We start from the raw sequence: 57671 nt of genomic DNA on the forward strand, positions 1-57671 counted from the left end.
TCGACGAAGCAGGAAGGCTACATCAAGCCTTAGGGCAAATTGCAGATAAGGTTGTGTTTTGTGTGGCGGGTTTTCCAATGATTTTAAAAGGTGAGAAATAAAAATGAACTGGTGGTTAGAATCTGTACAGAAACCTAATCTGGACGCAAAACAACAAGCGGAGCAACATCAACTCCAGCTTACCAAACCTACAGGTGCCTTAGGTGATTTAGAGCAGATTGCAATTACACTTGCTAGTTTACAGTCAAATGCACATCCACAAGTTAACCATCCCTGGATTACAATTTTTGCAGGTGATCATGGTGTAGTTGAAGAAAATATCTCTGCATACCCTCAAGCTGTTACCCGTCAAATGTTGCAAAACTTCACAACTGGTGGTGCGGCAATTAGTGTTATTGCTAAATATCATCAAGCCCATTTACAAGTCATTGACTGTGGCACAGTAGGTGAACCATACCAATATGCAGGTGTTGAACGTCACTGTATTCGTGCCGGCACAGCAAATTTTGCCAAACAAGCTGCAATGAGTACTGACGAATGCCGTGCTGCCTTAGAGTTAGGGAAAAAAAGTGTAGATACTGCTAAAGCGAATGGCGCAGATATTTATATTGCGGGTGAAATGGGTATTGGAAATACCTGTTCAGCTTCTGCGTTAGCCTGTCTTTTACTAAATGATACGGCTGAGCAATTAACGGGAGTTGGTACAGGAATTGGTGCCGATCAGTTAAGACATAAAATTGAAGTAATTGAAAAGGCAATTGAACTTCACCATAAACATGTCATTGGTGATGTCTTTAAAACACTATGTGCTGTAGGTGGTTTGGAAATTGCGGCAATTACAGGTGCTTATATTCGCTGTGCGCAAGTGGGTTTACCTGTGATTGTGGATGGTTTTATTAGTTCTGTAGCCGCTTTATGTGCGGTACGAATGAACCCTAAAGTACGTGACTGGATGTTATTTGGTCATCAATCGGCTGAGTATGGACACCTACGTATTTTACAAGAACTTAATGCTGACCCGATTTTGAAGATGAACTTGCGTTTAGGCGAAGGTAGTGGGGCTGGTACTGCCTTGGCATTAGTTAAAATGGCATGTGTCTTACATAACCAAATGGCTACCTTTGCTCAAGCTGCTGTAAGCGGGGATAAAATTGGGTAAATTTAGGATCGATTTGCTCAGACATGGTGAAAGTCAGTATAGCCATACTTTACGTGGGCATTTAGATGATGAGTTAACAGCAAAAGGTTGGCAGCAAATGCAGTCAACCATTGAGCAAGTCACAGACCAGTCATGGGATATTATTGTAAGTTCCTCATTAAAACGATGTGCTTGTTTTGCTGAGGAACTTTCCAAAACAGCAGAACTCCCTTTACTTATAAATCATGACTTAAAAGAAATGTATTTTGGGGAGTGGGAAGGTATCTCAACTCAGCAAATTTATGAAACTTCACCTGAATTACTTGCAAACTTTTGGCAAAAACCAAGTCAATATTGTCCACCTCGCGCTGAAACATTAAACCAGTTTCAAAAAAGGATTCTGAAAGGCTTGCAGGATTTGCTTACGCATATGCAAAAACATAATTTACAGCATGCGTTAGTTGTTACTCATGGGGGGGTGATTAAGCTATTGGCTTGTTTAGCCGAGCAGCAACCTTTAGATGACTTACTTAAAATGTCGGCAGAGCTTGGGAAATTATATTCTTTTGAATTTTCTGAAGCAGATGGTCAATTAACTTTTATGTTGAGATAGATGAATTTTATATTTTTATACACTTGTAAGTTATTATTTTTATAAAGATATTTTAAACTATGTAATAGAACTGTCATTACTAAAAATTAAGCTATTGGCATTTATTAATTAATTACTTATTTGGCTTATGAATATTTTATTTAAAACTAGTGTGCTTGCAGCCTCATTATTGCTCGTGGCTTGTAATAATAATGATGATCAAGAAGTTCAAACTCCACCATCTACAAATTCATCAAAATATTATCAAACCAAAACACCTTATCAACCACAGCAAGATCTAAAAAATTATGAGCAAGCTCCAAATGGGTTCCAGCCAGTTTTTACAGAATTGGTTGCGCGACACGGTTCGAGAGGACTATCAAGTCTTAAATATGATTTAGCACTTTATAATTTATGGAAACAGGCGAAAACAGAAAATGCTTTAACGCCTTTGGGTGAGCAATTAGGTGCTGACTTGGAAGCCATGATGAAAGCCAATATTTTATTGGGCTATGGGGTTGAAGGTATTCGCCAATACGGTTATGGAAATGAAACCATGACCGGTATTTTAGAACACCGCGGGATTGCCGATCGCCTATTACAGCGCTTGCCAACACTTGTAAACTCTCAAGCATCTATATTGGTACAAAGTTCTGGGGTAGATCGTGCGGTGGATAGTGCTAAATTCTTCACTGCTGAACTGATAAAACAACAGCCTCAGCTGAAAGATAAAATTGTTCCTGTGTCTTATACCAATTTATCGAGTTCAAGTGTTCCTAGTCTTGTAGACGGGGGTGTTGATCGTTTTAAACTTTATTTTCATAGTCTAAATGCGACTGAAGATTTAACTCAACCACTTAGTGCTAGCCAACAAAAAATTTATGATGCTAGTCAGGCCTATCAAGATTTCGAAGCAAACAATAAAGATTTAGCCCAAAAGTTGAGTGAGTTATCGAAGAATACTCAAGCAGAAAAAATTGCCCAGTCCGTACTCACTCCGATTTTTAAAGCAGACTTTATTAAAAAACTTGGTACGACAGGTTATAGTTTTAGCAATAATGGGTCTTTTACAGTAACTTCACCAAAAGGTGAGCAAATTACAGAAAAAGGTAAGGGTAAAAATACCATTGCTAGTGCAGTAGATGCTGCGGCTTATGTTTATGAGCTTTATTCAATTTCTGGTGGTATGAAAGATGAGTTAAAAGGTGTTGATTTTGATAAATATATGCCTTTGGAAGCCGCAAAATTTTATGCTGAATTTAATGATGCCAATGATTTTTATGAAAAAGGTCCAAGTTTCACAGAGTCGAACCAAGTTACAAGTGAAATTGCTCAAGGACTCAAACAAGATTTATTCCAACAAGTTGATGCTGTTGTAAATAAAGCTCAACCATATAAAGCAGTTTTACGTTTTGCCCATGCTGAAATTATTATTCCTCTGGCAACTAGCTTGGATTTGCATAATATGATGCAGCCTTTACCACTACGCCAGACTTATAACTATTCAACAAGTACATGGCGTGGTGAAATAGTTTCACCTATGGCAGCCAACATACAGTGGGATGTTTATCAAAATAGTCAAGGCTCGACTTTAGTGAAGATGCTTTATAACGAAAAAGAGACTTTATTTAAATCTGCGTGTAACTATGCGCGTTACACACCAACTAGTTTTTACTACGACTACATCAAATTAAAGCAGTGCTATCAAATACAGTAGTTTTTCACAGTTTTTGAAGTGTTTAATGGGAATAGGGATTGCTATTCCCATTTTTATTTCCTCATAATTCAGTTTGTTTTTATATATAGATCAGTTAGAGAGTGGGATATGACACCTTTTTGGATTGCATTGCAATTTTTAACTGTTCTACCTATTGAGTTAAAGACTACACCAACGGCGCAACAAAATGGTCGGGCTATTTTGTTTTATCCACTGGTTGGGCTGATTATTGGTGGCATACTTTTTCTTGTTGCCTGTCTTTTAGCCAAATTACCCGTTGTTTTACTTGCCGCAATTATACTTACTTTATGGATTTGGCTGACTGGGGGATTGCATCTAGATGGACTGGCCGACACAGCTGACGCTTGGGTAGGTGGCTTTGGGGATAAACAACGTACTTTACAAATCATGAAAGATCCGAGCTGCGGCCCAATTGGAGTGCTGAGCTTAGTTATCATTTGTTTGCTCAAGTTTGCTTTGGTCTTTGTATTGATTGATCAACATCAAACGCTATTCTTAGTATTTGTTCCTGCACTTGGACGTGTGGTGCCATCTATTTTGTTTTTAACTACACCATATGTTCGCGAAAAAGGCTTAGGTCGTTCTTTGACAGACCATTTGCCTAAAACTGTTTCATGGATAGTAGCTGCATTAATTTTACTGTTACCTTTGTATTGGGAATGGCAAGGGCTGATAGCGGTAATTGGTTTTTTAATAAGCCTGATTTATTTAAGATATCTGTTTATAAAACGAATTGATGGCATTACGGGAGATACCGTGGGCGCTACAATTGAAATTAGTGAAACCGTTCTGCTTTTTACTTTTGTCTTAAGTTGTTTTTATTTATAGTTAAATTAATCGTTTGTGGCCAACTGTGACCACAAACTTAAATTTACTTAATTACCAAAATGATAGCGTAGACCTATTAAATATGTACGTGGAGCTGCCGGTGTATAGCTCACTTCATTATTACTAAAAGAAGTGCTTTCAGCATAATGTGTATCTGCCACATTTAAAATCTGACCATATATTTCATAGGCCTTTTTACGATAGTTTGCACGCAGGTTGAGTACCGTATGACCATCATATTTTTGAGTATTGGCGTCATTAATCCAATATGAACCTACATATACACCTTCTGCTGAGAGTAATAATTCGGGGATTGGCTTAATTTGATATTCAAGCGTACCAAAAGTTTTTGGTGCGCTCGGCATATCATTTCCACTGTAATCAATAGTAGCTGACGGCTGGAATTGTTCATAATGATGACGAGCCCAGCTACCTGAAATTTTCAATTTTTGGTCAAGCTGATCGGAAATTTGCCAAGTTCCACCGACTTCAATACCTTCATGAAGAGTTTTACCTGCATTACGTGGTTCACGGGTATTATCGGGTTTAGTATAACTAATTACTTCATCTTCGCCATTTAAACGATAAAGCGTAATTTCACCATCCAATCGGTCATTGAATGTTTTAAAACGGATACCTGCATCAATATTGGTAAAAGTTGCTTCAGTTAAATTCGGCGTAACTAAATTTGCGCCGTAAAGGCTACTGACCTCTGGTGGAACAAAGCCTTGTGACCAGTTTGTATAGAAGTCGATTTGAGGAGTAATATTCCAAATTGCTCCTAATTTTGGACTAGCCTTATGAAAATTTCTTGTTTCATCCGGAGCGCCAGTAACATTAGAAGGAGTTAAATTATTTTGATAGTCATAACGAATCCAGTCATAACGTGTGCCGCCGACTAAGTTTAAGTTAGGCAAAGCTTGCCAATTCACTTGAGCATAGATCGCTTCATTATCAACGTCGACATCAAAATCACGTAAAAGCTTTCGCTGTTTAAAACTCGTATAAATACGTGTAACAGGATCTCGAAAAACTTCAATATCATTAGTTCTGCCCTGAGTCGGTGAGTGCTCAGCCATACTACCCACGACTAACTTGAATTGGCCTAAAGTTGCTGAGTGTTGTAGGTTGACTCCATAGGACTGAAAACTATTATAAGTGGTTTGCCCGCTGTAAGTTCCTGTTGCAACTCCATCTTTCTTGTCAGTTTTTATGTTATAGCTTGGATTTTGCTCAGTTGTATTATCCCGATAATATAAAGTGATTTGACTTTGCTGTTGATCATTCCAGTCATGACTTAGTTGGGAGGATATACGTGTTGCATCTACTTCCCGGTAAGTAAATGTCTGATAGCTATAGCCAGGCCGTTGGCTATAATCTTCAGTATTTAAGCTACCTGTCATATCTGCATATAAGTGGTTATAGGTAAATATATTTTTCAGTTTAGTTGAATCAGAAATTTGCCAGTCATGACGTACTGTAATGCTTTGTTTATCTGCTTCGGCATGATCTTGCCAGCTATCACCACGATCACTGGCATAGGCAGAAACTCTTAACCCATGGGCGCCAGTACGAGTATCAAAGGTATCAGAAGCTCCCACGTCAACACGGCGATAACCTTCACTACTTGCGCTCAGACCAATATCTGCTGTTGGTGTGGCACTCGGCGCCTTGGTTAAAAAGTTGAGGGTTCCGCCAATTGCATTACTTCCATAAACACTACTTGCTGGTCCACGTAAAATTTCAATATTGTCTACACCCGCCATATTCATCTCATACAGGGCATTATGGTTAAACACACCTACAGGTCGAATTGAAAGGCCATCTTCTAGATATTGATAAACAGCAGCAGTAGTCATGGGCTGGCGTATAGACATCATGTGCTGTTCATTACCAAGATCATTCATCAAGACTCCTGGTGTTTGGTTTACAAGTTGTCCAATAAAAGTGGCATGTTTATTCTCTATTTGCTCACTATTGATTTGGCTAATTGCAGCTGGAGTTTTATTCAGTATTTCACCTTCGCGACTTGCCGTAACCACAATAGTCGCTAAGGTTTTTGTGTCATTGTTTGCTGGTGTTAAGTCTTCAGCAAAAACTAGAGAGCTAGATGAAGCAGTTAAGCATGCTGCGCTTAAAACAGATAAGCGAAATTTGAGGGATGACATAGAATGACCCTATAAAAAGCAATAAATTTTGAATCCCTGAAAATAGGAATGAGAAAAGTTATGGTTTTATAGAGCAGTTGGTGGGGCGTGTTTAATCGGTAAAATATAGAAAGTAACGGGAAGTTCTAGTTGTATGGTCCACGTATGGCACAGACATCGTACACGGCTAAACCAACGTAAAATTAAAACAAAAATCAAAGCAATGAGTGGAATTAAAATTGCTGCATCTAGGCCATGCGTACATAACGGGCAATGCTTCATGATTTGAGTAGCTAACGCGAAAACCTCTTGAGCATGCTTGGTATGAAATTTATTCTGAATAGATTCCATATGGTGATGAGCATGTGAAAGGTGATGCTGCTCCATATTAAAATTTTGTTGGTGGGCTGAATGCTCTAATACAACTGGTTGGCAGTGACTAGGCATAGTATACAATTCAGGTACGATGCCAATTTGCACAAGAGTAGGCAAAAAAATGTGCCATAGTAAACACAGCAAAGTGATAGCACTTAAAAGCGTGCGCCACTTCAGCAAATGTTGACGGAAACTCAGCACCATATTTTAGGCGGTCGTAGTGGAAAAACTCGTCGAAGTATAATCAAAAACGAATAGCTGTCATAGCTGAATTCCGACCAAACAAAATAAAAAAAACCCTCAAAAAAATGAGGGTTTAATCTTCAATCTTTAAAAGATGAATTAACGGTTTGGTAAAACTTCTTTTAAAGCTTCATGCATTTCAAGCAATGTCTTTTCAGTAGTTTCCCAGTCAATACAACCATCAGTTACTGACTTACCGTATTCAAGGTCGCAAAGATTTTCAGGAATATCTTGGCGGCCGCCTTTTAAATGGCTTTCGACCATAATACCTACGATAGACTTATTACCATCTAAAATTTGTTCAGTAATATTTTTAAGAACAAGCGGTTGTAAGTATGGGTCTTTATTTGAGTTTGCGTGGCTCGCATCAATCATGATTTTGTTGCTAACTTTTGCTTTTGCTAAAGCATTTTCTGCTTCTGCAACAGAGCCAGCATCGTAGTTTGGCTTACCATTACCGCCACGTAATACTACGTGTGCATAAGGATTACCATTTGTATTAATAATTGAAACCTGACCGTCTTCATTTAAGCCTAAGAAACTATGGCCATATTTAACAGACTGCATGGCATTGGTTGCGACAGTTAAACCGCCGTCTGTACCATTTTTAAAACCTACTGGTGATGATAAGCCAGAAGACATTTCACGGTGAGTTTGGCTCTCGGTTGTACGTGCACCAATAGCAGACCATGAAATTAAATCTTGGTAGTACTGTGGAGAGTTAGGGTCAAGTGCTTCAGTTGCACAAGGTAAACCTTTTTCATTTAACTCAAGCAAAAGTTTACGACCAATACGTAGACCTTTCTCAATGTTAAATGAGTCATTCATATCTGGATCGTTAATTAAGCCTTTCCAGCCAATTGTTGTACGTGGTTTTTCAAAATAAACACGCATAACTAGATATAGAGTATCTTTAACCTTTTCGCTTAATGCTTTTAAGCGGTCAGCATATTCGTGAGCAGCTTTTGGATCATGGATAGAGCAAGGACCAATAACGACAAATAAACGTTTATCTGAGCCATCTAAAATATTACGAATAGTTTCGCGGCCTTTTAGAACAGTTTGGGAAGCAACATCAGATAATGGAAGTTCTGATTTAAGCTCAGCTGGTGTTACAAGAGTTTGGATACTTTTAATGTTAACGTCGTCGATATCTGGCTTTGAAACGGAATTTGAATGTGTAGTCATTGCTGTCACTGGTTCGATCATACTAAAGGTTGTTTTGTGTACTGAATATACCATGAAATAATTATGAAAATACTACATCTCATGGCAATTCAGTTTGGAAAAATCCTATTGATTTTACTATCTTTCAGTCGAGTTGCCTGTTTTTTCAGCAACTACTGCTTGTTGTACCACAGCTGCTTTTGGTTTGGCTTTGACTGGGTGGACCATAAAGTTAACACCAAGAGCAAATAATGTAATACCCAAAATTTTACGGATTAAACGTTCCGGCATACGTGAGCTAATTAATGTGCCAATAATAATTGCCGGAATAGAACCTACCAACAACCACATAAGGAGCATAAAGTCGACGTTACCGGCACTCATATGTCCAAGACCGGCAACTAAGGTTAGTAATACTGCATGTACGACATCTGACCCAATAATTCGAATCATTGGTAAGTTCGGAAACATAATTACGAGTGCCATAATTCCAAAGGCACCAGCACCAACAGATGATAACGTTACGAATACACCTAGAATAATGCCCATAATCACAATATAGGTGCGTTTATTTTGAACAGCTAATTGCTCATTTTCAGTTTGGGTATTCTCTTTATTTCGGAATTTATTAAAGAACTTTTCAATACGAGTACGGAAAATAATAGAAACACCAGTCAAGGTCAGCATAAAGCCTAATACCATTGTTAAAACAGCTTTATAGTGTGTTGACTGACTTAAATAATGTTCCAATACCCAAGCAGTACCGAAAGACGCAGGAATACTACCCACTGCTAGCCATAAAACAATAGGCCACACGATATTGAGTTTTTTTGCGTGAACCATTGATCCACAAAACTTTGAAATTGCGGCATAAAGTAAATCGGTACCAATTGCGATATGCGGTTCAATTCTAAAAAGACCAATTAAAATTGGTGTCATTAATGACCCACCACCAACTCCTGTAATCCCTACACAGAAACCAACTAACATACCCGCTAAGATAAATTCAAAAGCACCAGACATCTTTATCGCCACTTATCACGAAACGCAGATATCTTATTCCTTTTAGAGATAAACAGTTGTCATGAATAATGATTTACTTATGCAAAAAAACGCTAAGCAATCAAAAATATGCCTATTTTGATGAAATTTTATTCAAATTCATGACTTAGATGATGATTTCAAAGCTCTTAAGGGGTTAAGCCAAAGTATGAGTAAAAAGGTAAGGGGTGTTGCAAAGATCCACCAGCTGACAAAACCAATTGAAAAACCATATTTTTTGATGAGAATAAACCCGCTCAACGCAAATAGTAAAAAGGCCAATATCCTTAACAATGGATAATATTTTTGAGCTAAAGATTTGAAATGATCAGTTGATTTCGATGAGCGATACTTTTCAGCCGATATGAATAGTAAATACATGCCTAGTAAAGTCAGGATAAACACAAAGAACATCATGAATTCACCTCAATATTTAACTTATTCAGCTTTTTTTGAATTTTTTCTACGGCTTTATGTTGAATCGGTTTAATTTTAAAAAATATGAAAAGGGCTAAGGCTGCAAATAACCAGAAAAAAATATCTATGCGTGCAAAATCCCAATAAGCGTTAAAGTTTTGGACATAATGATTTTTTAGCAAATAACTTATATTTAAGAGAGGGAGTGCTATACAAAGCAAAATGAAGATGCCAAGTTGAGTTCGCCACAAATATTGTTTTCTAGTGATGAGCGCAATAATCAAGCTTATTAGCCATACCAAGAAGAAGCTATAAATTTCATAATTGATAGTAGTTGTCGTGACTGTAAACAATCGATTTGCATATAAATAAGCAAGTGTTGCACAAGGCAAACCTATAAATGTAGCAACATTTAAACGATCAACTAAATAATGCCCAAAATGAAACTTACTATTTTTCTTTTGAAGTTGGCGTTTTAGGCTCCAAAGTAACAAGCCAGATGCAATCATTACACATCCTAAAATACCAGAGAAAAACAACCCTAAGCGAAGTAAAGGCTGAGCAAAAGTTGCCATATGTAAGCCATATACTCCAGCATAAAGTGTAGCAATAGGACTATGATTACGTGTATCACCCAAGACTTTGCCAGTTGATGCGTCTAGTGTGATTTGTGCTTGATTACGGGTAATAGAACGGTCTTCTTGCTGAATAAATGTAATTTGAGCCTGATTCGTATTTGGGTTTTTAACACTCATAGTTGCTAAAGTTTGATTTCCCCAACGTTGCTGAACTTGACTCAATAAATTCTCAATAGCTAAGTTTTGAGCAGGTTGAATCGATTGGTTCTCAGAGACCGTCTTTGTGCGAATTTCGGTAAAATATTGATATGGATTATCTGGATAGAGTTTTTGCATTCCCCAAGGAAGATATAAATAGAAGAAAATAGCCAAGCCTGTAAAAGTAATAGTCAAAAAGAAGGGCAGTGCAATAACAGATGAAACATTATGAAAATCTAACCATGAACGCTGAGACTTAAAGGTCCGTAAAGTAAAAAAGTCGCTAAAGATTTTTTTATGGGTAATAATGCCTGAGATTAAGGCAATTAACATAATAAAAGCTGCTAAAGATACAACGAGCCGTCCAATTAATATCGGAATACCAAAAAGTTGATAGTGGAAACGATAGAAGAAGTCACCACCTTCAGTTGCTGAAAGTTTTAGTTCTTGACCAGTATTTGCATCAAGTGTTGCATTTCCATAACCACCGTCTGGTTTTTCCCAATACATGGTGTTAGCAGGACTTTCTGCGGTAGCAACAGTTAAATACCAAGATTTGGCATCGGGAGCGTTTTTTTGTAAGTACTGATATGCTGTTTTAATTGCCACATCTTGTTTTATTTCGTACTGTGCAAGTGCTGGTTGCATCCACAAATTAATTTCATGGCGGTAATACGACAAACTCCCCATTAAAAAAATAGTAAATACGAGCCATCCAAAAATTAATCCAGTCCATGAATGCAGCCATGCCATAGATTGGCGTATACCTTTATGCATAACTCACCATCCGTGTCACAATAAAGAAAAGGGTAAATAGCACGATTGATAGCCCAGTCACTTTCCATAACGATTGAATGCAAAAACCTACCATCACAAAAAATACATAAAACAAAATAGAGATAAATGCTGCCAAATAAATGGCTTCAGGTTTATCTAGAGTCAAATGAAAGATACCAGTAAGCCCAAGACTTAAATAAGCCATACAGGCATAACCCATACCGAAAACGACTAAAAATCGATAGAAAACTTTTATACGATATGACATAGGGAGATTTAATGTTTTGGACATCTTTACTGGCACATAAAAAATAAAAGAAAGCCAACACCTAAAGTGGAGTTGGCTACGCGTTTAATATTTAAACTTTACAGCAACCGTATAGTTGGCTGAGGGTCCATAAAAGCCTTGACCATTAGGGAAACTATACAAATATTTCTTATCGAAAATATTATTTCCATTGGCTTGGAGCGTAATGTGGTCATTCACTTCATAGCTCGCCATTAAATTTACTAAGGCATAAGCATCTTGCTTGATGGTGCTGTTTGCTGTCGAGTCGTATAGCTTCACGGCATCTTGCCATTGTAGCCCTGCGCCAACTTTCAGCTTAGGTAAAACTGATGGTGTATAGGTAGTCAGCAAATTAAGGGTTTGGTTTGGATTATACGTTCTCGCTTCGCCACCATTTTTTATATCTTTAATACTAAATTGAGCATAGCCAAAAGCAAGATTGACGTTATCAGTGATTTGACCAGATAACCCGACTTCGACACCTTGTGATTCTAAATCACTGGTTGGCACTTTTCGATTAAGTGGATTTCCGTCCGAGTTACGTAGTGGGTAATTGTTTTGTTCGGTTTTGAATACTGAAAGCGTCCCAGTTAAACGGTCATCTAGCCATGAGCTTTTTACACCCATTTCATAGCTTTTACCTTCAATTGGTTTTAAAGCTTGATTGGTATCTTGATCAATACCAGTTTGTGGACGGAAAATTGAGGTATAGCTCATATAACCTGTATATTCAGGTGTAAAGTTATAAGTTAAGCCCGCATACGGTGAAACTTTACTTTCACTATATTCCATAGGCGAACCATAGCTTTCGCCTTTACTCTCGGCTTTCACATAGTTTGCGCCAAGCAACAGTTTTAAATCTTCGTTGAGATGTAAGCGGGTAGCAGCATAAATTGAATCTATATTTTGCGTATAGTTCGCTGCTTCAGAGAAATCTGACCACGTTATAGATTGAGGTGTCCAACTTGCCCAGTTTGTGGTGGTCGAATTGATAACATTACTATCGTTAATTGTTCCCGTAGATTGTTTATCATGTTGACGACTACGTACATAGTTATAACCTAACGTTGCTTCATGCTCTTGGTTAAAGAGTTTATAAGTTCCCTCAAGATTAAAATCTACAGCATGTTGTTCTTGATGCTCTTGGCCACCCCATGGTGTCAAAGACACTCCTGAACCATCAGCTTTTGGGTAACCATAATAGTAAAGGAGGCGACTGTTATGCTTACTATCAAGATAGTTATAAGTCAGCTTAGCTGCCCATTGATCATTAATTTTCTGTTTTAATTCAACAAAAGCATTCTGTGTTTCATTATCCCAATGTGCCCAGTCAGGGTTTGGGTTATAGGAGCGATCATAAGAAATTTGTTTGCCGTTGGCATCAAGCAAGGGTAGAGCACCCCAGTTGTTTGCATTCGGTTTATTTTTTTCTTGGCTATAACCTAGGGTAAGTAATGTTGTATCTGTTAAATCAGCTTCAACAATACCAGCGAAACCATTTTTTTCTGAAGAATATCGGTCAAGGTATGAGTCACCAGTTTGCTCATAGCCCATAATGCGACCACGGACTTTTCCACTTGGTAGAATTGAGCCAGATACGTCAGCCTCATAACGCTGAGTATCCCAAGACCCGTAACTTATACCGCCGCTTGCTTGAAATTCTTGGGTTGGGCGTTTTCGAATATTATTGATGGTTGCACTTGGGTCACCAAATGCATTCGTTAAAGAGTCAGCACCTTTAACGACTTCTACACGATCATAAAAATAAGTATCAGGATTAGTATTGTTATAGTTATAACCTGAGAGGGGAAAACCTACGCCGTCAGTTAAAATATTTGAAATTTCAAAACCACGAGCCATATAAGTAGTTCGCTCGGTTTCCTGATTGGTTACTGTGACCCCAGGTGTATTGTTTAGAACATCTCGGGTGCTAGTAAGCCCAAAATCTTCAATTTGTTGACGAGTAACGACATTAATAGTTTGAGGCGTTTCTTTAGCCTCAATGTTAAGTTTAGTTGCACTGCTAGAGTTCTTAACATTATAGGCTTTGGTTTGTTCAGAAGACTGCTCTGTACTTGTAGCTTTAACTTGAATCGTCTGCAAAGCTTGTATATCTGCATCTTGAGCATAAGTGAGATTTGCATAACAAATCGCGCAGGCGATTACAGAAAGTTTAAATGGTCGAGGTGGGATGGTCATAATAGTAAAGATAATGTAAATAATTCTCATTTATTTTATTGTTTGTAAATGTAAGCTACAATTCAAATCGCATTGTTAATTTTGATTAAAAGATAGTGCATGAGTGTAATTTTAGATTGTGGTGTGCTTCTGCTGGCTTTAGCCATATATATTTACCAAGTTCAAGATTAATAAGCCTCTATGCTAGAATGCATTATTTCAAATTTTTGGGTAAATCGCCTTGGCAAATCGAAAACTTAAAATAGGCATTGTAGTTGGGGAAGTTTCTGGAGATACACTGGGTGTGAAACTTATGCGTAGTTTCCGTGAACAAGGAATCGATGCTGAGTTTGAAGGAATCGGTGGACCCCAAATGATTGCTGAGGGTTTTAACAGTTATTATCCAATGGAAACTTTATCTGTAATGGGGATTGTTGAGGTATTAAAAGATTTAAAAAAACTATTTGCCGTGCGAGATGGTTTAATTAACCAATGGACTCAGCAACCGGTTGATATTTTTATTGGTATTGATGCACCCGATTTTAACCTCAGACTTTCTAAAAGTATTAAAGAAAAGAGTCTTCCAATAAAAACAGTTCAATACGTGAGTCCATCTGTTTGGGCGTGGCGCCAAGGGCGTGTACATGGCATTAAACAGAGTATAGATTTAGTACTTTGTTTATTTCCGTTTGAAAAAGTCTTTTATGAGCGCTATGAAGTTCCAGCGGCCTTTGTAGGTCATCCGCTAGCAAAACAATTACCACTCGAAAATCCAATTCAAATTGCTAAACAGCAATTGGGTCTTAATGAAAATCAGAAGTATATTGCTTTATTACCAGGTAGCCGAAAAGGTGAAGTAGAGCGACTTCTTCCTATGTTACTGGGTGCTGCTAATATTTTGCATACCAAATATCCAGATATCCAATTCTTGATTCCGGCCATTAATGATGCCCGTAAGCAACAGATTGAGCAGGGTGTTCAACAACTAGCACCTCATTTAAAGGCTTGCATTAATATTTTAGAAAATACAGATAGCGAATCGAAAATTGGCCGTATGGTCATGAATGCAAGTGATATTATTGCTTTAGCTTCTGGGACTGCGACATTAGAAGCAATGTTAATGCATAGACCGATGGTCACTTTCTATAAATTGCATTGGCTGACCTATATAATTGCTAAGCTTTTGGTCAAAATTCCTTATTATTCTTTACCGAATATTATTGCGGGTAAAAAAGTTATTGAAGAGCTGATTCAGGCAGATGCTACGCCAGAAAATTTAGCAGCTGAAATAGAAAAACTAATGAATGTTGAAACGGCGCAAATTCAAGTAATGCAACATTTAACCATGCATAAACAACTTATTTCTGGAAATACGGAAGATCCTGTTCAGGCTATTTTGAAATGTCTGAATAGCTAACCTTTAGGATTTTGATTGGCTAATTGCTTTTAATCCTGCTAATGAAAATTTTTTGAAATGTTCAATTAAATCATGCAATGGCATCTGAGCAATATTTTTAAGAGGCTCAGGTGCTTGAGTATTTGGTCCAGCAATAATGAGCATCATACAAGGTGTCATCACGCTTAAAATACATGGTAAAACCGCTGGATCATTTTCCTCTAAACCTGCAACTTGACTAATTAACTTACGAATAAGAAAAAATTTTCTCATACCTGTAAGTTCAATAAAACTTAATAAATGCTCAGAAGGTGAAAACAGTTCACGAATAAAAACTTTGCCATGCCAGACATCTTTTTCTGTCAATTTATGCAGTAAAGTTTCAAGTAGTAAACTCAATTTTTCTTCAGGAGAGTAAGTGCTTTCGACAAGTTCTAATAAATATTTTTCATCTAGATAGTGGGCATGTGCTTCCACCAAAACTGCTTGATATAAACCATCTCGACCATCAAAGTGATAGTTAATTGCAGCTAAATCGACATTAGCAGCGTTAGCAATTGTTTTGTTCGCTGTTTTTGCAAAACCATACTGGGCAATTAATGGTCCTGCTGCCTCAATAATTTTAGTCTTTGTTAAGTCACCATCACTTCGTCTAGATCTGGACATGTTTAAACCTAATTTTCATTCACCATAAAAGTATATCTTTTATTCAAAGATTGGAGTAATTTAAATTTAAATTGAATTTAAACCAAGAAAATTTGAATTTAATAAAGGATAATAAGATGAATAAAAAAGTGATTGCCATAGTCCTAGTTATTATAGCTCTGGTTGTCATCGGTTTTTGGGTGTGGGGATATAAGACAAAAAATCAAGAAGATAGTAATTTGACTCTATATGGAAACGTGGATATCCGCCAAGTTTCACTTGCATTTGAACAGCCGGGCCGTATTGAAAAACTCTTAGTTCAAGAGGGTGATAAAGTTAAAGCCGGTCAAGTATTAGCAACTCTGAATACTAATGCATTACAAATTCAGGCAAAGCAAGCCCAAGCACAACTCAAAGCTCAACAAGAAGCTATCGTTAAACAACAAGTCGGAGCTCGGCCAGAAGAAATTAGTCAAGCAAGAGCACAACTCGCTTCTGCTCAAGCTGATTTAGATAAAGCCAGTAAAAACTTGCAAAGGTTACAAATATTGGTGATTAGTACGGATGGTCGGGCAATTAGCCAACAAGAACTCGACTATGCCAAAAGTAATCAACATAGTGCTGAAGCAGCGGTCCGTGAAAGACAAGCTAATTTAGAATTGGTCATTAAAGGCGCTAGACAAGAGGATCGAGAAGCAACCAAAGCACAATATGACGCAACCAAAGCGAATTTAGATCTAATCAACTATAACCTTACTCAAGCTGTACTAAAGTCTCCTGTAAATGCAGTGGTGAGAGCGCGACTACAAGAAGTTGGAGATATGACCACTGCGCAAAAGGCAGTTTATACATTGGCCTTGACCGATCCAAAATGGGTTCGTTTATATGCAAATGAAAAAGATTTGAGTTCCATTCATATGGGTGGTACGGCACAGGTCATTCGAGATGCTGATCCGAATCAACCTATCAATGGAAAAATTGGCTATATATCTTCTGTGGCTGAGTTCACGCCTAAAACTGTACAGACTGATGAGATAAGAACAACTCTAGTTTATGAAGTTCGAGTTTACGTAAATGACCCGAATGATCAATTGAAAATGGGTCAACCAGTGACTGTAAAAGTACCACTTGTTTCAGGTGAGAAAGCTCATGACTGATAATAATGTAGTGGTTCAAGCCCATCATTTATCGATGATTTTTAAAGGTGAAAATAAAAAGTTAGCAGATACTAAGGCAATTGATGATTTGGATATGCAAATCAATAAAGGAGAACTTACTGCTTTAGTTGGCCCAGATGGCGCAGGAAAAACAACTTTATTAAGATTAGTTGCTGGACTATATAAAGCTACTTCAGGTTCTCTGAATGTGCTTGGGTTTGATATCGATAAAAATCCTCAAGCTGTGCAAGACCGTATTAGTTATATGCCACAACGTTTCGGTCTGTATGAAGACTTAAGTGTACAAGAAAATTTAAATTTATATGCCGATTTACATGGCGTTCCCAAAGATGTACGCAGTCAAAGATTTAAACGGTTATTAGAAATAACGGATCTTACTCAATTCATTCAACGCCCAGCGGGGAAACTTTCTGGTGGAATGAAACAAAAGCTAGGACTGGCATGTACGTTAGTTCGTTCCCCAGAATTACTATTGCTTGATGAGCCTAGTGTTGGAGTAGATCCTTTATCAAGAAGAGATTTATGGACTATTATTGAACAGCTTGTTCAAGAAGAAAATTTAAGCGTTATTATAAGTACTGCTTATATGGATGAAGCAGAAAAGTGTGACTATGTATATATCATGTATGAGGGCAAAATTTTAAAGCAAGGCTCACCTGAGCAATTAAAAGAAATAGCACATGGACAAACATGGAAAGTAAAACTTTCAGAGCAAATTAAGGCACGGACTTTACAAGCCCAATTGCTTGGAAATTCTGTTGACATTATTGATGCTGTTCCAAAGGGTGAACAGGTAAACTTTATCAGTCGCCAAAAAGAATTATCAACAGATATTTTACTTCAGGGGCTAGTCGCTCATAGGCGATCAGCTGAACTTGAAGATACGTTTATGATGTTGTTGCAGCAGACTCAAAAGCAACGAAAACTAGTATCTGTTCCTGAGCAGAATTTTCAATTAGAACAAAACAATAATTTGAAATCACAACAACCCGTCATTGTTGTTAAAGATCTAGTCAGAAACTTTGGCGATTTTACTGCCGTTGCCAATACATCATTTGATGTAAAGCGAGGCGAAATATTTGGATTACTTGGCCCAAATGGTGCGGGTAAAACCACAACATTTCGGATGTTATGTGGATTGTTACCAGCAAGTAGTGGCTATCTAGAAGTTGCTGGTAAAAACTTACGCACAGCTCGTGCTGAGGCACGGGGCAAAGTGGGGTATGTCTCTCAGAAATTTGCACTGTATAGCAATTTAACTGTTTTAGAAAATTTGAAGTTTTTTGGTGGGGCCTATGGTCTAACAGGCAAAAAACTAAATCAACAAATTGATAATGCATTAGAGCAATACGATTTAAAACCTCATATTAAAAGTGGTGATTTACCCGGTGGTTATAAACAACGACTATCTATGGCTGCAGCACTGTTGCATGAACCAGAAATTTTATTTTTAGATGAACCTACGAGCGGGATAGATCCTCTTACACGGCGTTCATTTTGGTACAGCATTGGCGAGCTAGCAAATCAGGGAATTACCATCATTATTACGACTCATTTTATGGAGGAGGCGGAATATTGTGACCGCATCGCCATACAAGATGCTGGAAAATTATTGGCCTTAGGCTCACCCCAACAAGTACGCGATTTAGCCAGTCGAGATAAGTATATTGGTGATATGAATGAGGCTTTTATAGCAATTGTAGAGCAAGCCCGTGCTTTAAGGCATGCTGTTTAGGAGGTCTACAATGAGCTTTGGATTTTGGAATCGATTGACAGCGTTAGTAAGGAAAGAAACTAAGCAGCTCATTCGTGACAAAAGCAGCCTCGGGATTGGTCTGGTTTTGCCTGTTATTTTAATTTTATTGTTTGGTTATGGACTTTCCTTTGACTTAAATCAGGCACGAGTTGGTGTCGTAGTTGATCAGTCCTCACCACAGATTAATCAGATTTTAGCGGGTTTAAAGGGTTCGCGATATTTAGCAAGTCAAGAGTTTCCTAGTTTACCTAAAGCAGAACAGGCCATTCGAGATGGAGAAATTGATGCCATTTTGCACTTTCCTTCAGATTTTACGAGTCAGACACAACAAGGTAATGCAAAGGCTCAACTACTATTAAATGGTACATCCACCACCATAGCAACAGCTTTGGAAGGCTATATTACAGGGGCTTTGACTACCGCGCCGTCTATACAAGTTGACCGTGGGCAAATATTAGCAACGTCAAGCGCCGTTAATATTGAACAACGAATATGGTTTAACGAATCTGCTAATAGTACTTGGTTTTTAGTCCCTGGCTTAATGGTATTAATTTTAACTTTAATCGGTGCATTTTTAACTGGTTTACTTATTGCTCGTGAAAGGGAGCGGGGAACACTAGAGGCCTTATTTGTCACACCTGTAAGACCATTTGAAATTGTATTAGCAAAGCTCATTCCTTATGTTGTTGTCGGCATGATTGATATCGTAATCTGTATTATTGCTGCCTATTTTATTTTTGAAGTACCCATGCGCGGTTCATTATTCTCAGTTTTATCGGCTTCATTTCTCTATTTAGTTGTTTCTTTATTACTTGGTTTAACCATATCGGGTTTTGCTCAAAGTCAGTTTCAGGCAAGTCAAATTGCTTTATTGGCAAGTTTTATGCCCGCACAGATGCTTTCAGGATTTGTTTTCGATACACGTAACTTACCTTTAGTGGTGCAAATTATTAGCCAGTTACTGCCAGCTACACATTTTATGATTTTAATTAAAACCTTATTTATGGGAGGTGATGACTGGAAGTTATGGCTTAAAGAATGCGGTTTTTTACTGGGATATATTATTGTTTTGATATGTGCCGTGAACTTTTCACTAAAAAAACGGTTGAGATAAAGTTATGTGGCAAAAATTAATCACGTGGCTGAAGCATTTAAGTTTTTTAGTCAAAAAAGAATTCTTAACTATTTTTAGTGACCCTGCAAATAGAGTCATTCTATTTGTACCAGCACTGATGCAAGCACTTTTGTTTGGTTACGCTGCAACTTATGATGTTAACCGTGTGGATTATGCAATTCTAGATCAGAGCAATGGCCAAGTCTCACATGAACTCATCTCAAAATTAGATGGCTCTGGTATTTTTAAGCGTGTTGCAACACTTCATTATACCGAACAAATCAAACAGGTGATTGATAGCCGTCAGGTATTGCTTGTAATCACGATTCCGTCAGACTTCGAGAGTAAATTAAATAATAACCAAAACTCTCCTATACAGGTGATTGTTGACGGCAGGAATTCATCAACCGCAGTCGTAGCAGGTTCATATCTAAACAAAATAGTTGGACAGTTTAATCAGCAAAAATTTAATTCAGCTTTACCTATTAGCCTTGAAACAAGAACATGGTATAACCCAAATCAAGAGTCTCGATGGAGCTTAATGCCTTCATTAATTGCGGCATTAAGTATGATGCAGACACTACTTTTATCTGCTTTGTCAGTCGCACGTGAACGTGAGCAGGGAACATTTGATCAGTTATTAGTAACACCGTATACGCCATTACAAATTATGATTGGTAAAGCTTTGCCGCCAATTTTTGTAGGACTGATGCAGTCAACTATTATTTTATTGATTATTTTGTTCTGGTTTAAAATTCCCATGAATGGCTCTATTGGGCTGCTTTATTTTGGGTTATTGAGTTTTAACGTGGCTATAGTTGGAGTGGGCTTATCAATTTCTGCATTATCATTAAATATGCAACAAGCCATGCTATTTACGTTTCTACTAATTATGCCTTTGATGTTGCTTTCAGGCTTACTGACACCTGTAGAAAATATGCCAAAAGCACTTGAAATAGCAACTTACGCAAATCCTTTAAGGTTTGGAATTAATTTGGTACAACGGGTGTATTTGGAAGGAGCAAACTTTACACAAGTTCAATTTAATTTTATTCCAATGATTATACTTGGACTGATCACTTTACCTTTAGCAGCTTGGCTATTTAGGAATAGATTATCTTAATCGTATTAATGAAAAGCCCCATTTTAGGGGCTTTTTAAATTTACTTATGCACGTACGATCAGTTCGTAACCCGTATATTTACGAATGTTGATAACACCAATATCAAAAATTAAATATTGGCCTTTGATACCTTGTAATAAACCACGAATTTTTGGTGTTTTATCTAAGTTTAGAGACTTAATTTTTTCAGGATATTGTTCAACAGGATAAACAAACTCACGCGGTAACTCATTTTCTAGTAATTCAACTGTCTCGTTAAATTCAAGATTTTGGCTAAACTCTTCACGTATAGTTTGAATTTTAGGTGCAAACTCTTCAATTAATTGATCACGTTGTTCAACCATATTTAGAGGTTCAGCTTCACCCTTAAGAAGTTTACGCCAGTCAGTTTTATCAGCAATTAGGGAACTAAACATGGTTTCAAGTTGACCAGATAAACGACGTGATCCAACTTTTAAAATAGGTAAAGCCTGAGTTGCTCCCTGATCTAGCCAGCGACCTGGCATATGGCTAACACGGGTAATTCCTACTTTTAAAGCACTTGAATTTGCCAAATACACAATATGTGGTTGGAAGCATACACTGTGGGCAAAGTCATCTTCACGACATGTACCTAAATGATAGTGACATGTTTCAGGTTTCATAATGCAAAGATCACACTCAGCTTTCGTTTTAAAACATTTAAAACAGTGACCTTGAGAATAGGACTTCGGTGTTTTGGCGCCACAAGATGTGCAATAAATATTACCTGTCCATTCGATTTCTAGTTCTTGTCCTAAATTAAAAGGAAGATCAATTTCTGAACGGTCTAATACAAATTTGTATTCAACATTTGCCTTGGTTGTCTGTTGATCAGTTACACTAGCATCTTTTAGGCCTGCATGCATTTTATGGCAAATGCCTTGTAGTTCCATAAAGTTTAAACTCACATCTTTCAATTAAGGGTTGCAGTTATGGCTGAACAAAATGTCATCACTTCTATGCTAGACGATTTATCAAACGAACAGCCCATTCATACTGCACTTTGTATTGGCCAGAAAATTGACCAGAATAACGCAATTCAATGGCACTATTTTACCGTAACTGAGCTTTTAAGTCTGCCTTTTACTCAGCGTTATGATTTAGGTTTTGTATTGTTTGATACAGATGAAATGCAAAGCGTTAGCGATGTACATAAATCACAATTATTAGTGAAGTTAAGAGATTTATTAGCAAAACGAATTGTTGTGGTAAGCAAACGCAGTGATGAACAGCTATTACGTTCTTTGGGGTTCACGCAACTCATCGATAAAACTTCACATGATAGTGATTTCGCTTTATGGCAATTTAATATCTTGACCTATAAACATGTTCCAGACTGGTTTAATTCAAAATTTTGGGCAAACCCGGAAAATTGGAATAAATTCCGCTGGTAAAAGGCTATTTAATCTCTTTCAAAATTTAACAATTTCGCTTTTGCTGTCTTAACAAAAAAACGCGTATGCTCCTGTATAAACCATACATAAGAGTTACTCATGACAAATTTAAGCAACATTGTAGAAGTTTTGGCTCAGCAAGCTTTAGGCGGGAACCAGCAAGCATCAAACCAAGGTGGTTTAGGTGGAATTTTAGGTTCTGTATTGGGACAAATGGGTGGTAATACTTCTTCTGGTACTCAAGGTGGTCTAGGTGGAGTATTAGGTTCGGTATTAGGCCAAGTGACTGGAAATAACAATACACCTCAAGCTGGTGGCGGTGTACAAAGTTTATTAATTGCTGTAGTACCTTTAATCTTAGGCTGGGTTCAACAACAAGGTGGTTTACAGGCTGCTTTAGAAAAGTTAAAAGGTGCAGGTTTAGGTAGTCAAGTTCAAAGTTGGGTTGATCCAAATCAAAGTAATAGTGAAGTTCCAACTCAGCAACTGCAAAGCTTATTTAACCCTGCAGATGTTGAACAAGTTGCCCAACAGACTCAAGCGCCAAAAGAGCAAGTTTACGGGGCGATCGCGTCTGTGTTACCTCAGGTTATTGATTCTTTAACACCACAGGGTGAAAGTACAGATCATCAAGAAGCGAATCAAGACATTCAAAACGTGATGAATCTTGTGAGCAGTTTCTTAAAATAAGATTGAGATTAAAAAAAGCCGATATAAAAATTATCGGCTTTTTTGTTGGTACAATAAAATAAAAGGGCATAAGCCCTTTTATTTTATGCAAGATGGTTAATAACTTAGAAGTTATATTCCATACCAGCACCTACAACAGTACGTTTATCGTCTTGAGCAAGCCAGTCACGTTTTTGTTGAGCAACAATACCGTAGAAACGTGCTTGTTTATTGATTTTGTAGTCTAAGCCTACGCCGTATTGATCAATTTTACGATCTTGCTGACCATCTACAGAAGCTTTAGAGGATTGGTATTGTCCTTTTACAACAAAAGGTGTTTCACCAATTTTGTAAGTTATAGCACCAACCCATGCATCTTCTTGTAAGCCTTTATATTTAGTCAACTCATCAGTTGGTTCAGCATGTTGCCATAAACCACCCAACACAAGACCAGTTGCACCAAGCTTGCTAAAATCGTAAGAGCCAGTTACACGGTAAGCATCAGAGAAAATATTGCTAAGGCCATAGGCATTGTATTTACCTTGTACGCTGTAGTTAGCAGCAGCAGCCAATGCTAAACCAATGTCTTTATTTTCGTAGCCGAGAGAGCCTGAAACTGAGTCACCAAAACCATTACGTTTGTCATCGTTACCAGATGCGCCTGGAGTTGGATCAGCAGGCGTTTCACCTTGTTGGAACATTACGTTGAATGTTACACCAGCAAGAAGTTTAGGATCAGATTCAAAACCAATAACGTTATTTAGACGTTCTTCACCATACATTGTGTTGGTAATATCTAAAATAGTGTGGTCGTTATAGATGTCTTGGTAGTTACCAGCGGCATTTTTGAAGTAAGAGTCAAATTTACCAACTTTCAATGTACCAACATTATTTGATTTGATACCGATATAACGGTTACGTTGACCAAGATCTGTACCATCACCATCAGCATTAATTTGCCATTCGGCTAAATAAACTGCTGACAAGTTATCAGTCAATTTCTCTTCGCCTTTTACCCCAATACGAGACGCGTTAGAGTTAACTTCGGTAACGTCACTTTTACCATCGAAATTTTTGTTGTCAACTTGGTCAATGGTAACATTGAGTTTACCGTACAAAGTTGGCGCTGCTTGCACCGCGTTTACGCTTAGAGTTGCAACTGCGGCAGCGAGAAGCAATTTCTTCATTGAGATTTCTCCAAAAGGTATTTTTAAATGGCGTATGCCTAGCTAACTTTTATTTTGTAGTTGGCTTATGTACAAAAAGTTACAGAAGCTCACCAACTTGCTAAGAAGTATCTGTAAACTTTGTGACAGTGGAGTGAAGAAGAAATGACAGTTTTATGACAAATAAGAATTAGAAATACTTTATTTTATTTTGATTTTATTACACTTTTTAAATAAAAAAAGCGGAGCCTAAGCTCCGCTTTTAACTCTTTAAATCAAAGAGCTGCTTTAATTTTTTCGGCTAAGGCCTTGATTTTATCTTGATCTCCTAATTGCGCAGCATGTTTACCAAGCTGGTGAACATTTGTTGGAATTAGGTGAAAGTGAACGTGAGGCACAGTTTGTCCAGCAGCGGCCCCAGATAATTGCATGAGAACAATACCATCTAGGTTTAGTGCTGTTTCCATTGCTTTCGCAATCTTTTGCACAATCTGGATGGTGTAAGCTGCTGCCTCAGGGGGTAAATCAAGTAAAGTTACTGCAGGAGTTTTTGGAATAACTAATGCATGACCATCGGCTTGGGGCATAATATCCATAAAAGCTAGAACTTGATCATCTTCATAGAGTTTTATCGCTGGAAGTTCACCACGTAAAATTTTTGCGAAGATATTTTGATCATCATATGCCATGAATTATTCCTTTAAGTACTATTTACACTTCAATTCTTTTTGACGTTCTTTAATTGCGTCTAGACGTTGCTGCTCTTTATCAGAGAATTTTGGCTTAGTCGTATGACAGTTTTCATTACCATATTTTTCTTTAGCATCTTGGTCTTTAAAGCAAAAGCCTTTTGATGCATAAATCAAATTGTAATCATCTTGCAATTTTTGACATTCTTGCTCAGGTGTTGCAGCTTGAGCACTGAAGCCGGCAAGAGATACCATTCCAGTGAATACTGCAACCAATAATTTATTCATGAGCTTTTCCTCAGTTAAGGTATGAACCTGTACTCAATATAAGGTTTATTCCCAATATTTCAATGACTATTAATTACTCAAGTGTTATTAAAAATCATGTTTTATCTTATAATACAAAAAAGCTTTACATATCAATATCTTTTTTAAAATTTAAATTAAATCAATTGGTTATATTTTATTTTAGATTAAATAATAAAAATATATACATAATAAATATTTAAAACGATTATTAAAATTTCATAGTGATGAATTAAATACGCTATATGAGTAACATCGGTTCTTGTTTATGTAATCAAGAAAATTTCTATATTTCTTAATTGAAAACTATTTATTACTGTCATTGCAGTTTATGGCGAAAACAAACGGGTACGGGAGCGAATGCGGGACTTTGGTCGAAGAAAGCTTTTTGTATAAAGTCAAAACATGAATGGGGAGGTTAGCGAACGCTCATGAAAGTTTTGTCCATTTACCTGTTCTTGAAGAGTTCTTAAAATACTTTGAATAACAGCCTTTAGTTTTTATATCTTTAATACTTATTAAGTGTTCTTTACATAAATGCTGTGTGTTCACTGTTGAATATATCTGTCATTTAATTAAGCATGAAGTGATATAACTTAAAAAGGATGAATCACATGATAGATGAAGAAAAGCCTTTAAATTTTGAAGATGATGACGAGCCTCTTGATTTTGAAGATGAAGAATTCACAGATGATAAAAAAGAGGATGAAATGTATAACTCGATCACTAAGGATGGATCTAGTGTTGATCCTGCTGATGATGGCACACGACATATTCGTCCAGAAGATGGTGATCCGATAGAACTTGATGAATAAGTGCATCAGTTTAAAAAAGATTAGTCTTTTTAATCTTTAAGTATAAGGGTAATATCCGAGCGCTGTCACAAACAGCAAAAAAGTCCTGAATGATCAGCGCAAAAAATCAAAAGGGTAAAGCCTGCTTACAAAGCGGGCTTTTTTATTTTTATAAAATTTTAGAGGACTAAACTTGATCTATGGGTGCTGTAAAAGCTTATTATTTTAAAAAATATTTAGATATCTTTGATGAATGACTAATCAATGCTCCTATTGTTTGTAATGAACATTTAAAAGAAGCACAAACGTAAATAATAAAAATAAAAAAAGTAGAAAGATCATGAGTTGAAACATATCGTTAAATTATTTAGGTATTTTACACAATTTAACATTTTATGCAAATTAGTTTACATTTCATTAAGTTTTGTTAAAGCTTTGATTGAGACTTAATCGTTTTGAAAATGTGACAATTGATAGATAATTTGTTAGATTGTTTGATTTTTATTATAACAGGTGAGCCAGATGAAGAAATTTTTATTTGTCCTTATTGCTGGATTTGGGCTAGAAGGTTGTGCGTCACTGACGGAAAAAGCTGATGAAAATTATATTACCAAGTCTCCCATTACGCCGGTTAATACTGCATTTAATGGGACAAAAGTACTTGAGCATGGAATTTTTACTGAGCAGGATATTGCTGATATGCCTGAGCATTCAAATATCAATTCACGTTACAAAATATCATTTTAAGTCACTACTTAAAAATAAAATTGAATAGTTAGGCTAAACAATCGAGTAAATTAGCTGAAATATAAAGTTTACTAAGATTGTATTTAATAATGACTATTCAATATAAACTATCAGCTTGGTAGTTTTTAAAAAGATAAAATGTTAAATTTTAATCATTGAAAAAATTGGTTTTATAAATGAAAAATATCATTATTTTAACTTCAATATTGTTATTAACTGGGTGTGCTATTAACTCTAAATCATTATCGCCAGTGAAAAGCGGTGATGATAAAACTATTGTAGAGGCTGAAAAATATAAGCAACAATATCAAAAAAAGATATTTAAAATTTGGGATGTCCCACCATCTTCTATAGGTATGAGCGCTAGCGTTAAAGTGTTTTTAAGTGATAGTGGTGAGATTGAGCAAATTATTTTTCTAGATAAAGAAGATCCAAAGTTCAAATCAAGTATTGAAAAGGCAATATGGCGTGCAAGTCCATTTGTTTTGCCTTCTAATCCTGAGGTAAGAAAACAGGTAAGAAAGTTCAACATCAAGTTTGTGGCAAAGTAAATTTTAAAAACACAAATTTGACTTTTTATTTATAGAAAACCACTAATTGGTGGTTTTCTATATTTGGGATGTAAAATTATAAACAAGATAACTATTAACCAATCTCACTTTAATTACTGTATCCTCATATTCTTTAAAAGATAAATTTATAACTTTATTTTATTAATTATTTAAAAACTAATCATTATTTTTTATCCACTTTTTCTTTTATGGTTAATTCATCAAAGAAGAGGAATGAGCCATGTTGAATCAACATGAGATAAATTTAAAACAGTATCAAAATAAATCTTTAAGTTATTTGAACAGCACAGCTCACTCTGAAGGGATTGAGTTTGATAAGTTTATTAAAGAGATTGAGAAATATTCAAATGCTGTCGTTTTAGATTTAGGTTGTGGTGGTGGCCATGTGGCTTATAACGTTGCTAATCATGCCGATTTAGTTTTTGCTTACGACTTATCTCATGAAATGCTTGATACTGTCTCAAAAGCTGCCAATGATCGAAAAATAAAAAATATTTTTGTACAACAAGGTATAGCCGAAGATATGCCGTTTACTGATGAACAGTTTGATGTAGTGATTAGCCGCTATTCTGCCCATCACTGGCAACATGTACCAACGGCGATGAAAGAAATAAATCGTGTTTTAAAACCTAATGGTACCGTTATTTTTGTTGATATTATCAGCTCAAGTTTTCCCATTTTAGATACGTTTTTACAGACTATAGAGGTTATTCGAGATCCAAGTCATGTAAGAAACTATAGTATTAAAGAATGGGTTTACTTTATAGAAGATGCTGGTTTTGAGTTAACTACCTTAGATAAACAGTCACTCATGCTAGATTTTGATAGCTGGGTGCAGCGTATGAAAACTCCTGAAGACCAAATAAAAACACTTAAGTATCTACAAGAGAATGCATCAGATGTGGTCAAAAAATATTTTTATATTCAAAAAGACGGGAGTTTTGAAAGCAAAGTAGGATACTTCGTATTTAAAAAAATATCTTTCTAGTCTGCTTTTAGGGTCAATGTTTAAAACATTACAAATCTTCAAAACTAATCAAAATCTTATTTATATTTTAAAACTAAGTATAAAAAAGCCCTTTATATAAGGGCTTTTTCCTTTTTAAAGCTCAAATTTTTGTTGAACGTTCACTTAGCCATGCTTCTAACTTTGGCCAAAACTCTTGAGAACTTGCTTGACTGGAAATTAGTCCCAAATGACCACCTGGAATAAGAGTAAATGTAACATCTTGGCTACTGGTTAAATGGCTTAATGGTTGAGCTGCATCCGCCGTAACCAATTGATCGCTACGACCTGCACCAACCAAGAGAGAACACTCGATATTTTTTAACTCAATTTTTTTATCTTTTAATAAAATAGAACCTTGCTTCAACGGATTTTGTAGCCAAACATTGAATAACATGTCCTGATTAATCCCTCCTGGATAATCAATCATATTATTTAAGAAACTACTTAAAGTGGCATGTTCTTGTACAAACTGAAGGTCATCAAGGTTTTTCAGTAATTGAACATGGCCATCGAGCCAACCTTTAGGGTCAAGAATTTTAAATCCTAGAGAATTTAAAATACCAGGTGTATGAATCAAACGCTTCGGTAAACCTGAGTAGATACGTTCCTGTAGCTTCTTATTGCGAGCAATAGTGTTATTTATAGTTCGGTAGAGTTTTCCAATATAACCAGAAGCATAACTATCAATTGGGCTACCTAATACTATAAGGTTTTTGACATAATTTGGTTGATTATGTGCTGTATATAAAGTAACGAATATACCTGCCATACTCCATCCGTGTAGAGAAATTTGGTCACTGCCTGAATGGGTGCGAACAAGTTCTATAGCTTTAGGAATAAAATCTTCTATAAATGATAAAAAGTTAAGATGTCTATCTTTAAAGCCCAAACGTCCCCAATCGACTAGATATACGTCAAAACCTGCATTTTGAAAATATTTTACAAGCGAACGATAAGGATATAAATCATAGATCGCCATATTAATTGCTAGCGGAGCAACAAATACTAATGGTTCTTTAAAACGCTTCTGGGTAGCCGCATAGTAACGAACACGGGTTTGATTGAATTCACCAATTACTTCAAACGGAGTGCTTTGTGACAATACTAATGTTTGAGGACGAAATAGTCGGGTAGAGAGGTGCTTGATTTGACTTTGTTCTGGGACAAGGGACTTTAAGCGTTTCATCTTGTTTTACCAACTATACTAAAGATTGATTGAAGTCTAAGCGAAAATTTTCAGGTTTACCTTGACCTTAAATACCTTAGACACTCAAAATGATGATAGTTTTTTAGTACATGACCAGTAAAGGCGCACATTTAATGAACCAGTCTGATGATTTAGAATACCAACTTGATACTTTAGCCATTCGTACCGGACATACTCGTAGTTTTGAAGGTGAGCATGGCGAACCAATTTTTTTGACTTCATCTTTTGTATATGAAAACGCTGCTGAAGCAGCTGCAAAATTTTCTGGTCAAGTTCAAGGAAATATCTATTCTCGTTTTACCAATCCGACTGTATCAATGTTTGAAAAACGCCTAGCAGCTTTAGACGGGGCTGAGCGAGCGGTTGCAACAAGTTCTGGAATGGGCGCAATTTTGTCAGTTGCAATGGCATATTTAAAAGCGGGTGATCATGTTATTTGCTCAAGAGCAGTATTTGGTTCAGTCGTTGCCTTGTTTGAAAAATATATTGCCAAGTTTGGTGTAGATATTACATTTGTTGATTTATGTGATTTGGATGCATGGAAAAATGCAGTACGTCCAGAAACTAAACTTTTATTTGTTGAGTCACCATCGAATCCATTAGCTGAGATTGCGGATATTCAAGCACTTGCAGATATTGCCCATGCGCATGGTGCCTTACTTGCAGTTGATAATAGTTTTTGTACGCCGGTTTTACAGCAACCATTAAAATTTGGGGCAGACCTTGTAATTTACTCGGCAACTAAATATTTAGATGGGCAAGGGCGCGCATTAGGCGGTGCTGTTGTCGGGAATCATCAGTTGTTAGAAGAAGTTTTTGGTGTCGTCCGTACACTTGGGCCATCAATGAGCCCGTTTAATGCATGGGTTTTCTTAAAAGGTCTAGAAACTTTACGCTTACGTATGAAAGCACACTGTGAGAGTGCTCAAATTCTTGCAGAATGGTTATCTACTCATGAAAAAATAGAAAAAGTTTACTACGCAGGCCTTTCAGCTCATGAAGGACATGAACTTGCTGCAAAACAGCAAAAAGGTTTTGGAGGAATTGTTTCTTTTGTAGTTAAAGGTGAGCGTGAAGGTGCTTGGAAAGTAATTGATAACACCAAATTTATTTCTATTACCGGTAATTTAGGTGATGTGAAATCAACGATTACCCATCCTGCGACCACAACGCACGGCAAACTTTCTGCTGAAGCAAAACAAGCAGCAGGTATTCAAGAAGGTCTAATCCGTGTTTCGGTTGGTTTAGAAGATATTAACGATATTATTGGTGATATCTCACGTGGATTAGATTTAATCTAATTAATTTATATATTTAAGACTAAGCCACACTTATTTTAGTGTGGCTTTTTATTTATAGCGTTGTTACTTACATACGGCTTTGTTGCACAAACCTATCTCTAAAGGCTTATTCCACAATATAATTTTGAGATGAATAAGCCTACACCTAAAATCTACCGTACAACCAATTGGCCCACATACAACCGAGCTCTCATTAATCGTGGGAATATTGCCATTTGGTTTGATCCCAAAACACAATGGTATGCTCAACCAAAAAGCCAACATGGTCGAAATCAAACTTATTCCGATACAGCCATCCAATGCTGCTTAATGATTAAATCCATATTTCGTCTTTCTCTACGCATGGTCACTGGCTTTGTACAAAGCCTGATTAAACTTTGCGGATTAGATTGGACAGCGCCAGACTATACGACGCTTTGCAGAAGACAAAAACATATTGATATTGCGATTAGCTACCAAAAAAGTAGCAATGGTCTACATCTACTCGTAGATTCAACTGGTTTAAAGTTTTTGGGCGAAGGTGAATGGAAACGGAAGAAACATCAGCCTGAATATCGTCGACAATGGCGTAAGCTTCACATTGGTATAGATGCTGAAACGCTGCAAATACGTGCAGTTCAGCTCACAACGAACAATATCAGTGATTCACAGGTGCTCGGTGATTTACTTGGTCAAATACCACTTGATGAGCGAGTAGATTCTGTCTATACCGATGGAGCCTATGACACTAAATGCTGCAGACGAGTGATCTCAGATCGTCAAGCATATGCGGTGATTCCGCCAAGAAAAAATGCGAAACCGTGGAAAGATACAAAAGTTCATTCGCAAGAGAGAAATGAATTACTAAAAACAGTTAAGCGTCTAGGAAGAGCCCTTTGGAAAAAGTGGTCTGGTTATCATCGGCGAAGTTTGGTCGAAACCAAGATGCATTGCATCAAATTATTAGGCGATAAACTCTACTCAAGGAATTTTGACAGCCAAGTGAATGAGATCCATGCACGTGTAGCCGTATTAAATAAATTTACAGAATTAGGCAGACCTCATACCCAAGTTGTAACCTAAATTTTAGCAACTTAGGAAAACTTTACCTTCAAAGGCTTTATGCAACAAAGCCCTTACATACAACGAATGAAATAAAAAGACTACATTTTGTTATAAATGACTCTAAAATCACAACGTATAAAAGTTCTAAATTTAATAAAAATAACAAAGTGAGTTTTTAACCATGCTTAAACCTATAATTATATTAGTCGCTATAGGGGCAATTGGTTTGGTTGGATACAGAGTATTTGCCCAAAAGGACGAACCGACTCAGATTAGCGAAACTGTATTGTTAATTAATGATGCGAACAAATCAGTTGAAGATGCAGATCATTCCATAGAAAAGGCAAATGCCTCTTTTCAAAAAATGCCTTTAAATGAATACAAACCGGACAATAAAAACCTTCAAGCTTCACAATAGTTTCACTTAAATTTTAGAACTGGCTCTAAGCGTAAAAAGTTTTACACAGAAAGCTTTAAACTCATGAGTTAGCGAAAATAGTTTCATAGATAGCAATAGAAAACATTAATTTATTGTGTCAGAATTACAGATTAATTTTGATTTAAACGTAATGACCTCAATGATCTTTGTGATGAGTTGAGTGACTAAAAGAGTTTAAGTTCTGAAGTGTTATGTGACTATCAATTATATTTGATAGAGATACGGAGTTAGGTTTATGAATATCAATATGCTCATGCAGCAAGCGCAGCGCATGCAAAAAGATATGGAATCAAATATAAAAAAGGCCAAAGAAGAGCTTGCTCAAACTGAAGTAAACGCTGAAGCGGGTGGTGGTTTGGTTAAAGTAACCATGACTGGTCGTTATATCGTAAAACGTATCGAAATTAATCCAGAATTACTTCAAGATGAACCAGATATGATTGAAGACTTAATCGCAGCTGCGGTGAATGATGCTGTGCGTCAAGCCGAAGTAGTTTCTGAAGAAAAAATGCAAAAAGCTAACTCTGGTATGGGTTTACCTCCTGGTTTAGCGGGCATGTTCTAAGGAAATTCAGTGTTTAGTGATAGATTTGAACAACTCGTTCAAGCTTTACGTATTTTGCCTAGCGTTGGACCGAAGTCGGCTCAACGTATGGCTTTACATCTTTTGATGAAAAATCGTGAAGGTGCATTTGCTTTAGCGCATGCTCTACATGAAGCATCAAGTTATATTCATGAATGTAGTGTTTGCCACTCTTTAACTGAGCACGAAATTTGTGATATTTGCGCTTCAACAGAAAGAGATGATCAACTGCTATGTGTGGTTGAATCTCCGGCAGATGTGATGGCAATTGAACAAAGTGGTAGTTTCCGTGGTAAATACCATGTATTGGGTGGGCATCTTTCTCCATTAGATGGGATTGGGCCAGAGGAAATAGGTATTCCTTACCTAATTCAACGCTTAAGCCAAGGCACTATCGAAGAAGTCATTTTGGCGACTAACGCCACTGTAGAAGGTCAGGCGACAGCGCACTATTTGGTTGAAGCGACGAAACATTTACCTATTCACATGACACGTATTGCTCAAGGTGTACCTCAAGGGGGTGAGCTTGAATATGTTGATAGTCATACATTAAGTCAAGCGGTGCATAACCGTATGCGTATGAAATAAGTACTTCGGTGCTTATTTCAAAGATTTTTTTAAAATATAAGTTTTATTATTAAAAAAATCTTTTTAAAAGACAAAAATATATTTTTAAAAATGACTTAATGAATATATAAATTAAAAAAGCTGTTTGTAAAAAATAAATTTTTATAAGGATCTTAAATTGAAAGATTTAAAATAATGATCAAAAAATTATCTCTTTTTTGGAAAATTGTTCAAAAATAGATTATTCATCATGGATTCAGTAGCATTTTTCTATTGCTATGTTATATATACCAGAGTTTAAAGCACTCTTTGCAGTTACTTGAGAAAGCATGTTTCAGTTTATCCAACAGCAAACCGAATTGGTTGATGTCCTTCAACAAATGGATCAATGTTCAACATACGGACTTGATACAGAATTTATTAAGGTTGATACCCTTTGGCCTAAACTTGGAGTATGTCAAGTCAATGTCAACGGAAATGTATATTTGCTGGATGGCGTGTCGCTAGACTTAAGTGAGTTTTGGAAAAAAATCTTTGTTGCTCAACAAAATATTTTTCACGCGTGTGGTGAAGATATCGATTTAATCTATCACTATGCTGATGAACAAAACCTATTAAATGTTTTTGATACCCAAGTTGGACTTTCCTTTTTAGGACATGGTTTACAAGTAAGCTATCAAGGTGCTTTAAAGCTTTGTTTAGAGATTGACATTGAAAAAGACCAAACTCGATCTGACTGGTTAGCAAGACCTTTGTCTCCTCAACAGTTATGCTACGCAGCAAATGATGTTTTATACCTTATGCAGTTGGCTAACCATATTAAGGACCAGCTTAAGCAAAAAGGTCTTTATGAGTGTGTTCTTGAAGACTGCCGCAGTTTAACCAAAGAAATTATTAGTGAAACACCAACGTCATTACTCTATACAGATGTAGGCAACTATCGACATTCACGCCGTCAATTAATGCAATTGCAAAATTTAAGTGAATGGCGTGAACATATAGTTAAAGCAACCAATCAACCACGTAGTTTTATCCTTAGAAATTCTACAATGATTGATTTGGTTGAAAAAAATCCACGTAATAATTTCCAGTTATCACAGGTAAGAGATATACGTCCGAATGTTGTTCGTGAATATGGCAAAATTATTCTGGATCTTTTGAAGGATTTACCAGTAGAAGGGCAATGGCCAGCTAAAATTGCTAAACCTTTTAAAATTACATCAAAAGAAACTTTAGATAAAATGGATGCATTAATTGCAAACGCAATAGAGCAGACTTCCATTCCGAAAGAAGTTTTACTTCGTAAGAAATGGTTAAATGCAATTCATCAACATGTACTTTCTAAAGGTGATGAACAAGACTTACCTGACTATTTGTTAGGTTGGCGCTATGAATTACTCACTAAACCTCTTATTGAGCTATTTACAGAAGAGAAAGCAAGTCTCTTATTTTAAATTTAAATAGGTGTTTTTAGTTTAAATACGCTTTGTATTTAGAAAATATTTTATTTGATTAATATTTATTCAACTTCTTGTATTTAATCTTGCTTTAAAAATAAGCCTTTTTATAAGGCTATCTTTATAAACTTAAATTTTTGTTTAGTTATACTTTATATCTTTAGGTTGTTTTGAACTTTAAATACTATAAATATGAGTTCATCTTAATTTTATATGATTATGCTGAATTAAATTAACTTTATGCGTGAGAAAAATTCAATTGCGTATATATATAGGTCTGTATATTCTTAGCAACAAGAAAAACAATTTCAAAATAAACAATATATAACTATAAGTTTGTTTCGGTGCAGAAATATAGAGGCCTTCTCGGGGAGAGGAGGCCTCTAATTTTATATATAAATTCTTAAAAAGTTTTTAAAATCAATAATAAGTTAATATTGAGATTAATTTTTTATGCTATAAATGAAAGTTACTAATAACTAGAGAGATAAACATGGCTAATAATTTTAATGCTGAACAGGCAAGAAAAAATGCTAAAGATGTCAAAATAGATCAAGCAATATTGTTGGAAAAAATCTTAACTGGAACTGAGGAAATCTCGAAAGAAGGTAAACGTCGAGCAGTGTTTCAATTTCCAATAGATGCTTTGCACCCTGAACATATTACGCAAGTAGAGGAAGAGCTAAAGACACGAGGTTTCAACGTTTCAACCAATATTGATCAGTCTGGTACAACCGTCAATATTGAAGTCAGTTTCTAAGCTTTAATCTATTCAAACGCCCATAGATTAGGGCGTTTCTTATAATTTTTTACAATCTAAATTTATAAAAATCAATATATTGTTTGACAGGTTTATGCTTCTTCTGTAGCTTTACTTTTTGAGTGGAATATGGATATGAACTTCCAAACAATACTTTCATCTTTCAAAAATCAATCGACTGGTACAGATGCATTTAAAAACTTAAAAAATGCGTGTGAGCAGTATCTTAAGCAATCTTCAAATTTCAATGAAAAAGCCGCAGCTTATCTTATTTATGGGTTTGCTCGTAGTTATGTCATTTTATATGAAGATGAAGCGGTAACTACCGAGTTTGCACAAGCTTCTAAAGAAACATTAATGAATTACATGAATCATTTAAATGAAGCGTTACTTACTGAAAACCACAGCACAATTTTGAGTGCCTTAAATCAGGTGAGTAATGACTATATGCAGGGCTCAAGAGTCTTTTAAAACTTTTGATTAACTTATTGATAAGATACTTCTTTAGTCCTTAACTTAACTAAAGAAGTATCCGGTAATAATTTTAATGTGATTTTTTCTTGCCGCCACCATCTTGTTTATTGACGGTAGACCATGCGATACGTTCAGCTTCTTCTTGAGAATGACCTCTATCTACTTCACTCTCAACAATATGTTTAGCCTGACGCTTTTGTTTTGCTGTGTAAGATGATTTGTCGCCACGAGACATAGTAAAGACCTCCATATTTTCTTTTAAGATCTTTTATTATTGAAACACATCCGAATTTAAAATCGGTTAAATAATGTCTTATCCTGTATACATAAGTTGAATCTTCTTTAATTCTTATTTTAACTTTTATTTAAATTAAATTTATTATTTTCAATGTGTTAAGATAAATTTAATTTATTTGAGAGTAAGTTTATTGTTTTCAAAATGTAATTTTTTCATTTTATAAAAGTTGATAAAAAGCTTTTTTATGTAAAATTAATACGTTAATAGAGGTTGGATAATTTAAAACTTTAGAAAATTAAAAGTTATTTATCGACCTTAATGATTGTTGTGGGTTAATATTTCGCGAGAAAAGAAAAAACGACTGATGCGTAAACAAACCTGCGTGTGTCTGTTGTTTTTTTTCATGTATGCTGTCCTTAGTTCAAGAGTTGATTTGAAATGCACTGTGATATTTATAGATCGAGCAAAAAAGATGAAATGTACATTTATATTGCTCGTCCAAACTATCCTGATGATGCGGAGCAAGCTGATCCGTTTGAAAAAGTTCCAGAAGCTGTTTTACAAGCATTTGGTCGTGCAACGTTTGTCATGCATTTAGAATTGGCTCCAACACGTAAATTAGCGCGTGTAAATGTTTTACATGTTCTAGACTCATTACAAACAAAAGGTTTCTTTATTCAGATGCCGCCAGAAGGGTTAATTAACCCAAATGCAGTTGAACCAGAGGGCTTACGTGGTGCGTGAAGATCAAGCTGGAGTTCTAAATCAATTACTTTCTTCTCTCGATGCAGTTCCTGAGGAGATCATTGCTTTAACAGCTTATGGCGTTGGCGCTATTATTGCTTTGTGGTGTTGGTGGCGTTTAATGCGCCGCCTACCTGCTACTTTTGGCGCAATAAGCTGGTTAGTTGTTTTTGCCATTTTGGTGACACCAACCGTTTCGGAAGGTCCTAATGCATCTGTAGCTCCAGCTATTTTTGGGCTATTGTTTGGTGTGTTAACTAAAGACAGTCCTTTAATCTGGTCAAATTTATCCTTAATTCTGTTTGTAATCGGTCTAGGTTTGCTTATTGGCTATTGTTGGTCAAAATATACAACAAACAAAAGCATGCGTTCCATCTAACCATTGAAATAGAAAAATAAGGTCTCTACATGTCTGCTGATACCCAACATTTTACCGGTACAGATCAATATATCGCGACTGATAGTCTTAAACTTGCTGTAAAAGCAGCCCGCGCTTTGCAAAAGCCTTTATTGGTTAAAGGTGAGCCGGGTACAGGTAAAACTTTACTTGCTGAGCAAGTGGCACAAAGCCTTGGTTTAAAACTCATTACTTGGCATATCAAGTCAACAACTAAGGCACAGCAAGGCTTATACGAATACGATGCTGTGTCTCGTTTGCGTGATAGTCAACTGGGTGATGATCGTGTTTACGATATTAAGAACTATATTAAGCCCGGTAAACTGTGGGAAGCTTTCACCAGTGAAGAGCGCTGTGTGCTTTTAATTGATGAAATTGATAAGGCAGATATTGAGTTTCCAAATGACTTGTTACATGAACTTGATAAGATGTCTTTTTATGTTTATGAAACAGGCGAAACGATTACTGCTACTCAACGTCCAATCGTAATTATTACTTCAAATAACGAAAAAGAATTACCAGATGCGTTTTTGCGTCGCTGCTTCTTCCACTATATTGAGTTTCCAGATGAAGCAACGATGCGTGAAATTATCTCGGTACATTTCCCAAATATCTCTGCGACTTTGGTAAATGAAGCTCTGCAAGTTTTCTTCAAACTCCGCGAAATTCCTAACTTGAAGAAACCCCCATCTACATCTGAACTGATCGATTGGTTGAGTCTGCTTATGGCAGATGATATGCCAGAAGATGTACTACGTAATCGAGATACATCAAAAGCTATTCCACCTTTGTATGGCGCACTCATTAAAAACGAACAAGATGTGCAACTGCTTGAACGTTTGGCTTTCATGTCGCGACGTTAAAGGAGAGAATAACCCATGTTTGTGCGGTTATTTTACACCTTACGAAAATATGGTGTTCCAGTCACGACCCGTGAATTGATTGACTTAAATCGTGCGGTGAGTGAAGGTTTAGTTTTTGCCGATCAAGAAGAGTTCTATCAACTTGCTAAAACAATTTTAGTTAAAGATGAACGCTTTTTTGATAAGTTCGATCGTGCCATGAAAGATTACTTTGATGGCATAGAAACCTTCGATATCGATGAATTACTCAAGCAAGTCCATAAACTACCAAAAGACTGGTTCGATTTAGAGCTTTTAGAAAAGCATTTAACACCAGAGCAAAGAGCTGAGCTTCAAAAAGCAGGTTCTTTAGAAGAACTGATGAAAATGCTAGAAGAGCGTTTACGTGAACAGCATAAAAAACACCAAGGTGGTAACCGTATGGTTGGCACAGGTGGAACTTCACCTTTTGGTGCTTTTGGTGACCATCCGGAAGGCGTCAGAATTGGTGGGCCGGGCCGTAAACGTTCGGCGGTTAAAGTTTGGGAACAGCGTAAATACCAAAATCTAGATGATGACCAAGTTCTTGGTACCCGCCAAATGCAAATTGCTTTACGGCGTTTACGCAAATTTGCCCGGCAAGGCGCTGCCGAAGAGCTAGACGTTGACGGAACTATTCGAGAAACAGCCAAGCAAGGTATTCTTGATGTTCAAATGGTGCCAGAGCGTCGTAATCGAATTAAAGTACTCATGTTATTTGATGTGGGCGGTTCAATGGATGCTCATATTGCTCAATGTGAAAAGTTGTTTAGCGCGGCTAAAACTGAATTTAAAACACTTGAATACTTTTATTTCCATAACTGTCTTTATGACTATGTTTGGAAAGATAACTATCGAAGAACAGCGACTCGCATGAACACATGGGACTTGTTTCATACCTATGGACGTGACTATCGTGTAATTGTAGTAGGTGATGCCAGTATGGCACCGTATGAGCTGAAATCGGTAGGTGGCTCGGTTGAGTATATGAATGATGAAGCAGGTGAAGTTTGGTTACGTCGTCTGCGTCAGCATTTTGATAAAACAGCATGGTTAAACCCTGAAACAGAAGGGTATTGGCATTACACCCAAACAATTGGTTGGATTAAAGAGATTTTTGAAAACCACATGTACCCAATGACTCTAAAAGGCATTGAAGATTTAACGCGTTACCTTTCTCGATAAACTTGATAACTTTAATAATTTAAAAAGAGGGATGATATGCAACATCAAATTAATGGTATTGCTTTACCAAATGAGCAAGGATTTTTTGGTGAGTATGGAGGGCAATTTATTCCTCCACATTTAAAAGAAGCAATGGATGAAATTAATGTTGCTTATGAAGAAATCCGCCATACACCAGAGTTTCAAAATGAATTATCAGATCTCTTTGCAAATTATGTAGGTCGTCCAAGTCCTTTATTTCATGCAAAACGCCTTTCAGAACAGTTAGGTGGTGCACAAATTTATTTAAAGCGTGAAGACTTAAACCATACGGGTGCTCATAAAATTAATCACTGCTTAGGCGAAGCTTTACTTGCTAAATATATGGGCAAAAAGAAAGTCATTGCTGAAACAGGTGCGGGTCAACATGGCGTTGCTTTGGCAACAGCGTGTGCTTTAGTGGGTATTCCGTGCGAAATTCACATGGGTCAAGTTGATATTGAAAAAGAACATCCAAATGTCGTCAAAATGAAAATTTTAGGTGCTCATTTGGTATCGGTCACTCGCGGTACAGCAACCTTAAAGGATGCTGTAGATAGTGCGTTTGAAGAATATTTAAAAGACCCTAAAAACTTTATTTATGCGATTGGTTCTGTGGTTGGGCCACATCCATTTCCGAAAATGGTTCGAGATTTCCAATCAATTATTGGCAATGAAATTAAAGATCAAACACACCAGCGCTTTGGAAAAAATCCAGATTATGTGGTGGCATGTATTGGTGGTGGTTCAAATGCGATTGGTGCCTTTACGGCATTTTTAAATGATCCAGATGTAAAACTTGTTGGAGTTGAACCCGCTGGACATGGGTTAGATACCAATATGCACTCAGCAACCCTAACATTAGGTAAACCAAGCCAAATTCATGGCATGGCGTGTTATGTACTTGAAAATGAAGCTGGTGAACCTTTACCTGTACATTCTATTGCTTCAGGATTGGACTATCCAGGTGTTGGTCCACAGCATAGTTTCTTAAAAGATTTAGGACGTGTGGAATATAGCACTGCAACTGATCAAGAATGTTTAAATGCTTTTATGACATTATCGCGTGTTGAGGGGATTGTTCCTGCGCTTGAAAGCTCACACGCTGTGGCTTGGGCAATTCGCGAAGCACCAAAGCTACCGAAAGAAACCATGATTGTGGTGAATCTGTCGGGTCGTGGAGATAAAGATTCTGACTATGTTGCAGAAAAGCTTAAGCTTTAAGACAACTAGAGTTAATAAGCGGTCAGTATTTAAAGGCCGCTTTTTTGTTTCAAAGACTATCTTTAGCGTTACTTATAAAGTTCATTATTTCTTAATTAAAACAAAGTATTCTGATTTTAACGTGTGATTGTCATAGATTGATATGTAAAACACTGCTTCACAAGGCAAAGCGTTGCGTTGCTTTGTCTCACTCAGTAGAATAGTCACTTTGCAAAATTTGCCTTTGGAGACGCCTAAGTGGAGCGACCGACGATTAGCCCTGAACATTTACAGGAAGCTGCTGAAAATTTATCAACAATTCGAGATTTTATTCGTTTTGGGGTATCAGCATTACGTCAACATGATGCACATTTAGGACAAGGCACTGAAGATTATTTTGCAGAAAGCTCTGCATTAGTTTTACAAACCTTATCTCTTGAATGGTCAGCAGACTCAGAGATTTTAGATGCTAAACTTTTACCAAGTGAAAAAGCAGAATTCTTAAGCTTGTTGGAGCGTCGTATTAATGAGCGTATTCCAACTTCTTATTTATTAAATTTAGCTTACTTCTTCAATAAGCCATTTTATGTGGATGAGCGTGTGCTTATTCCTCGTTCACCAATTGCAGAATTAATTGAGCAACGTTTTGCACCATATTGCTTAGATGAAAATGGTCAAATGCGTGAAGCACTTAACAACTTACCAGAAAATACCAAGCCTAAGACACCGCAACGTATTTTAGATATGTGTACAGGTTCTGGCTGTATTGCAGTAGCTTTAGCTTATGCTTATCCAGATGCAGAAGTAGATGCAACAGACATTTCTAAAGAAGCTTTAGAAGTAGCTTCGATTAATGTTGAACATCACAATAAGCAATATCAAGTTGCGTTACTTGAATCTGACTTGTTTGCCAAGATTCCAGCTGAAAATCAGTACGATTTAATCGTAAGTAACCCGCCGTACGTTGATGCCGAAGATATGGCTGACTTACCAGAAGAGTTTTTGCATGAGCCTGAACTTGCATTAGCAGCAGGACAAGATGGTTTAGATTTAGTTCGTAAAATGCTTGCTCAAGCAGCAGATTATTTAACAGAAGATGGTTTAATCGTAATTGAAGTCGGTAACTCTGAATGGGCTATGCGTCAGAACTTCAATACTGTTGAGTTTAACTGGCTTACTTTCCAAAAAGGTGGTTCAGGTATTTTTGCTTTAACTGCTGAGCAATGTCGTCGTTATAGAAAATTATTTGCAGAACAAGCTTAAGGAGTTGTACGTATGGCAGGGAACACTATTGGACAACTCTTTCGTGTAACCACATGCGGTGAATCGCATGGTGTTGGTTTAATGGCAATTGTTGATGGAGTGCCACCAGGTCTTGCATTGACTGAAGAAGATCTGCAAATAGATTTGGATCGCCGTAAGCCTGGTACATCGAAATTTGCTACCCAGCGTAAAGAACCTGATCAAGTTGAAATCATTTCAGGGGTATTTGAAGGTAAAACCACAGGTACACCAATTGGTTTACTCATTCGTAATACTGACCAAAAATCGAAAGATTACGGGAATATTGCGCAAACCTTTAGACCGGGTCACGCGGATTATACTTATACACAAAAGTATGGTTTCCGTGATTATCGTGGTGGTGGTCGTTCAAGTGCTCGTGAAACTGCTATGCGTGTTGCAGCTGGTGCTATTGCGAAGAAATATTTAGCAGAAAAATTTGGTGTCTTGATTCGTGGTCATGTCACTCAAATTGGTAACGAAGTTGCTGAAAAACTAGATTGGAATGAAGTTCCAAATAATCCGTTTTTCTGTGGCGATGTAGATGCTGTTCCTCGTTTTGAAGCATTGGTTACGTCTTTACGTGAACAAGGTACAAGCTGTGGTGCTAAGCTAGAAATCTTAGCCGAGAAAGTTCCTGTTGGTTGGGGCGAGCCTGTTTTTGACCGTTTAGATGCTGATATTGCACATGCCATGATGAGTATTAATGCGGTTAAAGGCGTTGAAATCGGTGATGGTTTTGCTGTAGCAGGTCAGTTTGGTCATGAAACACGTGATGAATTGACGAGTCATGGCTTCTTGGCAAATCATGCTGGTGGTATTTTGGGCGGTATCTCAAGTGGTCAAACCATTCGTGTGGCGATTGCACTAAAACCAACAGCAAGTATTACTACTCCAGGTAAAACGATTAACTTAAATCGTGAAGATACTGATGTATTAACTAAAGGCCGTCATGACCCGTGCGTAGGTGTTCGAGCAACTCCAATTGCTGAAGCAATGTTAGCAATTGTTTTAATGGACCATTTCTTACGAAATCGTGCTCAAAATGCAGATGTTGTTCCGCCATTTGCGCCAATTGAATCATAGATACTTGGTTGATGTAAAAAAGCCACATAACTCAAAGTATGTGGCTTTTTTATTGTTATTGAGCGCAATTTTTTTAATTAAAAGACCTATTAATAATTAAGTTAAATCTACAATTTGTTCTTGATTTACAGCAATTTGATACTGATTACGACCATTTGTTTTTGCTTGATATAGTGCATGGTCTGCGCGGCTAACAAAGGCAGAAATTGAATCATTTAAACGTGGAATTGTGGTTGCCACACCCACACTAATGGTTACATATGGTGAAACGCTACTACATGGATGAACAATGGCAATTTTTTTAATTGCGTTCATTAATCTTTCGACTTGAATTTGAGCTTGTTGTGCATTGGTCATAGGGAAGAGAAGTAAAAATTCTTCACCACCATAACGGGCAACTAAATCTCCACTACGAGCAGCAATTGAAGAAATTGCAGTCGCAATATCTTTTAAGCACTGATCGCCTTTAAGATGTCCTAAGGTATCGTTATAGGGTTTAAAGAAGTCGATATCCACCATCATAATAGTAAGTGGTGTTTCATGACTCAGCGCACGGCGCCATTCATTGTCTAGTGTTTCATCGAGATAACGTCGGTTAGCAAGTCCAGTTAAAGCATCTTGCTGTGAAAGTAAAGACAACTGCTGCGCTTGTTGCATGAGTTCAATACGGTTGAGTTCAATCATACAGTTTTGTAAATAGTTTTCTCGGTGCTGACGGTCTGTAGCATACGCAAGTGTCATTCCTAAGAAACTACTAAACGTATATGTGCGGTTCAAAAAGGTCCAATCTATGTCACCTTTCACATAAGTACTGACTAAAATACCAACCAAACCGCCGACCCATCCTGCAATGATTGCAGTATAAAAGCGCATACCTACCGCACCGTAGATAATCACAATCGCATACATCATTGCTGCATGAAAAAGTACATTATCTTGGCCATTTTCTAAAACGTTAATTAAAATAAAGGTGATAGCGACAGCGGAAGCAGAGCCAATTCCGACATAATAATCAAACCACTGATTTAATTTTTTAATAAACGATAAAATCCATGCAATTAAAACAATTATACCTACCCAAGAATAATAGCTTAACCAGGATAAAACTTGGTCGGTTGGTAAGACTTGGTATATACCAAAGCTTAAAAATAAATATAATATTAAAATAATAGGTGCTCTATAGCGAAACTCATAGGCCGCACCATTTTGATATTGAAAACGATAGATCGTTTCAAGTTGCTTTGGAAACCATACGAAATTTAATCCGCGTGTGGTTAATAAATCTATTTGTTCCTGTCCCAATATATTGGAACCTTGCAACTTCATAATTAATGCTCTCTATATTGGAAGTTGGCATAAAATGCGACTTGTTTTATTAAAGTTCCATCTAAAAATATTGGTTATATATTGTGTGGTTTATTCAAAATAATAATACAGATTTTTTAAAAAAGTAATGATTTTTATAGGTCCTTATTGTGATAAAAATCACGACATTTCAATGATTAGCGTCACAATTATCTAAAGATTCAAAACCTTTGAGAAAAAATTACTAATGGTCGATTAAAGATTGTATCTTTATCATTTTCGGATAGACTTATAGCCGTGAAGTACAGATGATTGCTGTCATATAAATAGGAAAATTAGCAATGACTGCTTTAAATCAATATGGAATGAGTTTAGAAATTACAGCGCATAATGAATGGTCTCAGCGGTTTTGGGATGATCTTTTACCGGTTAAGGAGCGGGTGAGTAAACATCCGTTTTTTACTGAAATGGCCAATGGGGGATTGAGCCTAGAAAGTTTCCGTTATGCTTTACTTAATTTCTATCCACTGGTTGCACATTTCCCGTCATATATGGCTGGTGCATTAGCTAAGGCGACTGCTTTTGCAGAACCAGGTGTAACAGAAACACGAGACTGGTTAATTCAAAATATTAAGGTCGAAGAGCGCCATTTACAGTGGTATCGTGATTGGGCTAAAGGTTTTGGATTAACTGTAGAACAGCTTGATAGCGTGCGCCCCCCAGCTGCAATGAATGCTGTGAATCACTTTTTATGGAATATGAGTCATCGCGGTAACTTGGCTGAATGTTTGGCTGCGACCAATTTGGCAATTGAATGGGCGACAGGTGATTGGTCTATTCAAGTTTATAAAGGTATCCACGCTTATACAGATCATCCTGAGGTCACTATTGATAAACGCTCTTTAGCATGGTTGCGTGCTCATGCTCATTATGATGATTTACATCCTTATGAAGCCATGGAGTTGATTAAGCGGTTGTCGAATGACCGACCTGATTGGCAGCAAAAAGCATTTCATGCTGCTGAAGAAGGGTTACGTTATTATGAACTAGCTTTAGATGATTGCTATAGGGTACAGCTTCAAGCCTCCGCTTAATTTCATTTAAAAGAGGGAGAATATTGTTAGATATTCTCCCTTTTATTTTATTCAAGCAATTTTAAGAGCTTTGCCCGATAAGGCGTTTCTTCAGGCAGAAGCTCAAGTAAGCGTTCAACGGCATCAACACGGTCAGGAACGCGGCTAACCACACGTAATAGTTGGTCTACATCATCAATTTGATAGATAACATGACTCAAGCGGGCATCAAAGCAATCTCTCCAAGCACACAAAAATGGGCTTTCTGATTTGGCTAAAAAACTACCTCTATACAGTGTCAAAGTGGTGGCAGTAAAACCTAAGTTTAGTGCTTGCTCAGCCATAAGAAAGTCACATTGAATTTCACAGTTAAGTCTATATGGTCGTGACTCGATCACATCGGGAATCAGGTTTCGAAGCTGTGAAAGCTCGGCTTTTAGTGTAGTGGTACTCACTGGCCGATCGCCATATAAGGCATAGTGAAGCTCTTCTAGGTTTATGCCTTCCGGGCATAAAGCAAGAAGACATAAAATTTCGATTTGGCGCTGCGTGAGTGTTAAGCCATGTTGATTGTATTGAACTTTAGGTGTGCCTAGCGCTTTAATATATAAAATGTTCTTTTGATGAAGTTGAATGGCTTGTTTTACAATATCTGCACAGCGCTCAACCGCTAAAATTCCAAGTGAGTTATGCTTTTGGTATTTAGTTGATAAGTTCATAATGCCATAAAACTGACCTGTGTTTGCATCGGTGATAGGCGCTGCATAACATACCCAATCTCTAACGCTGTTCATCTGGTTTTCATGTGAATAAACACAGCTTGCTGAATGTGTATTCAGGGCAAGACCAATTGCATTTTGACCAACTGCTTGAGTTGACCATTGTCCACCTTCAACAAAATGAACTTGTTCAGCAGATGAACGCATAGGTATACTACTCCATGTCCAGAGTAAAGTACCATGAGGGTCAGTCACCCCAATTGCCATATCTGCATCTTCAGCAATATGCATCAAATTTCTATGGCACTCTTGGATTGAACGACCAAATAAGGAATGTTGCCATTCCTGATCTAGATCAAATATAGGAGCCGCATCTAGATCGAGTGACGGCTTTTTTCCTAAACAAGGTGTTTCCGAGATTGTTTCCGGTCTAAAGAAAGACGGAAGGTTATCTGTAGAAGGCAATAATAATTGTTTTGACATATCCATATCGAAGTTCCTTTATCGTTGAAATGGCGTATCCGTGGCCGCTCAACAGGTTTAGCTTTCTTATTGTGACTATTTCCTCGTTATTTCATTTACCTTAAATAATTTTAAACAGTTTGACTATTATCCTATTGGGTAAGTTTTGTTATTTCGCCTCGTCCTATGACAAAACGTCCTCTCTTGAAAATGGCTTTGGTGCAGGTTCACCGAAATATTGCCGATCGGCAAAATAGCTAGAACGGACCATTGGTGCACTCCAGATATTTTTAAAGCCTAAACGCTTGCCATGCTGTGTGTATCTTTCAAATTCTTGTAAATTCACAAACCGGTGAATAGGGGCATGTGATTTAGAGGGCTGTAAATATTGTCCAATAGTCACTAAATCTACATCATGATCTTTTAAATCATTGAGTAGAGCAATAACCTCAGCTTCAATTTCCCCTAACCCTACCATTAGGCCACATTTAGTTTTGATATCTGGACAGTATTTTTTAAAACGTTTTAATAAATTTAATGAATGCTGATAGTCCGAACCGGGACGCATCGCTTTATATAAACGTGGCACTGTCTCAATATTATGATTAAACACATCGGGTGGTGATAAGCTTAATGTAGAGAGTGCTGTTTCTAGACGGCCACGAAAGTCTGGAACTAAAATTTCAATTAGCGTGTCTGGACAATGGTTTCTGATTTCTTCAATACACTTCACAAAATGTGCTGCGCCACCATCGTGTAGATCATCACGATCTACAGAGGTAATGACTACATATTTTAAGTTTAGATTAGCGACCGTCTCAGCTAGATGTTTAGGTTCATTTTCATCTAAAGGCATTGGACGACCATGTGCTACATCGCAGAAAGGACAACGTCTTGTACAAATATCACCCATAATCATAAAGGTTGCCGTACCACCACCAAAACATTCAGGTAGATTTGGACATGCGGCTTCTTCACAAACACTATGTAGCTTTTGTTGGCGTAATAAATTTTTGATACGTTGAATTTCTTCGAAATCAGTTATTTTTGCTCGAATCCATTCAGGTTTTTTAGGTAATTCTTCGGTAGGTAAAATTTTAATAGGAATACGAGAAACTTTATCTATTCCTTTCAATTTAATACCTGTTTCTATTTGCCTTTTTAAGTCCATATATAAAATTCCATTTTATATTAAATTAATTTTCAACTAGACTGTTTATAATAAAACCTTATTTATATAAACAAAAAATAAAGATTTTATTAATGCGTATAGTGCACAGCAAATATTATAAATTAATAAAGGTTGGTTAAAGGTTTGTTTTATAAACATATGAAATGAATTAAAATTTTTTAATTTTATTTTTGCTAGTTAAGTTTGTGAAAAATAAAAAATAATAGCTACAAAAATCATTTAAAACTTTTTAGTCTAATAGCATATTAAATTAAATTGAGCTTTATTATTTGTAGCGAAATATATAACTCTCGCTGAAACTTGGTTGATTTTTAATAATCAAGATAATAAAGGAAAAGGATATGCAATTAACGGAAGAGCAATTACTCGCAGCATATAAACGCATGCGTGATATTCGTGAATTTGAAGATCGACTTCATGAAGAAAATACCAATGGTGATATTCCAGGCTTTATTCACTTATATAGCGGAGAAGAAGCTGTAGCAGTCGGGATTTGCGAGAACTTAACCGACAAAGACTATATCACTTCAACACATCGTGGACATGGACACTGTATTGCAAAAGGCTGTGACATTCACGCCATGATGCTGGAAATTTTCGGTAAAGATGACGGGCTGTGCCGTGGAAAAGGTGGTTCTATGCATATTGCCGACTTAGATAAAGGTATGCTCGGTGCCAACGGGATTGTGGGTGGTGGACCTCCTTTAGCAATTGGTGCAGCTTTGACAGCAAAAACCTTAAAGACTGGTGGCGTCGGACTGTCTTTTACAGGTGACGGCGGCTCAAACCAAGGCCTTACTTTTGAAGCGATGAACATGGCTGTTGTTCTTAAACTTCCAGTAATTTTCGTTTTTGAAAATAACGGCTTTGGCGAAGGTACTGGTCATGATTACGCGGTAGGAAGCAAAGACATTGCTGGCCGTGCAGCAGGCTTTGGTTTACCGGCAGTTAAAGTTGACGGTACAGACTTCTTTGCTGTCTATGAAGCCGCTCAAACTGCCATTGAACGCGCGCGCCGTGGTGAAGGTCCAAGCGTGATTGAAACCATCACAAACCGTTTTTATGGCCACTTCGAAGGTGACCCTGGCTTGATACGTTCTAAAGAAGAAGTCGAGTTCATCAAAGAAAATAAAGATCCTTTGAAAATTTTCCGTGAGAAAGTCAAAGGCAAAATTGATGAAGCCAAACTAGACGAGATTGATGCAGCTTCAAAGGCAAATGTTGATGATGCTGTTGCAAAAGCTCGTGCTGCGGCATATCCGAAACCAGAACAACTCCTTACTGACGTCTATGTCTCTTACTAAAGGAATAGTAAAGATGCCAAATAAAAGTTTTCGTAATGCAATTAAAGAAGCCATTGAATCAGAAATGCGCCGTGATCCAACCGTATTTGTTGTTGGTGAAGATGTTCGCGGTGGGCACGGTGGTAAAAACACTGAAGAAAACCAGTTAGAAGGTTTCGGTGGTGTATTGGGCGTAACCAAAGGTTTATGGACAGAATTTGGTTCGGAACGTGTTATTGATACGCCAATTACCGAGTCTGCAATTATCGGTATGGCCGCTGGTGCTGCTGCAACAGGTTTACGTCCTGTTGCCGATTTAATGTTTATGGATTTCTACGGCGTGTGTCATGACATGCTCTATAACCAAGCCGCTAAATTCCGTTATATGTTCGGTGGAAAAGCAAAAGCACCCATGGTTGTACGTGGCATGATCGGCGCGGGTTTCTCTGCAGCAGCTCAGCATTCTCAGTCACCGTATAACGTATTTGCTGCGGTTCCGGGCTTAAAAGTTGTAGTTCCATCTAGCCCATATGATGTGAAAGGGCTGTTAATTCAGGCTATTCGTGATGATGACCCTGTAGTGTTCTGTGAACATAAAATGCTCTATGACATTAAAGGCGAAGTTCCAGATGATGCCTATACCATTCCTTTTGGTATAGCAAATTACACCCGTGAAGGGACAGATGTAACCATTATTGCTTTAGGCCTGATGGTACACCGTGCCAATGAGGTTGCAGACAAACTGGCAAAAGGTGGTATTTCGGTTGAAGTCGTAGATCCTCGAACAATTTCACCTCTAGATGAAGAAGGAATTTTAGAGTCTGTCGCATCGACTGGGCGTGTGGTTATTGTGGATGAATCAGCAGCACGCTGTGGCTTTGGTCATGATGTTGCTGCCCTGATCGCCCAAAAAGGTTTTCACTATTTGAAAGCACCTGTTGAACTCGTAACGCCACCACATACGCCTGTTCCATTCTCTCCAGTTTTAGAAAAAGAATGGATTCCAAGTATAGAGCGTATTGAGCAAGCTGTGCGAAAAACATTGGAGGCTTAGGATGAGCGAAATTAAAACGCTGGAGATCCCGAAATGGGGATTATCCATGGAAGAAGGCACGATCGCCCAATGGTTGATTAAAGAGGGGGATAGCTTTAATAAAGGCGATGAAATTTGTGAAATTGAAACCACAAAAATCGTCAATGTGTTAGAAGCGCCTTTTGCTGGAACGCTCCGTAAAATTTTAGCAAAAGATGGTGATACTTTACCTGTTGGTGGTCTTATTGCCGTATGTGCTGAAAGCCAAGTTTCTGATGCAGAAATTGAAAAGTTTATCGCATCACTAGGTGGTTCAGCAGCTCAAGCACCTTCGGAGCAAAATAAAGCGGAAACATCTGCACCTGTTGCTGAAAAAGCAGAACAACCACAGACTGTAGCAGCTAGTGCTTCAGCTCCTGCAAAGGTAGCGAAAGATGACTACGCTGTACCAGAGTCATTACAAGGTTATCAAACATCTAATGAGTTGTTTGCAACGCCGCATGCCTTGAAGCTTGCAGAAAAACACAATGTAAACTTGGCAAAAGTCACAGGTTCTGGTCGTGAAGGACGTATTAGTATTCAAGACATCCAGAAGGCTGTACAGGCTGCTGGTGGTCAATGGCCTGATGTTAAGCAGCAAACTCAAGCTAAAGTGGTTAAATCTACGGCCGATGATAGCCAAGTTTTAGCGACACCTGTAGCACGCCGTTTAGCAAAACAATGGGGCATTAACCTAAATGATTGCCGTGTTTCAGGTACTCGTGGCCGTGTCTGTAAAGAAGATGTTGAGGCAGTTTACTATCGTAATAACCCAACATCGGTAAATGAACAACCTGTGCAATGTGTAGCTCAACCACAATCGACCATTACTACTGTGGCGATGAATGGGATGCGGAAAGCAATTGCTTCACGGTTACAGGCTGCAAAACGTAACGCACCGCATTTCCGCTTAGTGGTCGATCTTAACGTAGAGGCTTTGCAAAAACTACGTAAGCAGATTAATGAGACTGTTCCACAAGTGAAACTTTCGATTAATGACATGCTAATTAAGGCAGCGGCGGCGGCACTGATTAAAGTACCTGAGGTGAATGTTCAATTTGATGAGGCGACTCAATCAATTTTACAGTTCTCTCAAGCGGATATTTCGGTGGCTGTAGCGATTCCAAACGGTTTAATTACACCCATTGTAAAAGCAGCAAATCAGAAGTCTTTAGCACAGATTTCCGATGACATGCGTGATTTGGCAACGCGTGCCAAGACTGGCAAGTTACAACCTGACGAGTTTCAGGGTGGCAGCTTTAGCATTTCAAATTTAGGAATGTTAGGCATTAAACAGTTCGATGCCATTATCAACCCACCGCAAGGTGCAATTATGGCATTAGGTGCTTCTGAATCACGTGCTGTTGTTGAAAATGGCAATGTAGTGGTTCGTGAGATTGTCACAGCGACATTGTCATGCGATCACCGAGTCATTGATGGCGCAGTTGGGGCGAAATTCTTGGCCAGCTTTAAGCAGTTTGTTGAAAACCCTGCTTTAATTTTGGTGTAGGAGAACCCCCATGTCAGAAGCTCAATTTGATTTAATTGTGATTGGCGCGGGACCGGGTGGGTATGTGGCTGCAATTCGTGCAGCCCAGCTCGGGTTAAAAACCGCAATTGTAGAAGAGCAACATTTAGGCGGAATTTGTCTAAATTGGGGCTGTATTCCAACCAAAGCTTTGCTTGCAGGGGCAGAGCTCGCAACCCAGTTTAAACATGCCGGACAGTTTGGTTTTCAGGTATCCCAACTCGATTTTGATATTCAAAAGCTTGTGCAACATAGCCGACAAGTGTCAGCTCAATTAGTACAAGGCATCGATTACTTGCTTAAAAAGAATCAGGTGACCGTGTTTAATGGTCGTGCTCAGCTTACGGCAAAAGAAAAACTTGAAGTGACAGATGCTCAAGGTAATAGTCAGGATTTGAGTGCACCACATATCATTTTGGCAACCGGAGCTAAAGCTCGACATGTTCCTCAGCTTCCTGTCGATGGAACATATGTCTGGAGCTATAAAGAAGCGCTTGTTCCAGAGCAGTTACCGAAAAGTTTGCTGGTTGTAGGTTCAGGTGCAATTGGTAGTGAGTTTGCTAGCCTTTATCAAGATTTAGGATGTCAGGTCACCCTTATTGATTTAGCCAAGCAGATTTTACCAACCGAAGATGCAGAAGTTGCCCAATTTGTCAGAAAACAATTTGAACAAAAAGGAATGAAAGTCTTAACCGATGCTGTCGTTCAAAGTATTCAAATTGAAAATGGTCAAGTTCACTGTGTGGTTGAAACGGCAAATGATGTTCAAACGCTTGTTTTTGAGCGTGTACTTTCGGCAATTGGTGTACAGCCGAATACCACGGGGCTAGGACTAGAACGTTTAGGTGTAGAACTCAATCCACAAGGTTTTGTGGCAATTGATGACTATTGTAAAACCAACGTAGCAGGGCTTTATGCGATTGGTGATGTGGCTGGTGCACCGTGTCTTGCCCATAAAGCAAGTCATGAAGCCATGATATGTGTCGAGAAAATTGCTGGTGTAGCAAACGTCCATTCACTCGATCGTAGCCAGATTCCGGGTTGTATTTTTACTCATCCACAAGTAGCGAGCATTGGTTTAACAGAAAATGTAGCAAAAGCTCAGAACTTACCTGTACGAATCGGCAAATTTTCTTTAACTGCAAATGGCAAAGCTTTGGCAATTGGAGATGCGTCAGGTTTCGTTAAAACGGTGGTACATGCAGAGACGGGTGAATTACTTGGTGCACATATGGTCGGCCATGAAGTGACCGAACATATCCAAGGATTTGCGATTGCCAAATACCTAGAAGCAACTGATGAAAGTTTAGCTCAAGTGATTTTCCCGCATCCAACATTATCAGAAGCCATGCATGAATCCATTTTGGCTTCAATGCAACGAGCAATTCATATGTAGAAATTCTATATTTACAGGAGTTGAACATGGTTAAGGGATTAAAAAATAAAGTCGCTTTAGTAACTGGGGCAGCTCAAGGCATTGGCCGTGGGATTGCCCTGCGCTTGGCGCAAGAAGGGGCACATATTGCATTAGTGGATATGAAACAAGATCGACTAAACGATGTGCAGCAGGAAATTCAGGCTTTAGATGTAAATGCGAGCACATTTATTGCTGATGTAAGTGACCGCGAGCAAGTGTATGCCGCTATAAATCATGCTGAGCAGACTCTTGGTGGGTTTGATGTCATGATTAATAACGCTGGAATTGCACAAGTCCAAGCGATTGCTGATGTCACACCTGACGAATTTCAAAAAATTGTTGATATTAATATTGGTGGAGTGCTGTGGGGCATACAGGCTGCTGCTACAAAATTTAAGCAGCGGCAACATAAAGGTAAAATCATTAATGCTTGCTCAATTGCAGGCCACGACGGGTTTGCTTTACTCGGTATTTACTCGGCAACTAAATTTGCGGTACGAGCACTTACCCAAGCCGCGGCAAAAGAATATGCCAGTCACGGTATTACGGTAAATGGATATTGCCCCGGAATTGTCGGAACTGACATGTGGGTTGAAATTGATAAACGTTTTGCTGAAATTACCGGTGCCGCTATAGGTGAAACTTATAAAAAATATGTGGAAGGTATTGCTTTAGGTAGAGCCCAAACACCAGACGATGTAGCCGCATTAGTTGCTTTTCTGGCAAGTGAAGATTCGGACTATATTACGGGTCAATCCATTTTAACGGACGGCGGAATTGTCTATCGCTAAAACAACATCCTGATTTGAGGGAGATAATAATGAAAGCAGCGCGTTTTTATGACAGAGGCGATATTCGTATTGAAGATATCCCTGAACCAGAAGTCACTCCCGGCACTGTAGGTATAAAGGTGGCTTGGTGTGGAATTTGTGGTACAGATTTGCATGAGTTTATGGAAGGACCGATTTTTATTCCACCGTGTGGACATCCGCATCCTATTTCAGGCGAATCTGCACCGATTACGATGGGACATGAGTTTTCAGGTGTGGTTTATGCCGTAGGTGAAGATGTTGATGATATTGAAATTGGCCAGCATGTAGTCGTAGAGCCTTATATTGTGGCCGATGATGTGCCGACTGGACCGGGTGACAATTATCATCTTTCCAAAAATATGAACTTTATTGGTTTAGGTGGCCGTGGCGGTGGTTTGTCGGAGAAAATTGCGGTTAAACGCCGTTGGGTACACCCAATTTCCAATAAAATTCCGCTAGATCAGGCAGCCTTAATTGAACCGTTATCGGTTGGTCATCATGCTTTCGTACGTAGTGGTGCAAAGGCTGGTGATATTGCACTGGTTGGCGGAGCTGGCCCAATTGGTTTATTACTTTCGGCAATTTTAAAAGCGAAAGGGCTTAAGGTTATCATTACTGAGCTAAGTGCAAAACGTAAAGAAAAAGCCAAAGAGTCGGGAGTCGCAGATTATATTTTAGACCCATCAGAAGTTGATGTTGTTTCTGAGGTCATGAAAATCACTAATGGCGATGGTGTCGATGTCGCGTTTGAATGTAGTAGCGTTAACAAGGTATTAGATACTTTGGTTGCGGCAGTGAAACCAACATGCGTTATTGTTATTGTTTCGATTTGGAGCCATCCAGCATCAATTAATGTGCACAGTGTAGTAATGAAAGAGCTTGATGTAAGAGGCACAATTGCCTATGTAAATGACCATCAAGAAACCATTAAACTGGTCGAAGAAGGTAAAATAAATCTGGAACCTTTTATTACGCAGCGCATCCAACTTGATGATTTGATTTCACAGGGTTTTGAAACCTTAATTCATAACAATGAGTCGGCAGTTAAGATTATTGTACATCCATAAATAAGTACTTAAGCCTATAAAAAAGAGCGATGATTCGCTCTTTTTTATTAAAGTAAATTGTTGTTCTTGGCTTCAATAATAGGAGGTAATGGCTGTCCTAAAGAGCTTAGAGACTCTCGCTCAATTAAGCGAACAATTGAATCAAGCGGTAAATCATTTTCTTGCAAACCGAAAGGTTCTTCAATTTGAGCACTTAAAGCATCTAGCCCTAAAAACATATAAGCGATTAAGCCAACAATAAGCGGTGTCCAAATACCTAAAGCTGCTTCAAGGCTAAACGGTAAAATAAAACAAAAACAGTAAACAGCACGATGTAAAAGTACTGAATATGAGTAGGGTAAAGGTGTACCGGCAATACGGTCACAACCCGCTTGAATATTGCCTAGCTCAACAATATGACGCGTCAGAGTGCTATAGATAATGTCACTAATTTCGCCGTCTTTTAGAGATTTGACTAAATCTTTTTGAATATTTTCGAGTACAAATTGTGGTGCATTAATATGCTCATTTAAATAATCGAGTGAAGAGTTATTTAAATACGCATGTTCAAGAAATTTGGTTGGTTCGGCGGTTTGTTGACGTAAGCGATCACGCAATAAATTGCTAAAAATTAAGACCTGATGAATTAAATGTTCACGTTGTTCATTGGATAAAACATGGCTGTCTCTAACAATGTGTCTGGCATTGGCAATTAATGCGCCCCAAAGTTTGCGACCTTCCCACCATCGATCATAACAGGCATTATTTCGAAAACCCGTACAAATGGAAAGAATCACGCCAAAGATAGTAAATCCGATCGCGGGTACGGTAGGAATTTGAATCCAATGATAATAAGAGAGCCAGACCACACATGCTGAAATAAGTACAACAAAACTTAGTGCTGGTAAAACCTTGGGTAGAACAGTTCCTTTCCATGCAAATAAGAGTTTAAAAACGCTGCTTTTATCGCGAACAATCATAGAAAGCCTTTGAACTAACGGACCTAACCAACTGCAATATGATACGCCTTAGATGAGCTAAATACCTAGCTAAAGCTTGTGCTTTTGTCTGTATCGCCAAAGAGTAGTGCGGCTAATTCCAAAAATATTCGCGACCATATTCAGGTTATGGTTATATTTTTCTAAAGCTGCTTGCACATTTTCCGGGCTCAGCTCTGTATTTGTCTCGGGTAATTTAACGTAATCCTCAGCATTTAAGAGCTCGTTCGGTAAGTCTTTGACTTCAATTTCAACCTTACCATTTGCCATGGTTAACGCATAAAGCAGAGTGTTTTTTAGTTCACGAACATTTCCCGGCCAGTCATAGTTCAATAAAACCTGCATGGCTTTTTGATTAATATGGCGAGGCATCGATTCGAGTTGGGCTGAGCTTTCTTTTAAAATTTGATCGACAATAAGAGGAATATCGACTTTTCGTTCTCTAAGTGGGGGTATAAAAATTGGAATCACACGCAAACGGTAGAGTAGATCATGGCGGAAACGCCCAGCCTTAGCTTCTTCGCGTAAAGCTTTGTGTGTTGCGGTAATAATTCGGACATTGGCCTGAATCGGTTTTTCACCACCAACTGGCGTAAATTCCCCTGTTTCTAATACGCGTAATAATTTAGCTTGCAGCTCTAAAGGAATCTCGGCAATTTCATCTAGAAACAACGTTCCGCCAGCAGCACGTTCAAACACGCCTTTATGGTCACGAATTGCTCCTGTAAAAGCACCTTTCACATGCCCAAATAGTTCACTTTCTAAAATATTGGCATTGAGAGCAGCACAGTTAATTGCTACAAAAATCTTATTTTTACGTTGGCTATAATCATGAATTGCTTTTGCCACAAGCTCTTTACCACTACCAGATTCACCGCGGACAAGCACTGGAAATTCAGTAATTGCCACTCTTTGAATAATTGAAAACATACGGGTCATTTCTGGCGAGCAGCTATTAAAAACCTTGGACAAGTCTTGCAACTGTTCTGTTAGCTCTACTTGATTAGCAATATCATTCTCTATGTTAATAGGCTGTAAAATATGTAGCTTTCCGATAATGCGATGCTCGGCAATATAAATATCATGTTCTTGATAGATAAATCGCTGTCTCATTTTAGGAGTATTGATCTCAAGATATTGATTGTGATGGTCTTGAGTAAGCGCTGCCATACTCTCTACAGAAATATCGTCTGTATTAAATTTATAGTGAATTGCTTGAGTCGTTGTGTCTGCTAAAAACAGGCTCGCATTTGGGAAGAGAGCCTTAAGCTGCTCAAATAAAATATAAAAATTCTGTTCTGACTCAAAATTTAGCTTTGCCATTTTATATGTTTCACAATCGTTTCATTGAAACATACTTGAGTTTCATAGGAACATCAAGCTGAGTTCATTTTCTAAGTTTAGTTTTACTTATTATTTTAAACTTTTGATTTTTATATTTATTATTTAATTTTAAATAATTGGCATCTTATTTGCAAAATATAGGAAAGAAATAAATTATTAGGGTATAAATCATGTTCTTTAAGCAGTTTTTTGAAAAAGAAAGTTCGACTTATACATATATGCTTGGATGTGAAGAAACACGAGAGGCTGTTTTAATTGATCCAGTCGCAT

Annotated in this window: 59 protein-coding genes and 1 pseudogene (2 of these 60 running past the window's edge); 40 read left to right on the top strand and 20 right to left on the bottom strand. The window is 37.5% G+C overall.

The window, feature by feature from the left end; all coding sequences use genetic code 11:
* The 5 genes from cobU to CSB87_RS18650 form a co-directional block, all read left to right on the top strand.
* Nucleotides 1–101, top strand: the end of a protein-coding gene (gene cobU / locus CSB87_RS18630) for a bifunctional adenosylcobinamide kinase/adenosylcobinamide-phosphate guanylyltransferase (protein WP_004709022.1). 418 nt of this gene lie to the left of the window's left edge; 101 of the gene's 519 nt are visible here — the last part of the coding sequence; its start codon lies off the left edge, out of view; the stop codon is at nt 99–101.
* Nucleotides 102–103: 2 nt separating this feature from the next.
* Nucleotides 104–1159: a nicotinate-nucleotide--dimethylbenzimidazole phosphoribosyltransferase gene (gene cobT / locus CSB87_RS18635; RefSeq protein WP_004709021.1), complete on the top strand. Its 1056-nt coding sequence runs from the start codon at nt 104–106 to the stop codon at nt 1157–1159.
* The gene (locus CSB87_RS18640; RefSeq protein ID WP_006581552.1) at nt 1152–1751 is read left to right on the top strand and encodes a histidine phosphatase family protein; all 600 of its coding nucleotides are present in this window, start codon (nt 1152–1154) and stop codon (nt 1749–1751) included. Before cobT ends, CSB87_RS18640 begins: the two co-directional genes overlap by 8 nt.
* A 127-nt stretch (nt 1752–1878) precedes the next feature.
* A complete protein-coding gene (locus CSB87_RS18645; RefSeq protein ID WP_004887401.1) occupies nt 1879–3447 on the top strand; it encodes a histidine-type phosphatase in 1569 nt (522 codons plus the stop codon).
* Nucleotides 3448–3555: 108 nt separating this feature from the next.
* A complete protein-coding gene (locus CSB87_RS18650; protein WP_004887400.1) occupies nt 3556–4296 on the top strand; it encodes an adenosylcobinamide-GDP ribazoletransferase in 741 nt (246 codons plus the stop codon).
* A gap of 47 nt (nt 4297–4343) precedes the next feature.
* On the opposite strand, the gene CSB87_RS18655 is transcribed toward CSB87_RS18650, so the two are convergent.
* The 8 genes from CSB87_RS18655 to CSB87_RS18690 all read right to left on the bottom strand — a co-directional run bounded on the left by CSB87_RS18655 (nt 4344) and on the right by CSB87_RS18690 (nt 13727).
* Nucleotides 4344–6464 (bottom strand): TonB-dependent receptor, encoded by a 2121-nt coding sequence (locus CSB87_RS18655; RefSeq protein ID WP_004887398.1) that lies wholly within the window; start codon nt 6462–6464, stop codon nt 4344–4346.
* A 66-nt stretch (nt 6465–6530) separates the two neighbouring features.
* A complete protein-coding gene (locus CSB87_RS18660) occupies nt 6531–7022 on the bottom strand; it encodes a hypothetical protein (RefSeq protein ID WP_004887396.1) in 492 nt (163 codons plus the stop codon).
* Between the two features lie 138 nt (nt 7023–7160).
* Nucleotides 7161–8270 (bottom strand): 3-deoxy-7-phosphoheptulonate synthase, encoded by a 1110-nt coding sequence (locus tag CSB87_RS18665; protein ID WP_009504867.1) that lies wholly within the window; start codon nt 8268–8270, stop codon nt 7161–7163.
* Between the two features lie 96 nt (nt 8271–8366).
* Nucleotides 8367–9251, bottom strand: coding sequence for a sulfite exporter TauE/SafE family protein (locus tag CSB87_RS18670; protein WP_002049910.1), 885 nt, complete (start codon nt 9249–9251; stop codon nt 8367–8369).
* 138 nt (nt 9252–9389) lie between these two features.
* Nucleotides 9390–9686 carry a hypothetical protein gene (locus CSB87_RS18675; RefSeq protein ID WP_004887390.1) on the bottom strand — a complete coding sequence of 99 codons (297 nt, stop codon included), beginning with the start codon at nt 9684–9686 and terminating at the stop codon, nt 9390–9392.
* On the bottom strand, nt 9683–11239 hold the full coding sequence (locus tag CSB87_RS18680; RefSeq protein ID WP_004887388.1) for a PepSY-associated TM helix domain-containing protein: 1557 nt from the start codon (nt 11237–11239) through the stop codon (nt 9683–9685). The genes CSB87_RS18675 and CSB87_RS18680 overlap by 4 nt, the downstream gene beginning before the upstream one ends.
* A complete protein-coding gene (locus CSB87_RS18685) occupies nt 11232–11531 on the bottom strand; it encodes a hypothetical protein (protein ID WP_004709000.1) in 300 nt (99 codons plus the stop codon). Before CSB87_RS18685 ends, CSB87_RS18680 begins: the two co-directional genes overlap by 8 nt.
* A 60-nt stretch (nt 11532–11591) precedes the next feature.
* A complete protein-coding gene (locus CSB87_RS18690) occupies nt 11592–13727 on the bottom strand; it encodes a TonB-dependent siderophore receptor (protein ID WP_006581554.1) in 2136 nt (711 codons plus the stop codon).
* Nucleotides 13728–13947: 220 nt separating this feature from the next.
* Between CSB87_RS18690 and lpxB the strand changes: the two genes are divergently transcribed.
* A complete protein-coding gene (lpxB, locus tag CSB87_RS18695) occupies nt 13948–15123 on the top strand; it encodes a lipid-A-disaccharide synthase (RefSeq protein ID WP_006581555.1) in 1176 nt (391 codons plus the stop codon).
* Nucleotides 15124–15126: 3 nt separating this feature from the next.
* Here the strand turns inward: lpxB and CSB87_RS18700 are convergent, their stop codons facing one another.
* Nucleotides 15127–15768, bottom strand: a complete 642-nt coding sequence (locus CSB87_RS18700) for a CerR family C-terminal domain-containing protein (RefSeq protein WP_004887381.1) — start codon at nt 15766–15768, stop codon at nt 15127–15129.
* Between the two features lie 116 nt (nt 15769–15884).
* Here CSB87_RS18700 and CSB87_RS18705 point away from each other — a divergent pair, with 116 nt between their 5' ends.
* Genes CSB87_RS18705 through CSB87_RS18720 form a run of 4 tightly spaced genes read left to right on the top strand, consistent with a single transcriptional unit; the run spans nt 15885 to nt 20918 of the window.
* Nucleotides 15885–16904, top strand: a complete 1020-nt coding sequence (locus CSB87_RS18705) for an HlyD family efflux transporter periplasmic adaptor subunit (protein ID WP_004887380.1) — start codon at nt 15885–15887, stop codon at nt 16902–16904.
* Nucleotides 16897–18660 carry an ATP-binding cassette domain-containing protein gene (locus CSB87_RS18710; protein WP_004887377.1) on the top strand — a complete coding sequence of 588 codons (1764 nt, stop codon included), beginning with the start codon at nt 16897–16899 and terminating at the stop codon, nt 18658–18660. The genes CSB87_RS18705 and CSB87_RS18710 overlap by 8 nt, the downstream gene beginning before the upstream one ends.
* 10 nt (nt 18661–18670) lie before the next feature.
* Nucleotides 18671–19795: an ABC transporter permease gene (locus CSB87_RS18715; protein WP_004887376.1), complete on the top strand. Its 1125-nt coding sequence runs from the start codon at nt 18671–18673 to the stop codon at nt 19793–19795.
* Between the two features lie 4 nt (nt 19796–19799).
* Nucleotides 19800–20918 carry an ABC transporter permease gene (locus CSB87_RS18720; protein WP_004887375.1) on the top strand — a complete coding sequence of 373 codons (1119 nt, stop codon included), beginning with the start codon at nt 19800–19802 and terminating at the stop codon, nt 20916–20918.
* A 44-nt stretch (nt 20919–20962) separates the two neighbouring features.
* Here the strand turns inward: CSB87_RS18720 and CSB87_RS18725 are convergent, their stop codons facing one another.
* Entirely contained in the window at nt 20963–21832 is an 870-nt protein-coding gene (locus CSB87_RS18725) for a DUF2797 domain-containing protein (protein WP_004887374.1), read from the bottom strand.
* A gap of 39 nt (nt 21833–21871) precedes the next feature.
* Between CSB87_RS18725 and CSB87_RS18730 the strand changes: the two genes are divergently transcribed.
* Complete coding sequence (locus tag CSB87_RS18730; RefSeq protein ID WP_002049924.1) at nt 21872–22333, top strand: DUF6231 family protein; 462 nt, start codon at nt 21872–21874, stop codon at nt 22331–22333.
* 99 nt (nt 22334–22432) lie between these two features.
* Nucleotides 22433–23023 (top strand): YidB family protein, encoded by a 591-nt coding sequence (locus CSB87_RS18735; protein ID WP_004887373.1) that lies wholly within the window; start codon nt 22433–22435, stop codon nt 23021–23023.
* Between the two features lie 104 nt (nt 23024–23127).
* On the opposite strand, the gene CSB87_RS18740 is transcribed toward CSB87_RS18735, so the two are convergent.
* The 3 genes from CSB87_RS18740 to CSB87_RS18750 all read right to left on the bottom strand — a co-directional run bounded on the left by CSB87_RS18740 (nt 23128) and on the right by CSB87_RS18750 (nt 25145).
* Nucleotides 23128–24189, bottom strand: coding sequence for a porin (locus CSB87_RS18740; RefSeq protein ID WP_004701846.1), 1062 nt, complete (start codon nt 24187–24189; stop codon nt 23128–23130).
* A gap of 254 nt (nt 24190–24443) precedes the next feature.
* Entirely contained in the window at nt 24444–24857 is a 414-nt protein-coding gene (locus tag CSB87_RS18745) for an HIT family protein (RefSeq protein WP_000312749.1), read from the bottom strand.
* 18 nt (nt 24858–24875) lie between these two features.
* On the bottom strand, nt 24876–25145 hold the full coding sequence (locus CSB87_RS18750) for a YARHG domain-containing protein (RefSeq protein ID WP_004701840.1): 270 nt from the start codon (nt 25143–25145) through the stop codon (nt 24876–24878).
* A 317-nt stretch (nt 25146–25462) separates the two neighbouring features.
* Between CSB87_RS18750 and CSB87_RS20205 the strand changes: the two are divergent.
* The 5 genes and pseudogenes from CSB87_RS20205 to CSB87_RS18775 all read left to right on the top strand — a co-directional run bounded on the left by CSB87_RS20205 (nt 25463) and on the right by CSB87_RS18775 (nt 28264).
* A pseudogene (locus CSB87_RS20205) lies at nt 25463–25650 on the top strand (hypothetical protein).
* Nucleotides 25651–25777: 127 nt separating this feature from the next.
* Complete coding sequence (locus tag CSB87_RS18760; RefSeq protein ID WP_002049802.1) at nt 25778–25978, top strand: hypothetical protein; 201 nt, start codon at nt 25778–25780, stop codon at nt 25976–25978.
* 501 nt (nt 25979–26479) lie between these two features.
* Nucleotides 26480–26704 (top strand): hypothetical protein, encoded by a 225-nt coding sequence (locus CSB87_RS18765; protein ID WP_004887371.1) that lies wholly within the window; start codon nt 26480–26482, stop codon nt 26702–26704.
* Nucleotides 26705–26880: 176 nt separating this feature from the next.
* Nucleotides 26881–27255, top strand: coding sequence for a cell envelope integrity protein TolA (locus CSB87_RS18770; protein ID WP_004887370.1), 375 nt, complete (start codon nt 26881–26883; stop codon nt 27253–27255).
* A gap of 241 nt (nt 27256–27496) precedes the next feature.
* On the top strand, nt 27497–28264 hold the full coding sequence (locus tag CSB87_RS18775; RefSeq protein ID WP_004887368.1) for a class I SAM-dependent methyltransferase: 768 nt from the start codon (nt 27497–27499) through the stop codon (nt 28262–28264).
* Nucleotides 28265–28385: 121 nt separating this feature from the next.
* On the opposite strand, the gene CSB87_RS18780 is transcribed toward CSB87_RS18775, so the two are convergent.
* Nucleotides 28386–29471, bottom strand: a complete 1086-nt coding sequence (locus CSB87_RS18780) for an alpha/beta fold hydrolase (RefSeq protein WP_004887366.1) — start codon at nt 29469–29471, stop codon at nt 28386–28388.
* 134 nt (nt 29472–29605) lie between these two features.
* Here CSB87_RS18780 and CSB87_RS18785 point away from each other — a divergent pair, with 134 nt between their 5' ends.
* The 8 genes from CSB87_RS18785 (at nt 29606) to CSB87_RS18820 (ending at nt 36114) form a co-directional block, all read left to right on the top strand.
* Complete coding sequence (locus tag CSB87_RS18785) at nt 29606–30793, top strand: O-succinylhomoserine sulfhydrylase (RefSeq protein WP_004887364.1); 1188 nt, start codon at nt 29606–29608, stop codon at nt 30791–30793.
* A gap of 129 nt (nt 30794–30922) precedes the next feature.
* Nucleotides 30923–31855, top strand: a complete 933-nt coding sequence (locus tag CSB87_RS18790) for an IS5 family transposase (protein ID WP_001040033.1) — start codon at nt 30923–30925, stop codon at nt 31853–31855.
* Nucleotides 31856–32018: 163 nt separating this feature from the next.
* Nucleotides 32019–32255, top strand: coding sequence for a hypothetical protein (locus tag CSB87_RS18795; RefSeq protein ID WP_004887361.1), 237 nt, complete (start codon nt 32019–32021; stop codon nt 32253–32255).
* 256 nt (nt 32256–32511) lie between these two features.
* On the top strand, nt 32512–32841 hold the full coding sequence (locus CSB87_RS18800) for a YbaB/EbfC family nucleoid-associated protein (protein WP_004887360.1): 330 nt from the start codon (nt 32512–32514) through the stop codon (nt 32839–32841).
* 9 nt (nt 32842–32850) lie between these two features.
* On the top strand, nt 32851–33447 hold the full coding sequence (gene recR / locus CSB87_RS18805) for a recombination mediator RecR (RefSeq protein WP_000490551.1): 597 nt from the start codon (nt 32851–32853) through the stop codon (nt 33445–33447).
* Nucleotides 33448–33755: 308 nt separating this feature from the next.
* Entirely contained in the window at nt 33756–34880 is a 1125-nt protein-coding gene (locus CSB87_RS18810) for a ribonuclease D (RefSeq protein WP_004887357.1), read from the top strand.
* A 496-nt stretch (nt 34881–35376) separates the two neighbouring features.
* Nucleotides 35377–35643 (top strand): hypothetical protein, encoded by a 267-nt coding sequence (locus tag CSB87_RS18815; RefSeq protein WP_004887355.1) that lies wholly within the window; start codon nt 35377–35379, stop codon nt 35641–35643.
* A 129-nt stretch (nt 35644–35772) separates the two neighbouring features.
* On the top strand, nt 35773–36114 hold the full coding sequence (locus tag CSB87_RS18820) for a hypothetical protein (protein WP_004887353.1): 342 nt from the start codon (nt 35773–35775) through the stop codon (nt 36112–36114).
* 73 nt (nt 36115–36187) lie between these two features.
* On the opposite strand, the gene CSB87_RS18825 is transcribed toward CSB87_RS18820, so the two are convergent.
* Entirely contained in the window at nt 36188–36352 is a 165-nt protein-coding gene (locus CSB87_RS18825; RefSeq protein WP_000086293.1) for a hypothetical protein, read from the bottom strand.
* A 441-nt stretch (nt 36353–36793) separates the two neighbouring features.
* On the opposite strand from CSB87_RS18825, the gene CSB87_RS18830 reads away from it, so the two are divergent.
* From CSB87_RS18830 to aroC, 7 genes are all read left to right on the top strand, one after another.
* Nucleotides 36794–37099, top strand: a complete 306-nt coding sequence (locus CSB87_RS18830) for a YcgL domain-containing protein (RefSeq protein WP_002049830.1) — start codon at nt 36794–36796, stop codon at nt 37097–37099.
* Nucleotides 37092–37478: a hypothetical protein gene (locus CSB87_RS18835; protein WP_002050047.1), complete on the top strand. Its 387-nt coding sequence runs from the start codon at nt 37092–37094 to the stop codon at nt 37476–37478. The genes CSB87_RS18830 and CSB87_RS18835 overlap by 8 nt, the downstream gene beginning before the upstream one ends.
* 29 nt (nt 37479–37507) lie before the next feature.
* The gene (locus CSB87_RS18840; protein WP_002049937.1) at nt 37508–38359 is read left to right on the top strand and encodes an AAA family ATPase; all 852 of its coding nucleotides are present in this window, start codon (nt 37508–37510) and stop codon (nt 38357–38359) included.
* Between the two features lie 15 nt (nt 38360–38374).
* On the top strand, nt 38375–39562 hold the full coding sequence (locus CSB87_RS18845) for a vWA domain-containing protein (RefSeq protein ID WP_000498059.1): 1188 nt from the start codon (nt 38375–38377) through the stop codon (nt 39560–39562).
* Between the two features lie 36 nt (nt 39563–39598).
* On the top strand, nt 39599–40804 hold the full coding sequence (gene trpB / locus CSB87_RS18850) for a tryptophan synthase subunit beta (protein ID WP_004887349.1): 1206 nt from the start codon (nt 39599–39601) through the stop codon (nt 40802–40804).
* A gap of 237 nt (nt 40805–41041) precedes the next feature.
* The gene (prmB, locus tag CSB87_RS18855) at nt 41042–42046 is read left to right on the top strand and encodes a 50S ribosomal protein L3 N(5)-glutamine methyltransferase (protein WP_004887348.1); all 1005 of its coding nucleotides are present in this window, start codon (nt 41042–41044) and stop codon (nt 42044–42046) included.
* 12 nt (nt 42047–42058) lie between these two features.
* A complete protein-coding gene (gene aroC, locus CSB87_RS18860; protein ID WP_004887346.1) occupies nt 42059–43150 on the top strand; it encodes a chorismate synthase in 1092 nt (363 codons plus the stop codon).
* Between the two features lie 96 nt (nt 43151–43246).
* Here the strand turns inward: aroC and CSB87_RS18865 are convergent, their stop codons facing one another.
* Nucleotides 43247–44476, bottom strand: coding sequence for a GGDEF domain-containing protein (locus CSB87_RS18865; RefSeq protein ID WP_106105128.1), 1230 nt, complete (start codon nt 44474–44476; stop codon nt 43247–43249).
* Between the two features lie 320 nt (nt 44477–44796).
* Between CSB87_RS18865 and CSB87_RS18870 the strand changes: the two genes are divergently transcribed.
* The gene (locus CSB87_RS18870; protein WP_004887343.1) at nt 44797–45549 is read left to right on the top strand and encodes a TenA family transcriptional regulator; all 753 of its coding nucleotides are present in this window, start codon (nt 44797–44799) and stop codon (nt 45547–45549) included.
* A gap of 47 nt (nt 45550–45596) precedes the next feature.
* On the opposite strand, the gene CSB87_RS18875 is transcribed toward CSB87_RS18870, so the two are convergent.
* On the bottom strand, nt 45597–46736 hold the full coding sequence (locus tag CSB87_RS18875) for a helix-turn-helix domain-containing protein (protein ID WP_004887341.1): 1140 nt from the start codon (nt 46734–46736) through the stop codon (nt 45597–45599).
* A 157-nt stretch (nt 46737–46893) separates the two neighbouring features.
* A complete protein-coding gene (gene lipA, locus CSB87_RS18880) occupies nt 46894–47880 on the bottom strand; it encodes a lipoyl synthase (protein ID WP_004887339.1) in 987 nt (328 codons plus the stop codon).
* Between the two features lie 362 nt (nt 47881–48242).
* On the opposite strand from lipA, the gene CSB87_RS18885 reads away from it, so the two are divergent.
* Genes CSB87_RS18885 through CSB87_RS18910 form a run of 6 tightly spaced genes read left to right on the top strand, consistent with a single transcriptional unit; the run spans nt 48243 to nt 55080 of the window.
* Nucleotides 48243–49205, top strand: a complete 963-nt coding sequence (locus tag CSB87_RS18885) for a thiamine pyrophosphate-dependent dehydrogenase E1 component subunit alpha (protein ID WP_001177517.1) — start codon at nt 48243–48245, stop codon at nt 49203–49205.
* 13 nt (nt 49206–49218) lie between these two features.
* A complete protein-coding gene (locus tag CSB87_RS18890) occupies nt 49219–50238 on the top strand; it encodes an alpha-ketoacid dehydrogenase subunit beta (RefSeq protein WP_004887337.1) in 1020 nt (339 codons plus the stop codon).
* A gap of 1 nt (nt 50239) precedes the next feature.
* On the top strand, nt 50240–51766 hold the full coding sequence (locus CSB87_RS18895; RefSeq protein ID WP_004887335.1) for a 2-oxo acid dehydrogenase subunit E2: 1527 nt from the start codon (nt 50240–50242) through the stop codon (nt 51764–51766).
* Between the two features lie 10 nt (nt 51767–51776).
* Nucleotides 51777–53180 carry a dihydrolipoyl dehydrogenase gene (gene lpdA / locus CSB87_RS18900; protein ID WP_004887334.1) on the top strand — a complete coding sequence of 468 codons (1404 nt, stop codon included), beginning with the start codon at nt 51777–51779 and terminating at the stop codon, nt 53178–53180.
* A 26-nt stretch (nt 53181–53206) separates the two neighbouring features.
* Nucleotides 53207–53992 (top strand): acetoin reductase, encoded by a 786-nt coding sequence (locus tag CSB87_RS18905; RefSeq protein ID WP_004708900.1) that lies wholly within the window; start codon nt 53207–53209, stop codon nt 53990–53992.
* Between the two features lie 29 nt (nt 53993–54021).
* On the top strand, nt 54022–55080 hold the full coding sequence (locus CSB87_RS18910) for a 2,3-butanediol dehydrogenase (protein ID WP_004887332.1): 1059 nt from the start codon (nt 54022–54024) through the stop codon (nt 55078–55080).
* A 47-nt stretch (nt 55081–55127) separates the two neighbouring features.
* Here the strand turns inward: CSB87_RS18910 and CSB87_RS18915 are convergent, their stop codons facing one another.
* Together CSB87_RS18915 and CSB87_RS18920 are read right to left on the bottom strand one after the other, a co-directional pair.
* A complete protein-coding gene (locus tag CSB87_RS18915) occupies nt 55128–56039 on the bottom strand; it encodes a bestrophin family protein (RefSeq protein ID WP_004887330.1) in 912 nt (303 codons plus the stop codon).
* 69 nt (nt 56040–56108) lie between these two features.
* A complete protein-coding gene (locus tag CSB87_RS18920; RefSeq protein ID WP_004887328.1) occupies nt 56109–57380 on the bottom strand; it encodes a sigma-54 interaction domain-containing protein in 1272 nt (423 codons plus the stop codon).
* 191 nt (nt 57381–57571) lie between these two features.
* Between CSB87_RS18920 and CSB87_RS18925 the strand changes: the two genes are divergently transcribed.
* On the top strand, nt 57572–57671 hold the 5' portion of the coding sequence (locus tag CSB87_RS18925) for an MBL fold metallo-hydrolase (RefSeq protein ID WP_106105129.1). The gene runs 596 nt beyond the window's last position; only the first 100 of its 696 coding nucleotides appear in the window; its start codon is at nt 57572–57574; its stop codon lies off the right edge, out of view.

This window comes from Acinetobacter sp. AR_0276, from assembly GCF_003000705.1.
Taxonomy (GTDB): domain Bacteria; phylum Pseudomonadota; class Gammaproteobacteria; order Pseudomonadales; family Moraxellaceae; genus Acinetobacter; species Acinetobacter nosocomialis.

Excerpts from the sequence above, each read along its gene's own strand:
- cobT (WP_004709021.1), top strand. The coding sequence starts at position 104 with ATGAACTGGTGGTTAGAATCTGTACAGAAACCTAATCTGGACGCAAAA.
- CSB87_RS18645 (WP_004887401.1), top strand. The coding sequence starts at position 1,879 with ATGAATATTTTATTTAAAACTAGTGTGCTTGCAGCCTCATTATTGCTC.
- CSB87_RS18650 (WP_004887400.1), top strand. The coding sequence starts at position 3,556 with ATGACACCTTTTTGGATTGCATTGCAATTTTTAACTGTTCTACCTATT.
- CSB87_RS18655 (WP_004887398.1), bottom strand. The coding sequence starts at position 6,464 with ATGTCATCCCTCAAATTTCGCTTATCTGTTTTAAGCGCAGCATGCTTA.
- CSB87_RS18660 (WP_004887396.1), bottom strand. The coding sequence starts at position 7,022 with ATGGTGCTGAGTTTCCGTCAACATTTGCTGAAGTGGCGCACGCTTTTA.
- CSB87_RS18665 (WP_009504867.1), bottom strand. The coding sequence starts at position 8,270 with ATGATCGAACCAGTGACAGCAATGACTACACATTCAAATTCCGTTTCA.
- CSB87_RS18670 (WP_002049910.1), bottom strand. The coding sequence starts at position 9,251 with ATGTCTGGTGCTTTTGAATTTATCTTAGCGGGTATGTTAGTTGGTTTC.
- CSB87_RS18675 (WP_004887390.1), bottom strand. The coding sequence starts at position 9,686 with ATGATGTTCTTTGTGTTTATCCTGACTTTACTAGGCATGTATTTACTA.
- CSB87_RS18680 (WP_004887388.1), bottom strand. The coding sequence starts at position 11,239 with ATGCATAAAGGTATACGCCAATCTATGGCATGGCTGCATTCATGGACT.
- CSB87_RS18685 (WP_004709000.1), bottom strand. The coding sequence starts at position 11,531 with ATGTCCAAAACATTAAATCTCCCTATGTCATATCGTATAAAAGTTTTC.
- CSB87_RS18690 (WP_006581554.1), bottom strand. The coding sequence starts at position 13,727 with ATGACCATCCCACCTCGACCATTTAAACTTTCTGTAATCGCCTGCGCG.
- CSB87_RS18700 (WP_004887381.1), bottom strand. The coding sequence starts at position 15,768 with ATGTCCAGATCTAGACGAAGTGATGGTGACTTAACAAAGACTAAAATT.
- CSB87_RS18705 (WP_004887380.1), top strand. The coding sequence starts at position 15,885 with ATGAATAAAAAAGTGATTGCCATAGTCCTAGTTATTATAGCTCTGGTT.
- CSB87_RS18710 (WP_004887377.1), top strand. The coding sequence starts at position 16,897 with ATGACTGATAATAATGTAGTGGTTCAAGCCCATCATTTATCGATGATT.
- CSB87_RS18715 (WP_004887376.1), top strand. The coding sequence starts at position 18,671 with ATGAGCTTTGGATTTTGGAATCGATTGACAGCGTTAGTAAGGAAAGAA.
- CSB87_RS18720 (WP_004887375.1), top strand. The coding sequence starts at position 19,800 with ATGTGGCAAAAATTAATCACGTGGCTGAAGCATTTAAGTTTTTTAGTC.
- CSB87_RS18725 (WP_004887374.1), bottom strand. The coding sequence starts at position 21,832 with ATGGAACTACAAGGCATTTGCCATAAAATGCATGCAGGCCTAAAAGAT.
- CSB87_RS18730 (WP_002049924.1), top strand. The coding sequence starts at position 21,872 with ATGGCTGAACAAAATGTCATCACTTCTATGCTAGACGATTTATCAAAC.
- CSB87_RS18735 (WP_004887373.1), top strand. The coding sequence starts at position 22,433 with ATGACAAATTTAAGCAACATTGTAGAAGTTTTGGCTCAGCAAGCTTTA.
- CSB87_RS18740 (WP_004701846.1), bottom strand. The coding sequence starts at position 24,189 with ATGAAGAAATTGCTTCTCGCTGCCGCAGTTGCAACTCTAAGCGTAAAC.
- CSB87_RS18745 (WP_000312749.1), bottom strand. The coding sequence starts at position 24,857 with ATGGCATATGATGATCAAAATATCTTCGCAAAAATTTTACGTGGTGAA.
- CSB87_RS18750 (WP_004701840.1), bottom strand. The coding sequence starts at position 25,145 with ATGAATAAATTATTGGTTGCAGTATTCACTGGAATGGTATCTCTTGCC.
- CSB87_RS18760 (WP_002049802.1), top strand. The coding sequence starts at position 25,778 with ATGATAGATGAAGAAAAGCCTTTAAATTTTGAAGATGATGACGAGCCT.
- CSB87_RS18765 (WP_004887371.1), top strand. The coding sequence starts at position 26,480 with ATGAAGAAATTTTTATTTGTCCTTATTGCTGGATTTGGGCTAGAAGGT.
- CSB87_RS18770 (WP_004887370.1), top strand. The coding sequence starts at position 26,881 with ATGAAAAATATCATTATTTTAACTTCAATATTGTTATTAACTGGGTGT.
- CSB87_RS18775 (WP_004887368.1), top strand. The coding sequence starts at position 27,497 with ATGTTGAATCAACATGAGATAAATTTAAAACAGTATCAAAATAAATCT.
- CSB87_RS18780 (WP_004887366.1), bottom strand. The coding sequence starts at position 29,471 with ATGAAACGCTTAAAGTCCCTTGTCCCAGAACAAAGTCAAATCAAGCAC.
- CSB87_RS18785 (WP_004887364.1), top strand. The coding sequence starts at position 29,606 with ATGAACCAGTCTGATGATTTAGAATACCAACTTGATACTTTAGCCATT.
- CSB87_RS18790 (WP_001040033.1), top strand. The coding sequence starts at position 30,923 with ATGAATAAGCCTACACCTAAAATCTACCGTACAACCAATTGGCCCACA.
- CSB87_RS18795 (WP_004887361.1), top strand. The coding sequence starts at position 32,019 with ATGCTTAAACCTATAATTATATTAGTCGCTATAGGGGCAATTGGTTTG.
- CSB87_RS18800 (WP_004887360.1), top strand. The coding sequence starts at position 32,512 with ATGAATATCAATATGCTCATGCAGCAAGCGCAGCGCATGCAAAAAGAT.
- CSB87_RS18810 (WP_004887357.1), top strand. The coding sequence starts at position 33,756 with ATGTTTCAGTTTATCCAACAGCAAACCGAATTGGTTGATGTCCTTCAA.
- CSB87_RS18815 (WP_004887355.1), top strand. The coding sequence starts at position 35,377 with ATGGCTAATAATTTTAATGCTGAACAGGCAAGAAAAAATGCTAAAGAT.
- CSB87_RS18820 (WP_004887353.1), top strand. The coding sequence starts at position 35,773 with ATGGATATGAACTTCCAAACAATACTTTCATCTTTCAAAAATCAATCG.
- CSB87_RS18825 (WP_000086293.1), bottom strand. The coding sequence starts at position 36,352 with ATGTCTCGTGGCGACAAATCATCTTACACAGCAAAACAAAAGCGTCAG.
- CSB87_RS18830 (WP_002049830.1), top strand. The coding sequence starts at position 36,794 with ATGCACTGTGATATTTATAGATCGAGCAAAAAAGATGAAATGTACATT.
- CSB87_RS18840 (WP_002049937.1), top strand. The coding sequence starts at position 37,508 with ATGTCTGCTGATACCCAACATTTTACCGGTACAGATCAATATATCGCG.
- CSB87_RS18845 (WP_000498059.1), top strand. The coding sequence starts at position 38,375 with ATGTTTGTGCGGTTATTTTACACCTTACGAAAATATGGTGTTCCAGTC.
- trpB (WP_004887349.1), top strand. The coding sequence starts at position 39,599 with ATGCAACATCAAATTAATGGTATTGCTTTACCAAATGAGCAAGGATTT.
- aroC (WP_004887346.1), top strand. The coding sequence starts at position 42,059 with ATGGCAGGGAACACTATTGGACAACTCTTTCGTGTAACCACATGCGGT.
- CSB87_RS18865 (WP_106105128.1), bottom strand. The coding sequence starts at position 44,476 with ATGAAGTTGCAAGGTTCCAATATATTGGGACAGGAACAAATAGATTTA.
- CSB87_RS18870 (WP_004887343.1), top strand. The coding sequence starts at position 44,797 with ATGACTGCTTTAAATCAATATGGAATGAGTTTAGAAATTACAGCGCAT.
- CSB87_RS18875 (WP_004887341.1), bottom strand. The coding sequence starts at position 46,736 with ATGGATATGTCAAAACAATTATTATTGCCTTCTACAGATAACCTTCCG.
- lipA (WP_004887339.1), bottom strand. The coding sequence starts at position 47,880 with ATGGACTTAAAAAGGCAAATAGAAACAGGTATTAAATTGAAAGGAATA.
- CSB87_RS18885 (WP_001177517.1), top strand. The coding sequence starts at position 48,243 with ATGCAATTAACGGAAGAGCAATTACTCGCAGCATATAAACGCATGCGT.
- CSB87_RS18890 (WP_004887337.1), top strand. The coding sequence starts at position 49,219 with ATGCCAAATAAAAGTTTTCGTAATGCAATTAAAGAAGCCATTGAATCA.
- CSB87_RS18895 (WP_004887335.1), top strand. The coding sequence starts at position 50,240 with ATGAGCGAAATTAAAACGCTGGAGATCCCGAAATGGGGATTATCCATG.
- lpdA (WP_004887334.1), top strand. The coding sequence starts at position 51,777 with ATGTCAGAAGCTCAATTTGATTTAATTGTGATTGGCGCGGGACCGGGT.
- CSB87_RS18905 (WP_004708900.1), top strand. The coding sequence starts at position 53,207 with ATGGTTAAGGGATTAAAAAATAAAGTCGCTTTAGTAACTGGGGCAGCT.
- CSB87_RS18910 (WP_004887332.1), top strand. The coding sequence starts at position 54,022 with ATGAAAGCAGCGCGTTTTTATGACAGAGGCGATATTCGTATTGAAGAT.
- CSB87_RS18915 (WP_004887330.1), bottom strand. The coding sequence starts at position 56,039 with ATGATTGTTCGCGATAAAAGCAGCGTTTTTAAACTCTTATTTGCATGG.
- CSB87_RS18920 (WP_004887328.1), bottom strand. The coding sequence starts at position 57,380 with ATGGCAAAGCTAAATTTTGAGTCAGAACAGAATTTTTATATTTTATTT.